The following is a 57,671-nucleotide window of genomic DNA, read 5'->3' on the forward strand; positions in this document are numbered from 1 at the left end:
GGGGTTTCCACCAGCACCAGCCGTGGCTGGGTGGCCAGGGCCTGCGCCAGCGTGCGCGGGTCGGTGAGGTCGGCGGTGACCAGTTCGAAATGCCCCTTCTTCGCCAGCGCGTTGAACAGGCGCCAGCTGCCGCCGTAGGCATCGTGCGGTACCACCAGCGTGTCGCCCGGCTGCAGCAGGGCATTCAGCACCAGGTTGATGGCGCCCATGCCGGTGGCGGTGACCACGCCACCGGCTCCGCCTTCCAGTTCGGCCAGTGCTTCGCCCAGCAGGTCGCGCGTCGGGTTGCCACTGCGCGTGTAGTCGTACTGGCGCTTGTTGCCGAAGCCTTCGAAGCTGAAGTTCGACGACAGCACGATCGGTGGAGTGACCGCGCCATGGGCGGTGTCACGATCGATGCCGGCGCGGACGGCGGCAGTGGTGCGACAACAGGACGGCTCGGCGGCGTGCAGGCTCATGCGGACTCTCCAGAAGTGCGGAAGGCGGTAGCGAGGATCGCGTCGATGCGATCGGTTTCTTTGAGGAAGGCGTCGTGGCCGTATGGGGAGCGCAGCACGCGCAGGCTGCCGCGCGGACCCAGCCCCTCGACCAGGCCGACCAGGTCGGCCAACGGCACCAGCCGATCGCCTTCCACGGCCACCACCACGGTTGGCGGCAGGATGGCGGTGGGATCCACGCGATGCAGATCGATCGATTCGGACAGGCGCAGGTAGGCGGTCACCGGGGTGCGCGCGACGTACTGCGCGCCCGCCGCGTCGAGGTAGTCCTCGGCGGCCACACGGACGCGGCCGTTGACCACCTCGGGCGGAGCGTCGAAGCGCTCGCCGAACTCTTCCGGCGTGCGGTAGCTGAGCATCGCGAACTGCCTGGCCAGTGCCAGGCCATGGTCTTCACCGCATTGCAGCTGTCCCAGGGCGACCGCCCGGCGCTGCAACGCACGCCACGCCGCGGCATAGGGGTGCGGACGGTGCGCACCACTGGCCAGCACCAGCTGGCGCACGCGGGCGCGATGGCGGACAGCGAACTGCTGCCCCACCAGGGCGCCATAGGAGTAGCCGACAAACGCCTTCAGTGTGCGGATGCCCAGGTGATCCAGCAGCAGGGCCAGTGCGTCGGCCTGGTCGGCCGTGTCGATCGGCACGTCCAGCGCGCCATCCGCACCGATGAAGTCGAACGCCAGAACGCGCAGCTGCTGCGGATCGAGCGTGCGGCCACTGCCGACCAGTTCCTCGGCCCAGCCCTTCTCGGCGAACTGCGCGTTGGACGCCACATGGCGATGGGCGGAGATGCCGCCAGCCAGTACCACCACCGGTGCATCGACCGGTCCCACCCATTCGTAGCGAACGCGTACCGGGCACGCGCCGGCGTGGCGCATCGACAGCACCGCGGCGAACTCGCCGCGCTCGGCGTGCACGCGGTCTTCGACCGGCACGCTGACGGGGACAAAGGGTTCGGGGCGAAGCGTGGTGCTGGGGGCGAAGCTCATGGCGGGATCCGTTAGGGGAATCGGCCATCGAGCCTTCGCGGGGCTCGCGTTCGAGATGCACCTGCGGTGCATGGTTCGAACCATCTTCCGGTGGACGCCACGGTCCCCGCAGGATTTGGCACCTACGCCGGCACTTGCGCGCCTGCGGGCTGCCCCGGCTTCAAAGGGCCTGTCCCTCTGCCGGTCTCGATGGTGGAGCCACGATGCCATCGCTTTCCGTCCATGTCAATCCCTTCATGCGGATAAAGCGATGAATGACCGGAGCGATCGCTGCGGCCCACCTTTCGCGGATCAGGTACAGTCGCGGCGGTGCCCCTGTCCGGAACGCCCGATGCCGCGCCTGCCCTTGTCCTGCCTGCTGCTGCCGCTGCTGGTCAGCACCACCGCCGGAGCTGCCGACTGGCGGCAGGGCTGGGGCCTGGTGCCCTCACCGGCCCCCGCCCCCGGCACGCAGGGCATTGGCCAGGCGGTCCCCATGGCGCAGCTGCGGCTGCAGCAGGTGGGCGACTACTGGCAGGCCCGGATCGACAACACCCTGGCCGGCCCATTACAGGTTGAACTGCGCGCTGGACCCGGGCGCCCCATCGAGGGCCTGCCGGTACGGTCGCTGGTGCAGGGCGACAGCAGCTTCGTGGTCGGTCACCTGCCCTCGCCCGTGGGCGGCAGCACGCTCGACGTACGTCTGCAGTCGGTACCGGGTCGTCCCGACGCCCGCGCCGAAGACGTGGCCTACCGCCTGCCGTTCGACGCCGCACGCCTGCGCGTGGACCAGGCGCCGCAGGGCCGGTTCAGCCACGATGACGAGGAGAACCGCGACGCCGTGGACTTCGCCCTGCCCGAGGCGACGCTGGTGCTGGCCGCGCGCGAGGGAACCGTGATGCAGATCCAGGACGGCTTCCGCGGCAACGGCCAGGACCGCGAGCGCGACGGCGGCAGGGCGAATTTCATCCGTGTCCTGCACAGCGACGGCAGCATGGCGCTGTACGGCCATCTGCAGGCAGGCGGCATGCGCGTGCGTCGTGGCCAGGCCGTGCAGGCCGGACAGCCGATCGGCCTGTCCGGCAACAGCGGCTACAGCAGCGCCCCGCACCTGCATTTCGTGGTGCAGGTCAACCGCGGCATGGCCCTGCGCTCGGTACCCGTGCGCATCTTCGCCTCCCAGGGACAGCTGCAGTTCGCCCGCCAGGGTGATGCCGAGGGCGCGGCCGGGCGCTGACCGGCCACGGCCGGTATAATCAGGCGCTTATCTCTTTGAAAAGCGCCCCGGGCGGGCGCCACTGCCATGTCCGAAGTCGCCACCGAAGCGTCGCGTCGCCGCACCTTCGCCATCATCTCCCATCCTGACGCCGGCAAGACCACGCTGACCGAAAAGCTGCTGCTGTTCGGAGGCGCGATCCAGATGGCCGGTTCGGTCAAGGGCCGCAAGGCGGCCCGCCATGCCACCTCCGACTGGATGGCACTGGAGAAGGAACGCGGCATCTCCGTCACCTCCTCGGTGATGCAGTTCCCGTACGAAGGCAAGATCGTCAACCTGCTCGACACCCCCGGCCACGCCGACTTCGGCGAGGACACCTACCGCGTGCTGACCGCGGTGGACTCGGCACTGATGGTGATCGACGTGGCCAAGGGCGTGGAAGAGCGCACCATCAAGCTGATGGAAGTGTGCCGCCTGCGCGACACCCCGATCATGACCTTCATCAACAAGCTGGACCGCGAGGGCAAGGATCCGATCGAGCTGCTGGATGAAGTGGAAACCGTGCTGGGCATCCAGTGCGCGCCCGTCACCTGGCCGATCGGCATGGGCCAGCGCCTCAAGGGTGTGGTCCACCTGTTGACCGGCGAGGTGCACCTGTACGAACCAGGTCGCAACTTCACCCGCCAGGATTCGACCATCTTCCCGTCGATCGACGCTCCCGGCCTGGCCGAGAAGATCGGCGCACAGATGCTGGCCGACCTGCGCGATGAACTGGAGCTGGTGCAGGGCGCCAGCCATCCGTTCGACCTGCAGGCCTATCGCGAGGGCAAGCAGACGCCGGTGTTCTTCGGTTCGGGCGTGAACAACTTCGGCGTGCAGCCCCTGCTGGACTTCTTCGTCGAGCACGCGCCGTCGCCGCAGGCACGCGCCACCACCGGCCGCGAGATCGCCCCGGAGGAGAGCAAGCTGACCGGCTTCGTGTTCAAGATCCAGGCCAACATGGACCCGCAGCACCGCGACCGCGTCGCCTTCATGCGGGTGTGCTCGGGCCGCTTCAGCGCGGGCATGAAGACCTTCCACGTGCGCACCGGCAAGGAGATGAAGCTGGCCAACGCCCTGACCTTCATGGCCAGCGACCGTGAAATCGCCGCCGAGGCCTGGCCGGGCGATGTGATCGGCATCCACAACCACGGCACCATTTCCATCGGCGATACCTTCACCGAAGGCGAGGCCGTCACCTTCACCGGCATCCCCAACTTCGCCCCGGAGCTGTTCCGCCGTGCGCGCCTGCGCGATCCGCTCAAGCTCAAGCAGCTGCAGAAGGGCCTGGCCCAGCTCTCCGAAGAGGGCGCGACCCAGTTCTTCCGGCCGCTGACCAGCAACGATCTGATCCTGGGTGCGGTGGGCGTGCTGCAGTTCGACGTGGCCGCTTACCGCCTGAAGGACGAGTACGGCGTGGAAGCCACCTTCGAGCCGGTCAGCGTCACCACGGCGCGCTGGATCCACTGCAGCAACGAGAAGAAGCTGGAAGAGTTCCGCGAGAAGAACGCACTGAACCTGGCGCTGGACGCCGCCGGCCATCTGGTCTATCTCGCGCCGACCCGGGTCAACCTGCAGCTGGCACAGGAGCGCGCGCCCGACGTGCGCTTTGCCGCCACCCGCGAGGCCGCGCACGCCGTGTCGGTGGCCTGAGCCTGGGGTCGGATCCCTTTCCGCAGGAAAGGGCTCTGACCCCAGCACCCAGGGATTCATCGACCATACGGTGACCGGCGTGCATGCGCCCGCCATCGCGGCGATGATAGGGGGGCGCGGGTCCCCCTCCCCGCGAATGATGCCTACGCCATGTCCTCGACTTCCGTTGCTTCGATCCGCGAAGAAATCGCCAGTGCGCTGACCCACGGTCTCGGCGCCGTACTGGCGCTCGGTGCGGGTGCCGTGCTGATCACCCTGGCCGCCATCTACGGCGATGGCTGGCAACTGGCAGGTGCGATCGTGTTCGGCGTCGCGCTGCTGCTGCTGTACACCGCCTCCACCCTCTACCACGCCATCCAGCATCCGGTTGCCAAGGGCAGGCTGAAGGTCTTCGACCACTGCGCGATCTATGTACTGATCGCCGGTACCTATACGCCGTTCACGCTGATCGGCCTGCGTGGCCCGTGGGGCTGGGGTCTGTTCGCCGCGATCTGGACGCTGGCCCTGGCCGGCGTGGTGTTCAAGCTGTTCTATACCGGCCGCTTCAAGCGCCTGTCCACCGCCATCTACGTGGCCATGGGCTGGCTGGTGATCGTCGCGGTCAAGCCCATGCTGGCCTCCATCGATGGCTGGACGCTGGGCTGGCTGCTGGCCGGAGGTATCTCCTACACGCTGGGGACCTACTTCTATCACCGCGAATCGATCCCCTATTCGCATGCGATCTGGCACCTGTTCGTGATCGGCGGCAGTGTCTGCCACTTCGTCGCGGTGACCATGCAGGTGCTGTAGATATCCGTGCCACACGCGTTCATGTGCACACCGCGCACATGAACGCTTCGCGCTGCGTCCACCCGCGCAGGGCAACCATGGCAGCGTGAATGCGACTGCCTCCCCTGCTCCGCCGCGTCCGTCGCGCTGGCGCTTCCGCCGCCCTGGCCCGCGAGGCCAGCGCTGGCTGGCGGTGCTGGTGTTCCTGCTGGCGGCCATCCTGGTATTGATCGCGCTCTGGGACTGGAACTGGTTCAAGGGGCCTGTCGAGCGAGCGGTACAGGCGCGGACCGGCCGCGTGCTGCAGATCGGCCACCTGGATGTCGACCTCGGCCGTACCAGCACGATCCGCGCCGACACCGTCACGTTCGCCAATGCGTCATGGGCGAAGCAGCCGAACATGGCCAGTGCCGACCGGGTCGAAATCGACCTGCGGGTGTGGCCCCTGCTGCGGGGCAGCGTGCAGCTCCCCGAGATCCGCCTGACCCGTCCCGACGTGCTGCTGGAAACCGCCCCACGCAAGGGCGAGCCGGGCAACTGGGATTTCCTGGGTGACAGCCGCGGCGGCGCCACGCCCCAGCTCAAGCGGCTGCGTATCGATGACGGCCGCCTGCAGTTCATCGACGCGGCGGGTCGCACCGACATCCATGTCAATGTGCGTAGTGGCCGGCCCAGGCAGGCGGATGCCGCGCCGCCCCTGCTGGTGCAGGGCAAGGGTCGTTGGCAGGGCAATCCTTTCACCCTTCGCGGCGGCACCGAATCTCCGCTGGAACTGACCGACAGCGATCATCCCTTCCGCATCCATCTTGATGGGCGTGCAGGTGCCACCCATGCCGTCGCCCGTGGCACCCTGACCAATCCCTTCCAGCTGCAGGTGCTCGACCTCGCTTTCGCACTCAGTGGCCAGGATCTGGCCGACCTGTATCCCCTGCTGGGCATCGCCATTCCGCCTTCGCCGCCCTATGCCCTGGAGGGGCGCCTGAAGCGCGACCATAACGTGTGGCGCTACGAGCAGTTCACCGGCAAGGTCGGCGACAGCGATCTCGGCGGCAATGTGAAGTTCGAAACAGGTGGTGCGCGCCCGCGCCTGACGGCCACGCTGGAGTCCCGCCGGCTGGACTTCGACGACCTGGCCGGCTTTGTCGGCGCCCCGCCCAGAACCGGTGGCGGCGAGACCGCCAACGCCGAGCAGAAGGCCGAGGCCGCACGCGTGGCGGCGCGTACCAGGGTGCTGCCGGACACGCCGTACAATCTCGGCAAGCTGCGCGCGATGGATGCCGATGTGCGCTGGAAGGCACATCGCATCAACGCACCATCGCTGCCGCTTGACGATATGGATGCGCATCTGCTGCTGGACGATGGCGTGCTGCGGCTGGACCCGCTGAACTTCGGTGTGGCCGGTGGTGACATCCGCAGCACGATCCGCATGGATGCGCGGCAGCCGCAGATCGCCACCGCGCTCAAGGCCAGCGTGCGCGGCGTGCAGCTGGGCCAACTGTTCCCGGATGCGAAGCTGGCCGAGCAGGCCAAGGGCGGCATCGGCGGCGAAATCGACCTCAGCGGCCGCGGCAATTCGATCGCCGCCATGCTGGGCAGCAGCAATGGCGATGTGGGCCTGGCAATGGGACGTGGCCACGTCGGCAATCTGGTGATGGAACTGGCCGGGCTGGACATCACCGAGGCAGTCAAGTTCCTGGTGACCGGCGACAAGCAGATTCCGCTGCGCTGCGCCTTCGCCGACTTCGGCGTACGTGAGGGGCTGATGACCAGCCGCACGTTCGCCGTCGATACCACCGACACGCTGATTCTTGGCGAAGGCACCGTCAGCCTGCGCGATGAGTCGCTGGACCTGCTGCTGAAGCCACGGCCGAAGGACCGCAGCATCCTCGTGCTGCGCTCGCCGCTGCACATCGCGGGAACGTTCAAGGATCCTTCGTTCCGCCCGGACTTCAAGGCGCTCGGCGTCCGCGGTGCGGTCGCCCTGGCACTGGGAAGCATCGCGCCACCGGCCGCGCTACTGGCCACGATCGAACTGGGCCCCGGCAAGGACGCCGACTGCGGCGGCCAGTACGCGAAGTAGGCACGTTTGTTCGCGGCGGCTGCATGGATCGCGAATTGAGGGGCACGCGCGGAACCACAAGGTGTTGCCAACCAAGGCTGGCCGCTACCCACCGCGTTCCCAGCAATGTATCCAGAAGCGGAGGGCATGGCCGTGCAGGACCGTTGGCGCCATGGATGGCGCCATCGAGCCCCCATGGAAGGGTTTACGGCGTGTCCTGCACGGCCATGCCCTCCGCCTTCCGGCGCATCAGCAAGGCACCGCTTTGGCTTTGGCTTCGGCTTCGGCTTCGGCTCCGAACAGCGGGCCGGCGGGCCGCAGGCCCGCCAGCGAAAACTCATCCCGCCACGATGTACTGCTGCAGCTGGTCCAGCTCGCGGCGCTGTGCATCGATCACCGACTTCACCAGATCGCCGATGGAGATCACGCCCAGCACCTGTCCCCCCTCCACCACCGGCAGATGGCGGATACGGTAATCGGTGACCAGCTGCAGGCAATGTTCGACCTGTTCGCCGGGCGCCACCGTCACCACCTTCGCAGTCATGATCTCGGCCACCGCCGTATCGCGTGAGGAACGATCGCGCAGCACGATCTTGCGGGCGTAATCACGTTCGGACAGGATGCCGACCAGTCGCGGCCCTTCCATCACCAGCACCGCACCGATGCCCTTTTCGGCCATCAGCCGGATCGCATCGATCACCGCCGCGCCGGGCGCGACCGCATGCACTTCAGGGGACTTGCCGTCCAACAGTTGCCGTACCGACGTCATCTGCCTGCCCTCCCAGGGTGGGTTGCACGACGGAGTCTGCCACGGACGATGCTAGCCAGGCGTCAACCAGGTACAGGGGACGCTGCTTGGACTCCTCATACAGGCGCCCCAGGTACTCGCCGATCAGGCCCAGCGCGATCAGCTGCACACCGCCCAGGAACAGGATCACCGCCATCATCGTCGGCCAGCCCGCCACGCGGTCGCCGTACATCGCGGCCTTCACGATCACCCAGACACCGAACACGAAGGCCACCGCCGCAGTGGCCAGGCCCAGATAGGTGGCCGCGCGCAGCGGCACGGTGGAGAAACCGGTGATGCCTTCCAGCGCGAAGTTCCACAGCCGCCACAGGCTGAACTTGCTGCTGCCGGCCACCCGCGGGTGGCGCTGGTACGGCACCGCCACCCGGCGGAAGCCAACCCAGCTGAAAAGCCCCTTCATGAAACGGTGACGCTCACGCATTTCACGCAACGCGCTCAGCGCGCGTGGCGACAGCAGGCGGAAGTCCCCGGTATCGGCGGGAATCGGCGTGCGCGACAGGCGGCCGATCACCCGGTAGAACATCGCCGCGGTCGCACGCTTGACCCAGCTCTCGCCCGCGCGCGCCCGGCGCGTGCCATAGACGTTGTCATAACCCTCGCGCCACCGCGCCACGAACTGCGGCAGCAGCTCCGGTGGATCCTGGCCGTCGGCATCGAGAATCATCGCCGCACCCTCGCGGACGAGATCCAGCCCGGCGGTCAGCGCGGCCTCCTTGCCGAAATTGCGCGACAGCTTCAGCGCCGACACGCGTGGCTCGGACTGCGCCAGCGCGGCGATCACCTCCCAGGTTCCGTCCTGGCTGCCGTCGTCAACGTAAAGGATGTGGCCATCGATGTCCGGCATCGCATCCAGTACCGCGCACAGGCGCGGGTGCAGTACCGGCAGCGCCAGAGCTTCGTTGCAGGCGGCAATGACGACGGTGAGGCGTTCACGGATCATGCCCGGATTGTACGTCGCCAGTGCGGAGCGGCGCAGACGCCCGCCTCAGTCCTCGGCCAGGTACGCAGCGCCACCCAGCTGCCGGGCCTGCCGCTGGATCCACGCGGCACGACGTTGTACATAGGGACCGGGCGAGGCCGCGCTGTAGCGCCGCGGCGCCGGCAACACGGCCGCCAACCGCGCGCTCTCGGCCGGGCTGAGGCGCGCGGCGTCCTTGCCCCAGAACGTCTTCGCCGCCGCCTGCGCACCGTACACGCCGTCACCGAACTCGGCGATGTTGGCGTACATCTCCAGGATCCGCTGCTTGGGCCACAGCGTTTCGATCAGCACCGTGTACCAGACCTCCAGGCCCTTGCGGATCCAGCTGCGGCCCTGCCAGAGGAACAGGTTCTTGGCCACCTGCTGGCTGATGGTGCTGGCCCCGCGCAGCCGACCGCCCCGCGCGTTGTGGTCACGCGCCTTCTCGATGGCCTGCAGATCGAACCCACTGTGTTCGGGGAAACGCTGGTCCTCGGCCGCCACCAGCGAAATCGGCAGGCTCGGCGCCATCTGGTCCAGATCCCGCCACTGGTAGTGCAGCCGGTAGGCCCAGTCGCCCGCCCCCAGCGCCTCCCCGTAGCGCCACAGCATCACGCTGGAAATGGGCGGATCCACGAAGCGCAGCACCAGCACCTGCAGGCAGCTGAAGGCCACGAACAGCACCGGCAGCCACAGCAGCCGCTTCCAGTGCCAACGCCGGCGGCGCGGAACGTCCCCGGCCACCTTCACCTTGTCCTGCTCTCCCCCTGCCCCCATTAGTGGTGCATCCTTCTTCTGCCTGGCTGTCGGCACATTATCCGGCAACCACCCCTGTTTCCGCGCGATGTGAGCCGATGACCGCCCAACCTGATTCCCTGATCCGCTTCCTGCTTCCCGACGCGGGTGTCCGCGGCGTACACGTGCGCCTGCAGGCCACCTGGCAGGAAATCCTGTCCCATGCCCATTACCCGGACGCCGCAGCCGAGCTGCTCGGCGAAGCCTGCGTGGCCTCGGCGCTGTTCACCGGCCACACCAAGGTCGACGGCCGCCTGTCCATCCAGCTGCGCAGCAGCACCACGCTGCGCACGCTGTTCGCCGAATGCACCGCCGCCGGCACCCTGCGCGGCATCGCCCAGCTCAGCGAGGGCGCCGACGCGCCGCGCGACCTGTCCAGCCTGGGCGATGACGCCCTCCTCGCCATCACCATCGAGAACCCCGGGCTGGACCCGCGCGAACCGCAGCGCTACCAGAGCCTGGTCGGGCTCAGCGCTGCGGAACTGGACGAGGCCTTCGAGGACTACTTCCGGCAGTCCGAGCAGCTGCCGACGCGACTGCTGCTGGCCGCCGACCGCACGGGGGCCAGCGGCCTTCTGCTGCAGAAACTACCCGGCGACGAGGGCGACGAAGATGGCTGGTCACGCGCCAGCGCCCTGTTCGAGACCCTGGGCAGGGCCGAACTGCTCGCTACTCCCGCCGAGCAGCTGCTGCACCGCCTGTTCCATGAGGAGAAGGCGGAGCTGATGGGCAGCAAGCCACTGTCCTTTGCCTGCTCCTGCTCGCGCGAGCGGGTCGCCTCGATGCTGCAGTCGCTGGGCGAGGAAGAGGCACGTGCGGCGGCCGAAGCCACCGGCCAGGTGGAAGTCCGTTGCGAATTCTGCGGACGGGAGTATCACTTCCCGTTGACGGAGTTCGGCATACTGTTCCACGGTGCCGAGGGGACTGTTCCGGCACCTGAACGCCTTCAGTAAGCGGCCGGTCTTGCACCTGGGGAGGATCAAGGCTTGTTAAGAAATCATAAACACCCTAGGATCGAGTCCCCGCCCCTGCGGGAACTTCCGTTGTCTGTCCCTGTCTGAACTGGTCCGATGCGTACCTATCTGCGTCTACCGCTGGCCCTGCTGATCGCCCTTGGCGCGGTCGCGGGCGCGCATGCGCAGAGCAAGGACACCCGCACGGTGCTGCCGGTGTGGAACAAGGGCAGCGGCAAGGTCGAAGCCCTGCTCTACCTTGAACCCACCGGTGAGCAGGCCGCCGGCGCCCGCTGGCATTTCGGCCGCAATTCGCTGGATGCGGCCTTTGGCCTGTCGTCGGGCGACTCGCTGGGCCTGCTCTGCAGCAACAGCAGCAGTACCAGCATCAGCGGTCTGGCCAGCCATTGCATGCTGGCCAGTCTGGGCGACGACGATGACCTCAGCAGCCGCCGCTTCACCGGCACGGCTGCCCTGAACCGGGGCAGCAGCCGCCTGGGCATCACCGCCGGTACCGGTCGCGAAACACTGCCGGCCTGGCTGGCCGGCCCGAACAAGACGCCGTCGCTGCGTGCCGAGCAGAACGACCTGACCGTGTTCGCGCAGAAGAACATCGGTCGCGAAGGATTCGTGTCCATTGCCGGCACCTACGCCAAGGCACGCCTGGTGCCGCTGGCCGATGCCTCGCCGGCCCTGGTCGATCGCTGGGACAGCAAGAGCCTCAGCCTCGGCGCCGGTTACGGCAACTTCACCGGCAGCATCATCGGTCGCGTGGTCGACGTACCCGGCCGTCCCGGCAAGTGGGAAGGTCTGGGCATCGGCCTGACCTGGCGGACGCCGTGGTCCGGCCAGCTCACCGTCGGCGCCGAGAACGTGATCAGCCGCGGCAAGAACCCCTTCTCGCCACGAAATGAGAGCAACGACGACGGCACCGTGCCGTATGTGCGTTACGAGCAGGATCTCTGACCGCTCACACCTCCCTTATGCAGTGACATCGCGGGCGCCGGAAGGCGCCCGTTGCGTTTGCGTGCACCGCATTCCCTTTGCGCCCCCGGCGCTGTCGCAATGTGTGCGTTTCTCGCCGCAGCGACATGTTTCGATACATATCAATGGAAACTTTTTTCATCATTTTTCTTTAACAAACGAGGCGCCATGCCACAAACCCTACTGCAAGCCATTGAAAAGTATTGACATTCCATCAATTTACACAAATCACAGCTTTGATTAACACAGCTTTAATTCTTGGCAGGCGCCCGCTACTATCGGCTCAGCCTCGCGATTTGGAAGCGCACTTTCGCTTCCCCGCCGGGCATAACCCCAGCCAAGATTTCTTGGAGAGAGAGAGCCAATGAAACTCAAGTCCAGCCAGCTGCGCGATGCAGTTGTGATCGCGCTTGTTGCCGGTGCCACCACGGCGACGGCACAGGCCCAGGATGCCACCAACCTCGATCGCATCGAGGTCACCGGTTCGCGCATCCGCCAGGTCGACACCGAAACCGCACAGCCGGTGATGACCATCAGCCGTGACCAGATCGAGAAGCAGGGCTTCAAGTCGGTCGCCGACATCCTGCAGAACATCCCGACCGCCGGTTCGCCCGCCATCAGCCGCACCTCGCCGCTGAGCTCGGGTGAAGCCGTCGGCGGCTACTACATCGACCTCCGCAACCTCGGTGCGAACCGCACCCTGATCCTGATCGATGGCCGACGCCTCGGCATCACCAACGATGGCCTGCAGGACGTGGCGTCGATCCCGTCGGCGATGGTCGAGCGCATCGAAGTCCTGAAGGACGGTGCTTCCACCATCTACGGTTCGGACGCGATCGCCGGCGTGGTGAACATCATCACCCGCAAGGATTTCGAAGGCGCGGAAGCCAACGTGTACATCGGCCAGTGGGACCAAGGCGATGGCAAGCGCGAGAACTACGACTTCATCATGGGCTTCCGTGGTGAGCGTGGTTCACTGACCGCCGGTGTTGAATACACCAATGAAGATCCGGTGTGGGCAAAGGACCGTTGGTTCTCGCGTGACCGCTTCCCGACCGGCGAGAAGAGCGCCCCGCGTCCGGGCGGCCTGTCCGGCACCTCGCAGTGGGGCCGCTTCGTCTACAACGGCCAGCTCTACACCCTGCGCCGTGATGTCCCGGGCCTGGATCCGTCCGACTTCGCAAGCTACCGCCTTGTCAACCCGTCCATCGACGTCTCCAATCCCGCGTTGGCCTCGACCGTGTACAGCGGCATCAAGCGCAAGTCGGCCTTCCTGAACGGCCGCTTCGACTTCACCGACAACGTGCGCTTCGACACCAGCGTCATGTACACCGACCGTGAGTCGTTCGCGCAGAACGCCGGCTATCCGTTCTTCAGCGAGGACTACCCGCTGGCCGGCCCGTTGTCGGCGGACAGCATCTACAACCCGGTAGGCGAAGACGTCGATTATGTCCGTCGCGGTTGGGAAGTACCCCGCGAAGTGCACAACAGCCTGACCACCACCCGCTTCACCGGCGTGTTCAGCGGTTCGTTCCAGACCGGCGAGCGCTACTGGGACTGGGAAGCCGGCTATCTGTACAACCAGAACAAGGGCACCCAGGTCAGCACCGGCAACCTGAACACCTACGCGGTTGGTCAGGCTACAGGTCCGTCCTTCATCAACGCCAACGGCCAGGCACAGTGCGGCACCCCGGATTCCCCGATCCCGCTGGGTAGCGGCCCCGGGGCCTGCACCCCGTGGAACCCGCTTATTCCGAACGGCTACAACTCGCCGAACAGCCTTGCCGATCCCGACGTGCAGGCCTATCTGTATCAGCCGGGCCAAGCGCTGTCGCGCACCACGACCAAGAACTACTTCGCCAATATCGCCGGCACCATCGCAACCCTGCCGGCGGGTGATCTGGGCGTGGCGATCGGCGTGGAGCGTCGTGAAGAAAGCGGTTCGTTCTCGCCGGACGCGCTGGCCCAGACCGGCATCTCGACCGATCTGGCCGCAGGCCCGACGCAGGGTGGTTACAACCTCAACGAAATCTACGCAGAACTGCAGATCCCGATCCTGGCCGACCTGCCGGGCGCGAAGGAACTGACCCTGACCGCCGCCACCCGTTACTCGGATTACGACACCTTCGGCGACACGCTGAACAGCAAGTTCGGCCTGAAGTGGAAGCCGGTGGACTCGATCCTGATCCGCGGCACTTGGTCGGAAGGCTTCCGCGCCCCGACCGTGGCCGACCTGTACGGCGGTATCTCGCAGACGTTCCCGAGCTACACGGATCCATGTGACACCAGCTTCGGCCCAGCCGCAGGCAACGCGCGCTGCCTGGCCGACGTGCCGGCCGGCTTCCGCCAGCCGAACACCTCCAGCAGTGGCCCGGCACAGGGTCCGGGTGAGGCCAGCGACACCCCGTTCATCACCGGTTCGACGCCGGGCCTGACGCCGGAAACCTCTACGTCCAAGACCATCGGCGTGGTGTGGAGCCCGGAATTCCTGAGCGGCTTCAACGCCTCGCTGGACTGGTGGAACATCCGCATCGAGAACACCATCGTTGCCGACACGCCGACCGACCTGCTGAACGACTGCTACCTGCGTGGCATCGAATCCCGCTGCACCGGCTTCACGCGTAACGCCAACGGCAACATCACCGATCTGGAGTTCGCACTGCGCAATGCCGGCTATGTCGAGACCGAAGGCTTCGACTTTGACGTGAACTACCGCTTCGAGACCGGTTTCGGCAACTTCACCACGTCGTGGCAGAACACCTACGTCACGAAGAACGAGATCAAGCAGGACAACACCGACAATCCGCCGACCCAGCAGAACGGCTTCGAAGGCAACTTCCGTATCCGTTCAAACCTGACCATCAACTGGCAGCTGGAGAACCTGTCGGTCTCCTGGACCGCGCGTTATTACTCGGGCACCAAGGAAGATTGCTACTTCGACGACCGCTGCACCCTGCCGGACTTCAGTGCACCGGATACGCAGGGCCAGATCACGCCGAAGAACGAGCTGGGCTCCAACACTTTCCACGACCTGCAGGTGTCCTACAATCTGCCGTGGAATGCGACCGTGGCCGTCGGTGCCAACAACGTGTTCGATCACTGGGCGGCTCCGGCCTACGCCCAGCCGAACTCGGGCTACTCGTACTACGGTGGTTACGACATCGGTCGCTTCGTATACATGAAGTACCAGCAGAAGTTCTGATCGGTTGATCGATCGATGACTGCAGCAACGGCCCCGCAAGGGGCCGTTGTTCTTTCTGCACTGCCGGCGCGTACCACCCTGCACCGGCAACAAAAAAGCCGCGATCAGGTCGCGGCTTTCTCGTGGGCAACGGAAACCGTCAGCCGTTCGGAATGAGCGTCTCGATCAGGTGTTCGACATAGGCCTCGAAATCCTCCCGCGCCTGCTTCGGCTGCTGCAGCTGCAGCGACAGCTGCAGGAAGCCCACATAGGCCGCATAGGCCAGGCGCGCACGATGGCGTGCGTCGGTGGAGCTCAGGCCTGCCTGACGGAACGAGGCGATCAGGTAATCGAGGCGACGCTGCGAAACGCGGTCGATGACCGGCCGCACCATCGGATGGTCCAGCGCCTTCAGCAGCTCGCTGTAGATGATGTGCGGCTGCACTTCGTGCGCCACCATCTGGAACAGCTGACGCAGGCGCGCGCGCGGATCCGGCACGTCTTCCAGGCTGCCGAACACCTGCTCCTGCTCGAACAGCTCCCACCGCTCCAACGCCGCCTGCAGCAGGGCGTCGCGCGAGGGGAAATGCCAGTAGAAGCTGCCCTTGGTGACGCCGAGGCGCCGCGCCAGCGGTTCCACCGCGACGGCACCCACGCCTTGTTCAGCAATCAGATCGAGGGCCGCCTGGGCCCAGTCTTCGGCGCTCAGGCGGCTGTTGCGGCCGGCGCGCGGTTCGCCGGCAGAAGCGTCAGGTTGATTCATGGAGTGATTTAACCATACGGCGGGGTTCGTTGCAGTACGCGGATGCAGCCCAAGGGCTCCGCTGTGCCGACCGGCCACCTGACGCGCCGCACCATACCATGCAGTATTGACATCCCCCACAACCGATCCATACTAGCAAGTATGGTTACTTCCCCCACTCCCGTTGCGTTCCACGACCTGCGTCTGGAAGCCGCGCACGGCACACGGCTGGCCGCCACGGCCAGCGATCACGGCCGCCGCGGCCGGGTGCTGTTCGCCCACGGTTTCGGGCAGACCCGGCATGCCTGGAACGCCACGGCCCGCGCGCTGTCTGCTGCCGGCCTGCAGACGCTGGCCTACGACGCCCGCGGTCACGGCGATTCGGACTGGAATGCCGCCGACCTGCCCTATCACGGCGAGCAGTTTGCTGACGATCTGATCGTGCTGGCCGGTGAACAGCCGCGCCCGCCCGTGCTGGTCGCGGCCTCGATGGGCGGCCTGTTCGGCCTGCTGGCCGAATCGCGCTGGCCGGGCCTGTTCTCGGCGATGGTGCTGGTGGACATCACCCCGCGCTGGGATACCGCGGGCGTAGAGCGCATCCTCGCCTTCATGACCGCCCATCCCGATGGCTTCGCCTCGCTGGCGCAGGCCGCCGACGTGATTTCCGCCTACATGCCGCACCGGCCTCGCAAATCCGAGCAGTCGCTGCGCGCGCTGCTGCGCGAGGATGGTCACGGCCGCTGGCGCTGGCACTGGGATCCGCGCCTGGTCGCCGAGCTGGCCCGCGACAGCGAGCAGCACCAGGATGCGCTGGCCGATGCCGCGCGCCAGGTGAAGTGCCCGATGCTGCTGGTCAGTGGGGGTCGCAGCGACCTGGTCACGCCGCAGACCGTGGCCGAGTTCCTGGCGCTGGCCCCGCACGCGCGCCACGTGCAGTTGCCGCAGGCCACGCACATGGTCGCCGGCGACGACAACGACGCCTTTACCGCTACTGTGTTGGACTATCTGGACGTGTTGCCTGCGGTGGACGCCGCAGCTTCGTCCGTCACAAACGAGCACGTCACCGGAGCACGCTCATGAGCATCGTTCTTCCCTTCCTTGCCCTGCTGCTGGCAGGTGCATTCGCCGCCTACCACCGCATGCGGCTGGTCACCTGGACGCTGATCAGCGCCGCGCTGCTGGTCGCCTGCTGGTTCATCCCCTACGTCAACCAGACCTCCACGATCGTCGCCGCCGCCGTGCTGGCCTTGATCGCTGTACCGCTGCTGCTGCCGTTCATCCGCAAGCCGCTGCTGACCGGTCCGATGATGAAGGTGTTCCGCAAGGTGCTGCCGCCGCTGTCGCAGACCGAGCGCATCGCACTGGAAACCGGCTCGGTCGGTTTCGAGGGCGAGCTGTTCACCGGCGATCCGGACTGGAACATCCTGCTCAACTATCCCAAGCCGCAGTTGACCGCCGAGGAGCAGGCCTTCCTCGACGGCCCGGTGGAAGAGCTGTGCCGGATGGTCAACGACTGGGAGATCACCCACGTCCACGCCGACCTGCCGCCGGAGCTGTGGGCCTTCATCAAGAAGAACAAGTTCTTCGGCATGATCATCCCGAAGGAATACGGCGGCCTGGGCTTCTCTGCGCTGGCCCACCACAAGGTGATCCAGAAGCTGGCCTCGGTATCCTCGGTGGTCAGCTCGACCGTCGGCGTGCCGAACTCGCTGGGTCCGGGCGAACTGCTGGTGCATTACGGCACCCAGGAGCAGAAGGACCAGTACCTGCCGCGTCTGGCCGACGGTCGTGAAGTGCCCTGCTTCGGCCTGACCGGCCCGTTTGCCGGCTCCGATGCCACCTCGATTCCCGACTACGGCATCGTCTGCCGGGGCGAATGGAATGGCGAGCAGGTGCTGGGCGTCAGGCTGACGTTCGACAAGCGTTACATCACCCTGGCTCCGGTCGCATCGCTGATCGGTCTGGCCTTCCGCATGTACGACCCGGATGGCCTGATCGGCGAGACCCGCGACATCGGCATCACTCTGGGCCTGCTGCCGCGCGATACCGCCGGCGTCGAGATCGGCCGCCGCCACTTCCCGCTGAACTCGACCTTCCAGAACGGCCCGATCCGCGGCAAGGACGTGTTCATCCCGCTGACCCAGCTCATCGGCGGCGCTGCCATGGCCGGCAAGGGCTGGAACATGCTCAACGAATGCCTGGCCGTGGGCCGTTCGATCACGCTGCCGTCCACCGCCAGCGGTGGCGCCAAGGCCGGCGCTGCGGTGACCGGCGCCTACGCGCGCATCCGCAAGCAGTTCGGCCTGTCGGTCGGCCGCTTTGAAGGCGTGGAGGAAGCACTGGCCCGCATCGGCGGCAAGGCCTACAAGATCAGCGCGCTGTCGCAGGCCACGGCTGCCGCCGTCGACCGCGGCGACGTGCCATCGGTACCGTCGGCGATCGCCAAGTACCACTGCACCAGCATGAGCCGCGAGGTGATCTCGGACGTGATGGATGTCATCGGCGGCAAGGGCATCATCCTCGGCCCGCGCAACTTCGCCGGCCGCAGCTGGCAGGCTGCGCCGATCGCGATCACCGTGGAAGGCGCCAACATCATGACCCGCAGCCTGCTGATCTTCGGCCAGGGTGCGATTCTCTGCCACCCGTGGGTGCTGAAGGAGATGAAGGCTGCACAGGATCCGGATACCCGTGCCGGCCTGCAGGAATTCGACCGCAGCCTGTTCGGCCACATCCGCTACGGCATTTCCAACGCCGTGCGCTCGTTCTGGTTCGGCCTGACCGGCGCCCGCTTCGGTGCCGCCCCGGGCGATGCCTACACCCGCCGTTACTTCCGCAAGCTGGACCGCTATTCGGCCAATCTGGCGCTGATGGCCGACATCTCGATGATGACGCTCGGCGGCAAGCTGAAGTTCAAGGAATCGCTGTCCGGCCGCCTGGGCGATGTGCTGAGCCACATCTACATGACCAGCGCCATGCTCAAGCGCTACCACGATGAAGGCGCACCGCAGGCCGACCAGCCGCTGCTGGCGTGGGCCTTCCATGACAGCGTGCACAAGATCGAAGAATCGCTGTCGGCCGCCCTGCGCAACTTCCCGATCCGTCCGATCGGCTGGCTGATGTGGGCACTGATCTTCCCGCTGGGTCGCCGCGCCGAAGCACCGGGTGATCGCCTGAGCCGTCGCGTCGCCGCTCTGCTGATGGCGCCGAACGAAGCGCGCGACCGCCTGGCACAGGGTGTGTTCCTGACCCCGTGCGAGAACAACCCCGGCGGCCGCATCAACAGCTATCTGGCCAAGGCCATCATGGCCGAGCCGGTGGAGCGCAAGTTCCTGAAGGCGCTGAAGAGCAAGGGCATCGAGGCGCTGGACTTCCAGAGCCAGCTGGACGAAGCCGTGGCCGAAGGTGTGATCACCCAGGACGAGCGCACGCTGCTGGAAGAGCTGCGCACGCTGACCCTGGACACCATCACCGTGGACGACTTCGACACCCACGAACTGCGTGCGGCCAGCTACTACGACCGCCAGCACAAGGACCCGCACTCGCAGGCTGCCTGATCGCCCGCGACGCGCGTTGCCTCGACGGCGGGCCTCGGCCCGCCGTCGCTTTATCCGCCCAACGGAATCCCACCATGTCCACGCCCCTGCTCTCGCTCTACAACCGCCTGCAGCGCTGGCCTGCCGGCACCTGGCTGTTCTCGCGCGCGGTGTGCTTCAAGGCGCCCTACTTCGCCAGCATCGCGCCGCGCATCACCCGCCTGGAAAATGGCCGCTGCGAAGGTACGCTGGCGGACCGGCGCAGGGTGCGCAACCACATCGGCACGGTGCACGCGATCGCGATGTGCAATCTGGCCGAACTGACGGCCGGGCTGATGGTCGATGCATCACTGCCGAAGGGCATGCGCTGGATCCCCAAGGGCATGCAGGTGCAGTACCTGGCCAAGGCACGCGGCACGCTGCAGGCGGTGGCACTGCCGGCGCAGCCGATCGTGGTCGCGGCCCAGGGCTATGCGCTGCCGGTGACGGTGAGCGTGCGCGACCGTGCAGGGACCGAAGTGTTCAGCGCGGTCATCGACATGTGGATGTCGCCGGCCAAGTGAGGTTCCGGCCAACGGCGCAGCCCCTCGTGGGTTGGTCGCGGCATGCGGTTATCGGTTGGGCCGGATGGGTCGAGCCAGGCGGGGACGCCGTGAACCCATCCCTGGGGGCTTAGCCGCGCCATCCATGGCGCGGATACCCCGCCCGGCCCGACCCATCCGGCCTCTGACAGATTTGTGCGGCGTCCAACCCACGCAGAAGAAAAAAGAAGAGCAGAAGCAAAAGCAGCCCATCGGCCGCTTTTGCTGTTGCTGTTGCTGTTTGCTCTTTTTTTTCTTCTCCGTGGGCTGGACGCCCGCGGAAACTGTCAGGGGCCGGGCGGGTTGGGTTCGCGGGGGTGTCCGCGGCATGGATGCCGCGGCCAAGCCTACAGGGACGTACTTGCGGCGTCCCCCGCAAACCCAACCCGCCCGGCCAAACCCATGACACGCTCTACGCGGCCAACCCACGAGGGGCTGCGCCGTTGGCCGGAACTCTCACACCAGCGCGCGCAGCACCAGCGCCAGGATCGCCGGCAGCGCCTGGATCATGAAGATCCGGCGGCTCACGCTGTACGCGCCATAGCACCCCGCCACGACCACGCAGACCAGCGAGAACGTCACCAGCACCGGCTGTGCCATCACCAGCCCCGCCACGATGCCGGCCGCCAGGAAGCCGTTGTACAGCCCCTGGTTGGCCGCCAGCACCTGTGTGGTCTGCGCCTTCTCCGGCGTGTTGCGGAACGTTTTCAGCCCCAGTGGCCGCGTCCACAGGAACATCTCCAGCACCAGGAAGTAGACGTGCAGCAGGGCGACCAGCAGAGTCAGGGCGAGTGCGATCCAGTACATGGGCGGTTCCTTGAACAGGGATGGAGAATGGGGTCAGATCCCTTTCCTGCCGGAAAAGGATCTGACCCCGGAAAATCAACGGTCGCGGGGCAGCTTCTTCTCTTCGCGCAGCACGCCGAACGCGGCCAGCGTCATGAACGCGGCCACCGCAACGCCTCCGATGAACACCACGTGCGAACCGAACAATGCCAGTCCCTTGTGCACCCAGGTGAAGCTCAGGTCGGCACCACGATAGACCACCGTGTCGATGGCCGCACCGGCCTTGTAGCGCCATTGCCGGTCGACACGGGTATAGATCGTCTCGCGTGCCGGCTTGGCCAGGGCGAACTCGCTGGCCCGGGTCATCACCTGCACCACCGCCACCATCAGCGGCATCGGCGACGCCGCCAGCACCGAGAAGCCGATCAGGATCGCGAAGCCGGGAATCAACAGCGCCGGAGCGATGCCGTGGCGCGACAGCAGCCAGCGGGTCAGGCCCAGCTGCATCAGCAGGGCCAGCGCGTTCACCGCCAGATCGATGCGCGAGAAAAATGCGGTGCTCGCCGCAGGGTCGGTGAACGACGCGCGCACGATGCTGGCCTGCTGGTTGTACAGCAGCGTTCCCACGCCGACGCCGAACACCACCATGATGGCCAGCCAGCGCAGCAGGGGCTCGCGCGCGATCAGCTTCAGGCCATCAAGCACGCTGCCGCCCATCGGCTGCTCGCCGGAGACCAGTTGCTGCTCGCGTTCACGCAGCACCGCCCAGTGCCGCAAGCGCCAGATGCACAGCAGGCACACGATCAGGAAGCCGGCCGAGACCAGCATCAGGTTGGCGATACCCACCCGCTGCACCAGCGCACTGGTGATGATCGGGCCGAGGAACGCGCCGAGCGTGCCGGCCGCGCCGATGTAGCCGTAGTACGCACGGGCCTGCACGTTGGAGAACACATCCGCCATGAAGCTCCAGAACACGGCGACGGCGAACAGGTTGAACACCATGACCCAGAAGAAGAAGGCCATGCCCCGCCCCGGCACGCCACTGTCGAACAGTGCGTAGAAGCCCAGCAGGGTCGCGATGAAGAAGCCATACACGGCCGGCAGGAATACCCGCCGCGGAAAGCGGCTGACCAGCCAGCCATAGACCGGCTGCAGCACCAGCATGATCACGAACACGCAGGAAAACAGGAACTGCAGGACGAAATCCTTCAGTGCGATGCCGTGGCTGGCGAACCAGGCGATCAGCACCGGCGGGAACACCGTCTCCAGGTCGGCCGAAGCCGCCATCGCCTCGCGTACCGGTCGCAGCACGTAGTAGCCGCTCAGCAGGCAGAAGAAGTAGAGGAACGACCACCACAGTGCCGGGGACTCGCGCAGCGCTGCCAGCAGCCCGCGCAACGGCCTCCCGTCCTGCACCGAACTCATGCGGCGCCCCACGCCAGCAGGCAGCGGTTGGACAGCGGCATGGCAGGCTCCGGGGGGCGGCAAAGCGCGTACGTTAGCCAATGCACTGCAACATCGCCAGCGCGGCACGCAGGTGGCACCGCAGGGGACTCGCACGGGCGACCGCCGACACGTTCGGATACACAATCCGGCAGCGTCAAAATTCCAACTTTTTCAACGAGATGCGCATTCATCTTCGCTTTGTTTGTGCACAGGCGAAAAGCGGCGCTAGAATCGCCATCAGCAGTCGCGCACGGGTCCAACCGATGAAAAAGAACAGCCTGCGTCGTCCGATCCGTTCGGCGGCCACCGGTTTGCTGGGCATGCTGATGCCCGTTGCCTTGTCCACCACCGCGCAGACCCCGCCGGCCTTGCCGCCGATGCCGGCCAACATCGAGACCGCGGCCGCGCCGGCCGTCGCTCATACCCAGCCGGCCGCTTACCGTACCGGCCTGATGCCGCAGGTGCAGGCACCCGCCCCCGGCTTCAACGTTGCCAACATCGAATCGATGGCGCAGCAGCTCACCTATGGCGAGCGCGTGCCGGGCATGGCGGTGGCGATCGTGCAGGGCGGACGCGTGCTGAGTGCGCGCGGTTACGGCGTCACCGACGTCAACAATCCGCTGCCGGTCGATGCCCATACCGTGTTCCGGCTGGCCTCGCTGTCCAAGGCCTTCGCGGGCACCATGGCCGGCCTGCTGGTCAATGACGGCACGCTGCGCTGGGACAGCAAGGTCACCGACTATGTGCCCGGCTTCCGCCTCAACTCGCCGGAAGCCACCGAGCGTCTGACCGTCGCCGACGTGCTCAGCCACCGCGTCGGCCTGCCCTACAACGCCTACGACCGTGACATCGAAGGCAACGCCGAGTACTACGCACTGACCCAGAAGCTGGCCAACACCAGCCTCAAGTGCCTGCCAGGCGACTGCTACGCCTACCAGAACGTGGCCTTCAGCCTGATCGGCGACGTCGTCTACGCCGCCTCCGGCAGCTTCTACGAGCAGGCGGTCGAGCGCCGCATCTTCAAGCCGCTGGGCATGAACGATGCCAGCCTCGGCCTGGCCGGCATCCAGGCCAGTTCGCGGTGGGCACGTCCGCATGTGCGCAGCCGTAATGGCTGGGTGTCGCTGACGCCGAAACCGACCTACTACCGGGTCGCGCCGGCGGCCGGCGTCAACGCCAGTGCCAGCGACATGGCACAGTGGCTGCTGGCCCACACCGGTCATCGCCCCGACGTGCTGCCGGCACCGCTGCTGGCCACCCTGCATTCGAGCCTGATCAACACGCCGGGCGAAATGCGGTCGGGCTGGCGCCGCGAGCGTCTGCATTCGGCCGGCTACGCGCTCGGCTGGCGCACCTTCGATTACGCCGGTCATGACGTGGTGTTCCACGCCGGCGCCGTGCAGGGCTACCGTGGCCTTGTCGCTCTGGTCCCGGAGCGTGATCTCGGCATCGCGATCATGTGGAACGGCGAAAGCGGCCTGCCCAGCGGCCTGCTGCCGACCGTGCTCGACTCCGCGCTTGGCCTTCCCTCGCAACGTTGGCTGGACGTGGATACCGACTTCGGCAGCGACAACCTGATGGCCGAGGGCGCAAGCCCGGCGCAGCAGGACAAGCGCAAGGGCAAGGGTGCATCCAGCAACCGCGCGGTCGCCTCGCCGCGCTGAACCGGCACTCCCTGGCATCACCGGAAGGGCGGCCCATCGGTCGCCCTTTTTTCTTGCGGGCTGCAGGCAGGGGATAAAAAAACCCCCTCCTCGCTGGGCAGCCGAGGAAGGGGTTTCAGGGTACGGCTATCGGGAAGTACTTAGATCAGCGGCGCCGGGGTTGCCGGCAGAGCGACCGGAGCGGCCTTCTTCTTGCGGGCGGCCGGCTTGCGCTTGGCGACCTTCTTCGCTGCCTTCTTCGGGGCAGCCTTCTTGGTCGCCTTCTTGGCCGCCTTCTTCGCAACCTTCTTTACGGCCTTCTTGGTCGCCTTCTTGGCGACCTTCTTGGCCGGCTTGCGGGCAGTGGTCTTCTTGGCGGCCTTCTTTGCAGTCTTCTTCGCTGCCTTCTTGGCGACCTTCTTCACTGCCTTCTTCGCGGTCTTCTTCGCCGGCTTCTTGGCTACCTTCTTTGCCGCCTTCTTCACTGCCTTCTTCGCAGTGGTCTTCTTGGCGACCTTCTTCGCAGCCTTCTTCACCGCCTTCTTGGCGGTCGCCTTCTTTGCGACCTTCTTCACTGCCTTCTTGGCAGCGGCCTTCTTAGCGACCTTCTTCACCGCCTTCTTGGCGGCGGGCTTTTTCTTCGCAGCTTTCTTGGTTGCCATGGGATGGCTCCTCGTCAGTGATAGGGAGTTGAAACGCCCAGGTGGATCAAACCCGCGGATGCTGCGTGCGGGGACCGCCGGCGCGTCAGGCGCGCCGTTACGGATGCGGCAATGCCTGCCTCGATCGGCGGAGCAGGCATCGGAACGGGAGTTGCCTTGCATTTCTCCGGGGGAAGCGGGGCCATGTCCACCGTCTTGGGGATCGCGGTGGCTTTCGAGGGGCTGCTTCGCATCGGACGATTGATTCTGCGCACTCGGTTGGGCAGGCAAGGTCTGCTGAGGCGAAACCTAATCACGCTTTTTTTTACTGTCAACAACCCCCGCGAAAAATTTTCACATTGGCGCCGTCCCGGACACCGCCTCCAGCGTCCTCGTTTCGCTTCCGCAGACACCGCTGGCGTGCACAACACGACCGCCACGCGCACCACTGCGTGCGCGCGCGCTCAAGAAAAAACACTTGAAATAAGCACTCTGCGTAGATGCGTGCCATTCCTGCGCCACCTCGCGCGCGCACCCGGGCTACGTATCGCAGCGGCCTGCCGCGCCACCACAACGGGGCCGCAACGAGGCAGAAAAAGTTTTCACATTCGAACGCGCCGGCGCGGGGTGGAAACGCGGATTTGCGCAAAACTGCGCGCGTCCGAAGACACCCTTCCGAAGCGCCTGATGCCGCGTCGTGGGTGTGCAGCGAACCGGGCGTCATGAGTCCGGCGCGGTCGCCGGAACGAAAACGGCCACCCGAAGGTGGCCGTTTTCAAACCAGGAAACAACGACTCAGTGGTCGTCGTTCTCAAGGACTTCGGCGTAAGCGTCCGGGTCCAGCAGCTCGTTGATCTCTTCGGCGTTGGACAGCTCGACCACGAACATCCAGCCTTCGCCGTAGGCATCTTCGTTGATGGTTTCCGGCTTGTCGGACAGCGCCGAGTTGACCTCGACGACCTTGCCGCTGATCGGGCTGTAGACGTCCGAGGCCGCCTTCACCGACTCGACGACAGCGATCTGCTCGCCGGCCTTGGCGTCGGCGCCGACCTCCGGCAGTTCGACGTAGACCAGGTCACCCAGCAGGCCCTGGGCGTGGTCGGAAATACCGACGGTAACGCGGCCATTGCCTTCGACACGGGCCCACTCGTGGGACTTGAGGAACTTGAGGTCGCCGGGGATCTCGCTCATGGGACTGCTCCAGGATTTGCAGGGGGTGGAAAAAACGGGGCTAGTGTAACCAACCGGCCGCCACTGCTGTCAGTGACGTCCGGCACGTTCGGATCAGGCGTCGGCGAGCACGCCGGGCTGGGCCTGGCCTTCGCGCACGAAGGGGAACTTGACCACGCGCACCGGCACCTGCCGGCCACGGATATCGACCGTGACCTGGCCGAGGTCACCTGCCGGCACGCGGGCAAAGGCGATGCCCTTGGCCAGCGTCGGCGAGAAGGTGCCGGACAGGATTTCGCCCTGGCCGCCGGCCGTGGTGACCACCTGGCCGTGGCGCAGGACACCCTTCTCGTCCATCACCAGGCCGATCATCTGCCGCGCATTGCCGGCGGCCTTCTGCGCTTCCAGCACGTCGCGACCGATGAAGTCACGGCCTTCGTCCAGCGACACCGTCCAGGCCAGTGCGGCTTCGTACGGGCTGATGGCTTCGTCCATGTCCTGGCCGTACAGATTCATGCCGGCCTCCAGGCGCAGGGTGTCGCGGGCACCGAGGCCAGCCGGCTTCACGCCTGCAGACAGCAGGCGGTTCCAGAACCCGACCACGGCCTCCTGCGGCAGCAGGATCTCGAAACCGTCCTCACCGGTGTAACCGGTACGGGCAACGAACAGTTCGACGCCCTCATCGGACCGCACCTGCAGCGCGGCGAAGCGGCCGAGTTTGCCCAGCGCCTCGCGGTCGGCGGCGCCGACCAGACCAATGACGAGCTCGCGCGCCTGCGGCCCCTGTACGGCGAGGATGGCCAGGTCAGGACGCTGTTCAACGGACACGTTGAACGGAGCGGCCTGCGTACGCAGCCAGGCCAGATCCTTCTCGCGGGTGGAGGCGTTGACCACCATGCGGAAGAAGTCCTCGCCCAGGTAATAGACGATGAGGTCATCGATGACGCCGCCTTCGGCATTGAGCATGCACGAGTACAGCGCCTTGCCCGGCACCTTCAGCTTGTCGATGGAATTGGCCAGCAGGCGGCGCAGGAACGGCTTGACCTGCTCGCCGCGCAGGTCCACCACGGTCATGTGGCTGACGTCGAACACGCCGGCCTCGCGACGCACCAGGTGGTGCTCGTCCAGCTGCGAGCCGTAGTGGATGGGCATGTCCCAACCCCCGAAATCGACCATCTTGGCGCCGAGGGCGCGGTGGGTATCGTTGAGCAGCGTCTTCTGGGTCATGACCGTTCCGGCAGCAGAGGAAACAAGAACCCCCATTATCCCAGATCGATCGCCCCCGGGCGTGCCGCACCGCAGCGGTTCGCGCACGCACCGCCTGTCGGCCGGCTCAGCTGGCCGCTTCAACCACCAGCGTGCTGCCCTGCACCGCGACCACCCGCACCCGTGCCCCGGCCGGCAGTTCCGGACCGCTGACCTGCCAGTACGCATCGTCGATGCTGACCCGACCCTGCCCGTCCGTGATGCCCTGCTGCAATGGCACCACCCGACCGATCAGCTGCTCGGCGCGGCGGTTCAGCAACGGCTTGTCGCTGGCGCGTGCCCGCGATCTGCCCCAGCGCCGGTAGCACTGGATCGAAAGCACGCTCAGCACGACGAAGGCGACCACCTGCCACAGCAGCGGGATGCCGGCAAAGATCGCCACCAGCACGAACACCGCTGCAGCGCCGATGCCGATCCACAGCATGAACGCGCCGGGCAGCAGAGCCTCCGCAGCGAACAGGAGCAGGGCCAGCGCCCCCCAGGCGACGACGTCCCAGCGCATGTCAGCCTCCGATCGGCGGCGGTCGCTTGCCGCCCGCCTTGTTGTCCTGGCTCGCCAGCGCCTGCTTGGCCAGCTCGGCCACGCCGGCGATGGAGCCGATCACCCCACTGGCCTCCATCGGCATCAGGACCAGCTTCTGGTTCGGCGAGCTGGCCAGTTCCTTGAACGCTTCCACGTACTTCTGGGCGACGAAGTAGTTGATCGCCTGCACGTCGCCCTCGGCGATCGCCGCCGACACCACCTTGGTCGCCATCGCTTCGGCTTCCGCCAGGCGCTCGCGTGCCTCCGCATCGCGGAACGCTGCCTCGCGCCGCCCTTCCGCCTCCAGCACGGTAGCCTGCTTCTCGCCATCGGCGCGCAGGATCTCCGACTGCCGCGACCCTTCCGCCTCCAGGATCTGCGCACGCTTCTCGCGCTCGGCCTTCATCTGCCGCGCCATCGCGTCGAGCAGATCGCGGGGCGGCTGGATGTCGCGGATCTCGATGCGGTTCACCTTCACGCCCCACGGGTTGGTGGCATGGTCGACCACGCTGAGCAGCTGGGCGTTGATCACTTCGCGCTGGCTCAGCGATTCGTCCAGGTCCATCGAGCCGATCACGGTACGGATGTTGGTCTGGACCAGAGCGATCATGGCCACTTCCAGGTTGGCCACCTCATAGGCGGCCTTGGCGGCGTCCAGTACCTGGAAGAACACCACCCCGTCGACGCGCACGGCGGCGTTGTCCTTGGTGATCACTTCCTGGCTGGGTACATCCAGCACCTGCTCCATCATGTTCACCTTGCGCCCCACGCCGTACACGATGGGGATCAGGAAATGCAGGCCGGGGGTCATGGTGTGGGTGTAGCGGCCGAACCGCTCGACAGTCCATTCATACCCCTGCGGCACCATGCGCACGGCCTTGAACAGGATGACCACGGCCACGAAGGCCAGTACCACGGTAAAGAACATGGTCGGGAACATCAGGCTTTCCTTATCGGTAGACGTCCAACCCCGAGCATAGCGTGTGAATGCGGCGTGCACACGTTCTCACCACCGCACCCGCCCGCGCAGGATGTCGATGAACATCACCCAGTCCCCCAGGAACGAGTACAGCGGATGGCGGAACGTGGCCGGGCGGTTCTTCTCGAAGAAGAAGTGCCCCACCCACGCGAACCCGTACCCACAGACCAATGCCGTCAACAGCAGCAGCGGCTGGCCGCGCAGGATCGCCGCAGCGACCAGCAGCAGTACGCCGCAGCTGCCGATGAAGTGCAGGCGCCGCGACACCGGATGGCGGTGCTCGCTGAGATAGAACGGATAGAAGTCACGGAAGCTGGAGAAACGGGACATGTGCGCACTCCCAATGCCACGATCGGCCCCATCATGCCCCTTTCCGGCGGGCCTCGCACTGCCGGCGGTCAGCCCGGCTGGCGCGGCCCGAACATGATCACCGCCATGCCCGCCAGGCACAGTGCAGCACCCAGCAGATCCCAGCGGCTGGGCCGGATGCCATCGACCAGCCACAGCCAGAACAGCGCGGTGCCGATGTACACGCCACCGTAAGCGGCATAGACGCGGCCACTGGCGGTCGGATGCAGGGTCAGCAGCCAGGCGAACAGGGCCAGACTGGCCGCCGCCGGCAGCAGCAGCCAGACGTTGCCTCCTTTGCGCAGCCACAGCCACGGCAGGTAGCAGCCGACGATCTCGGCCAGCGCGGTCAGCAGGAACAGGCCGAGTGTCTTCATTCCTTCTCGGCGGCCTTGGCGTGCTGCCAGAGCGCTTCCTGCGCGTCCAGGTCCAGCGAGGCGAGGGATGTGCCCTGTGCCTCGGCCTGTGCCTCCATGGCCCGGAAGCGACGCTCGAACTTGTGGTTCGCACCGCGCAGCGCGGCGCCCAGGTCGATGTCGGCGTGGCGGGCCAGGTTGGCGCAGACGAACAGCAGGTCGCCCAGTTCCTCCTGCAGCCGCGCCTTGTTGCCGGCGATGTCGCCGCGCTCGAACTCCTCGCGCAGTTCCTGCAGTTCCTCGGCTGCCTTGTCCAGGACCGGCAGCGGACCCGGCCAGTCGAAGCCCACCTTGGCCGCGCGCGACTGCAGCTTCACCGCGCGTTGCCACTCCGGCAGGCCCCGCGAGATTCCAGCCAGGGCGGAATGGTCCTGTTCGCCCTTGGCTGCCCGCTCCGCGCGCTTGATCGCATCCCAGTTGCGCATGACCCCGTCGGCATCATCGACGCTGACATCGGCGAAGACATGCGGATGGCGGCGCTGCATCTTGTCGCTGATCGCGCGGGCAACCTCTGCGAAAGCGAACGCCCCCTGCTCTTCGGCCATGCGAGCATGGAATACCACCTGCAGCAGCAGGTCGCCGAGCTCGTCGCAGAGATCATCGAGGTCGCCGCGATCGATCGCATCGGCGACTTCGTAGGCTTCCTCGATGGTGTACGGGGCAATGGTCGCAAAGTCCTGCTCCAGGTCCCATGGGCAGCCGCCCTGCGGATCACGCAGGCGGGCCATGATCGCAAGCAGGCGTTCCAGTTCGGTGCTGGCGGCACTGCCGGCGGTGGGGGTGTCGTGCGCGCTCATGCGGCCTCCAGGTCAGTCGGACAACCAGTCGCGCCACGGCAGGCTGGTATCGCCAAGGGCGATGAAATCGCCGTTCAACAGCGTCTCGCGGCGGTTGTAGCGGAAGGGCTTGCCGGTCGCCGCCGAGAGGACCGCGCCACCCGCCGCGTGCAGCACGCACTGGCCGGCGGCAGTATCCCATTCGGAGGTCGGGCCGAGCCGCGGGTACACATCCAGGCCCGCCTCGGCAATGCGACAGAACTTCAGCGACGAGCCCTGGGCGATGGTCTCGATGCGGCCCATGCGCGCCAGCAGCGCTTCGGTTTCCGGCGAGCGGTGGGAGCGGCTTGCCGCCACCCGCAGCGGAGCGGTCGCCGGGCTGCGCGTGCGCAGCACGGTGTCGTGCAGTCCCTGCCGGCGGTACGCCAGTTCGCCGCGCATGGCGTGCCACACAATGCCGGTGACCGGCGCCAGCACGACGCCAAACGCCGGGGCACCCTGGTAGATCAGGGCGATGTTGACGCTGAATTCGCCGTTGCGCTTGACGAACTCGCGGGTACCGTCAAGCGGATCGACCAGCCAGTAGGCGCCCCAATGGCGGCGCATTTCCCAGGGCACCTGGGCCGACTCTTCGGACAGGATAGGCAGGTCCGGGGTCAGTTGCCGCAGACCCTGCTCGATGACCTGGTTGGCAGCCAGGTCAGCGGCGGTCACCGGACTGTTGTCGTCCTTGATCCGCACGTCGAATCCGTCGGCGTAGACCTGCATGATGGCCTGGCCGGCTTCCTGCGCGATGGCGATCGCGGTCTCGCGCAGATCCGTGGTCAGCTTGATCATCGGGCTCCCTGCAGCCACTGGCGGGCGATGAACAACGCCGCCAGTGAGCGGCCCTCGGAAAAGTCCTCGCGCAGCATCAACCGGTCCAGCTCGGACAGCTTCCAGGGCACCACCTCCAGCTCCTCGGGCTCGTCCCCGATCAGCTTTTCCGGATACAGGTCGCGCGCCACCACCAGCCACGACTGGTGGCTCATGTACGTCGGCGCCAGCGTCATGGCGCGCAGCACATCGACCCGATGCGCGCCATAGCCGGCCTCTTCCTTCAGCTCGCGATCGGCGGCCTGCTCGGGGGTCTCGCCGGCATCGATCCGGCCCTTGACCAGGCCAAGCTCGTAGCGATGTACCCCGGCGGCGTATTCACGCACCAGCAGCACCGTCTCGTCGTCGAGCATGGGCACCACCACCACCGCACCGTGGCCACGACTGACCAGACGCTCGAAGCGGCGGCGTTCACCATTGGAGAATTCCAGATCCAGATGCTGGCGCTGGAAGGGACCGTTCTCTTCATCGGTGATCCGATGGATGATCGGCAGGCGACGGCTGGCACGGTCATCGTTCATGCGGAATCTCCGCGGCGGCCGACGCGGGCGCCGGGGCCGATAGAATGTGCAGGCAGCAACATGTTCATGAGCCCGAAATGCTAGCAGACCCAACCCCCTCCCCGCTGGCCCTGCACTGGCGGCAACGCGACCTGCAGGTGCTGTGGCATCCGTGCACACAGATGCGCGAGCATCCCGACACCCTGCCGCTGGTGCCGATCGCGCGCGGCGAGGGTGCGTGGCTGATCGACCATGACGGCAACCGCTATCTGGATGCCGTCAGCAGCTGGTGGACGAATCTGTTCGGCCACGCCGAGCCCCGCATCGGCGGCGCCATCGCGGCCCAGGCCGGCCAGCTGGAACAGGTGATGCTGGCCGGCTTCAGCCATGAGCCGGCGATCACCCTGGCCGAACGCCTGCTGGCACTGGCCCCGCGGCAGGCCGGGCGCGATCCGCTGACCAAGGTGTTCTACGCCGACAACGGCTCGGCCGGGGTGGAAGTGGCACTGAAAATGGCCTTCCATTACTTCCATAACCGCGGCGAGACCCGGCGTACGCGTTTCATCGCGCTGGAAAACGGCTACCACGGTGAAACGCTCGGTGCGCTGGCGCTGGGCGACATCCCACTGTACCGGCGGGTGTACGCGCCGTTGCTGGCCGAAGGGCTGTTCGCACCCTCGCCCGACGCCTACCTGGCCGAGCCAGGGCAGAGCGCCGCCGAGCGTGCGCGCCAGGCCGCCGATGGCCTGGCGACGCTGTTCGACCAGCACCCCGGTGAAGTATGCGCGGTGATCCTGGAACCCCGCCTGCAGTGCGCCGGTGGCATGCGCATGCATGATCCGGTGTACCTGCAGCGCGTGCGTGAGCTGTGCGACGCGCACGGTGCGTTCATGATCGCCGACGAGATCGCCACCGGCTTCGGTCGCACCGGTACGATGTTCGCCTGCGAACAGGCCGGGGTGATGCCGGACCTGATGTGCCTGTCCAAGGGCCTGACCGGCGGGTTCCTGCCGCTGGCCGCGGTCCTGGCCACGCAGGCCCTGTACGACGCCTTTCTCGACGACTCCCGCGAGCGTGCGTTCCTGCACTCGCACAGCTATACCGGCAATCCGCTGGCGTGCGCTGCGGCGCTGGCGACGCTGGACATCTTCGGCAGCGACGATGTGATCGCGCGCAACCGCGGCACCGCATCGGTGATGGGCACCCTCGCGGCACCGTTTGCCGACCACCCGCATGTGGCCGATGTGCGCCAGGCCGGCATGGTGGTGGCATTCGAACTGTCGCGCGGCGGCGACAGGCGCACGCCCTTCGACCCCGGACTGCGGCTCGGCCTGCACGCGTACAAGGCAGCACTGAAGCGCGGCGTGGTCCTTCGCCCGCTGGGCGATGTGCTGTACTGGATGCCACCATACTGCGTGGACGACGAACAACTGGATCTGCTGGCGCGTACCACGCTGGCCGCCATCGACGAGGCGATTGCATGCGCGTGACCCGCTGTCCCATCGACCTGCCGCTGCACAGCGGCCAGACCGTGACCCTGCCCGAGGAGACCGCCAACCACCTGGTGCGGGTGATGCGCCTGCGCGAAGGCGATGGCTGCGTCCTGTTCAACGGCGATGGCCATGACTACGCTGCGACGCTGACCGTGGTCGGCAAGCGCGAAGTGCAGGCACGCATCGACAGCGTGCAGGCCATCGACATCGAATCGCCGCTGGCCATCACCCTGATGCAGGGCATCGCGCGCGGCGAAAAGATGGACCTGATCCTGCAGAAGGCCACCGAACTCGGCGTCAGCAGCATCCTGCCGGTGAACGCGGAACGCACCGAGGTGAAGCTGGACGCGGCCCGCGCCGAAAAGCGCGTCGCGCACTGGAACAACGTCGTGCAGTCGGCCTGTGGCCAGTCCGGGCGCGCGCGCATTCCACGGGTGGGTGCGCCGCTGTCGCTGGCGCAGGCAACCGCTGCGCTGCCCGCCGATACGCTGCGGTTGACCCTGGACCCGATGGGTTCGCACCGGCTGTCGACATTGGCAGCGGCGCCCGCGGGCGGCATCGTGATCGCGATTGGTCCGGAGGGCGGCTGGTCGCCACGCGACCGCGAGCAGCTGGCCGCCGCCGGCTTCCAGGGCCTGCAGCTGGGCCCGCGCATCCTGCGCACGGAAACCGCCGGGCTGGCCGCGATCGCCGCGTTGCAGGCGCGGCTGGGTGATCTCGGTTAGGTCCACCGACAACCTGCACGCCAACGGCAGCGCCGGGCCATGCCCGGCGGCCTGTGTCCGGGGGGCGGCCTCAGGCCGCCAGTGAAGCCAGCGCGCTTTCCAGTGCGTCCAGATTCGGCAGCAGCGCGCTCTGCTCACCCAGCAGTACGCGCATGTGCACGATCTGCGGCAGGGTCTCCTCCGACGCATCGGCCAGCAGGCCATCGCGCGGCACCGAGATCAACTGCGGGAAGTTCTGGGTCAGCAACGCGTAATACGGCCGCTGCTGATCGCCGCTGAGCGCCTTCAGTACCACCACCTTGTTGTGGACACCGGCTGCCTCGTCCCCCAGCCCCGAAAGCCGTGCGAATGACACCAGCGGCACCTGCCAGCCATGCCAGGCGATCTCGCCGACCAGCCAGCGGGGGGCGTCGGCCACCGACTGCACCGGCACCCGCGACATCATTTCAGCCACCGTGGCATTGGGCAGCAGCACGCGTTCGTTGCCGGCCTGGATCAGGACACCACGGATTTCATCGTTGCTGGCGTAACTCATGGAGCCTCTCCGTTGTGGTCACCCTCGCCCCAGCGCGCGGCGATGATCTGCGCCAGTTCCTGCGGTTCGCCAGCGGCCATGCCGGCGGCCACCACGGCGGTGGCGGCGGCCGGGTCGTAGCATCCCTCCCCCACCTGTCCGGCCACCCACGCGCCGGCGGCAGCCAGGTCCAGCGCCGGCCCGACATGGCCCAGATCGGCACCGCTGAGCAGTACCAGTGCGGTGTACTGGGCCGGCAACGCGGCAATCGAGATGCCCTGCGCGTCGGTCAGGAAATGCAGGCCGTCGCTGGCCGCGCGGACGCCGATGTCATCGGCCAGTACATGCACCTGCCCGGGCGTGGCGCGCTGGCCGGCTTCGGCCAGCTGCACCGGCAGCGGCGAGACACGCGCCATCTGCTTGACGAGATTGCCGTAGCGGCCCCCATCCAGGCGCATGTGCACCAGCACCGGCACCGCCAATGCCGAAGGCAGCGCGCCCAGCAGGCGACGCAACGCATCAGGGCCACCGATCCCGGCCAGCACCAGCAGCGCGCCCGCGCGTGCGCCGGGCGGGGCGGCCGCATCCAGGTCGACCAGGCTCAGGTGGTCGGTATCGAACGACGATGAGCGCGCCTCGACCTCCGCTGCGGCGTACGCCGGGGTGGCGGCATCGGCGGACTCGTCCACCAGCGACCACGCGGTGTGATCGAACGCCACCGACGGTGCCGCGGGGGGTTCTGTCCGTGCGACCGGCGCTTCCGGCGGTTCGGGCACGATCGGCTGCAGCGCGGCCAGAGCGTGTTCGAACGCGACCGGTTCATGCAGCTGCGCCGGCGGTGCGTACAGGCCATCGGCTGGCACGTCGTCGGCCCAGCGGTGTGCCTGTTGCAGGTGCGTCTGCAGCGCTGCCTCCTGCGGCGCAGGTGGCGGCGCAGGACGACCGGGCTCCAGCTGCAGGGCCGGTTCGTCCTCGGCGCCCGGCGGCAGCACCTGCTGGTGTCCATGCAGCTTGGCGGCCAGGTGACGCCCCCAGCGCTGCGCCTCCCAGCCGTTCCGGCGCGCGGCCAGCTCGGCTTCGTCGAACACCAGGGTCAGGCCGGGGGCCGACAGCACGGGCTCCAGGCGTTCCAGTGCGTCCTCGATCGCCGCTTCCAGTGCGATCACCACGAACTGCGGCCGCGCGTCATGCAGCGCCTGCGGTTCAAGGCCATTCGGGTCGTCTTCCAGCACGATCTGCACGTCGGCGTGCGCCAGTGCTTCACGCAGGCGCTCACGCGCCGCGCCAGGCCGGGCCAGCAGGGCGACGGCCGGGTTGGCTTCACTCTCGGACACGGGCGATCCCCAGCAGGTCGTACACGTTACGCATCAGGTCCAGCTCCTGATAAGGCTTGCCCAGGTAGCGCTGGACGCCGATTTCGAAAGCGCGCTGCCGGTGCTTGTCGCCGCTGCGCGAGGTGATCATCACGATCGGAACGTCCCTGTAACGCGGGTCGGCGCGCATCGCGGTGGCCAGCTCGTAGCCGTCCATGCGCGGCATCTCGATATCCAGCAGCATCAGGTCGGGAACACGCTCCTCCAGCCGCTCCAGCGCTTCCACGCCATCGCGGGCGACGCTGACCTCGAAGTTGTGGCGCTCCAGGATGCGGCCGGTGACCTTGCGCATGGTCAGCGAGTCGTCGACCACCATCACCAGCGGCACCTGCCGTTCCTGACGCGGCGCGTTGACCAGCACCGGCGGCGTCGGGTTGGCCAGGTAACGACGCACCAGCGGCGCCACGTCCAGGATCACCACCACACGGCCATCGCCGGTGATGGTGGCACCGTAGATGCCCGGTACCGATGCGATCTGCAGGCCGACCGGCTTGACCACGATTTCGCGGTTGCCCAGCACCTGGTCGATCGCCACGGCAGCTCGCAGGTCGCCGGCGCGGACCAGCAGCAGCGGCACCTGCGCCTGGCCCTCGGCACGTGCCGGTGCCTGGCCGACCAGGCTGCCCAGGTCGTACAGCGGATAGTCTTCGCCGCTGTAGCGATAGCTGCTGTCGGCGGCCTCGAAGCGCTCGCGCGAGAGGCGGCCGATACCGCTGACCGAAGCCACCGGTACGGCAAAGGTGGTTTCGCCGATCTGCACGAACACGGCCTGGGTAACGGCCAGCGTCTGCGGCAGACGCAGGGTGAAACGCACGCCCTGGCCACGCACCGACTGGATATCGACCGAACCACCCAGCTGGCGCACTTCATTGCGCACCACGTCCATGCCCACGCCGCGGCCTGCCAGCTGGCTGACCTGGTCGGCGGTGGAGAAGCCCGATGCGAAGATCAGGTTGTCCAGTTCGTGATCGGCAGGCTGCGCGTCGGCGGCCAGCAGGCCACGGTCGATCGCGCGGCGACGGATCGCTTCCCGATCCAGGCCGGCGCCGTCATCGGCCACGTCCAGCACGATTTCCGAGCCTTCGCGATGCAGGCGGATGGCAATCTCGCCCTCTTCCGGCTTGCCGGCGGCACGGCGCTGCTCCGGCGCCTCCAGGCCATGGGCCACCGAGTTGCGCAGCATGTGCTCCAGCGGCGCGACCATGCGGTCGAGGACGTTGCGGTCCAGTTCGCCATGGGTGCCTTCCAGGGTCAGGTGGACCTGCTTGCCGGTGTCGATGCCGGCCTGGCGCACCACGCGGCGCAGACGCGGCACCAGGCCGTCGAACGGCACCATCCGCGCACGCATCAGGCCATCCTGCAGTTCCGAACTGACGCGCGACTGCTGCTGCAGCAAGGCATCGTACTGCCGCGAGAGATCGTCCAGCACGCCCTGCAGGCCGCCCAGGTCGGCGGCGGACTCGTTCAGCGCACGGCTGAGCTGCTGCAGGGTGGAGAAGCGGTCCAGTTCCAGCGGATCGAACTTCTGGTCGGCTTGGTCCTGCTCACGCTGGTAGCGGGCAACGATCTGCGCTTCGGTCTCCAGGTCGAGGCGACGCAGCTGGTCGCGCAGACGCGCGTTGGTGCGTTCAAGCTCGCCCATCGCGCCGCGGAAGGCGCCGAGCTGCTGCTCCAGGCGCGACCGGTAGATCGCCACCTCACCTGCGTGATTGACCAGGCGGTCGAGCAGATCCGCGCGCACGCGCACCTGCTCCTGCTGGGGACGTGCCAGCGGATCGTCCTCGATCGTGCTTTCGACCGGCAACGGCGCGGACAGCGGCGCATCGACCAGGGCAACGGTCGCCGGTGCGACGGTGGCCTCAGTCTCCACCGGGCCAGCCGTGCCGACGGTGGCAGCCGCTGCCGGATCGGTAGCGGTACGTGCCTCGAAAGCATCGACCAGGTCCTGCGCCGGTTCCACCACACGATGCTCGCCGGTACGGGTCAGCAGCTGGTGCAGGCGATCGAAACCGCGCTCGAGCAGCTGCACGTCGCGGCGCTCGATCTCGGTGCGCCCCGCCGCGACCACCTCCAGCAGCGATTCGATGCTGTGGCCGAGGTCGCCGATGGCGTTGATGCCGGCCATGCGTGCGCCGCCCTTCAGCGTATGCAGGTCACGCTGCAGGCCGGCAAGCACTTCGCGGTCCTGCGGCGCATCGCGCAGCTCGCTGATCAGGCCATCGCAGTGATCAAGCAGGTCCTTGCCTTCTTCGACGAAGATGTCGACCAGCTCGCGGTCATACACGGTGAAGTCGAGCAGATCGGCAGGCTCCTCGCCCGCCGTGCCTTCCGGTTCCGGTTCCGGCATCGGCTCGATCGGCTGGTGCGCCGGCACGTCATCTTCGGCAACCGGACCATCGACCGGCGTGGAACCGTCCGGTCCGGCAGCGCCGCTGCCCTGGCCCGGCGCGTCTTCCATCTCGAAGAACGGTGACGGCGGTGCGGCGGCCGGCTGCGGATCGACCGCAGGCTCTGCAAGGGACTCCCCGGCATTCACCGTCGCCGGGGACGGCGGGTCGGCGCTCTCTCCTTCACCGACCGCCGTCTCCCCGCCGACGTCCGCATCCTCGGCAAAGGCATCCGCCTCGCCCGGCGCGAGTTCGCTGGCCTGCAGGCCGAGCACGGACCACTGCCCGTCGTCGGCCGGCGTCTGCTCTTCGTCGATCACATGCAGGCCGGCCTCGAGCGCAGCTTCCAATGTGACCGGTTCCGCAAAACCCGGCGCAGCCATGTCATCCTGCAGGCTCGACAGCGTGCTGTCGAGTGGCAGTGCAGCAGCGTCATCACTCGCATCGAACCCTTCCACGTCATCCCACGACGTATTCAGGTCGATCGTTTCGGTGAACGCAGCGGCGTCCGCCGCCTCATCCGCATCACGGTCGTCGACCGGCAGCGCGCTGGCGTCCAGGTACGGCGACAGGTCGTCCGCGCCTGTCAGCGCGGCGTCTTCGGCCAGCGCGGGGGGCGCATCGGCGACCACCGACGACATCTCCGCTGCGGATTCATCGGCAGCGACCGCGACCGGCGGCAGCGTGGCTGCGGCCTCCTGTCCGGTACCGCCCAGCGACGGCCAGCCGGCGTCGAAGTAGCGCGAAAGGTCATCACTGGCCGTGAGCTCGGCCACGTCCAGTCCGTCCTTCGCCGGATCGGCTGCGGGCACGTCATGGGTGTCAGCAGGTGCACTGTCGATCCCGGCGTTGATTTCGGCGTCGATGTCGCTCTGCGCCTCGGCAGGAACCGGCGCGTCCACCTCGTGCGCAGGCTCTCCATCGGTCGCGAGCGCCTCTTCGTCATCCAGCCCCACCAGCGGCCAGCGCGCTTCCGGCAGCTCGCCGGCCAGGGTCTGCAGGCGCTGCACCAGCGCAGGCTGAGGTGCAATGCGCGGCTGCTCCGCCTGCAGTGCTTCCATGGTCGCGGTAATGGCCTGCGCGGTCGCGTCGAGCGCAGCAACGCCCTCGTCGCCCGGCACCACATCGGCAGCCAGGGCCCGCTTGATATAGGATTCGGCGCCGCCCGTGACCGCCGTGATCTCCGGCACCTCGGTCATCGCGAAGGCGCCGTTCATGGTGTGCACGGCGCGCAGCAGCGCATCGCTCACCGGCTGTGGTGCCTGCTGCGCCGAACGCAGCCACGCCTGCAGGGTTGCCTGGTGGACCTCCACCTCGGCTTCGAGGATCTCGCGCAGCACGCTGTCGATATTGGCTGGAGTGCCCTCGACCTCGGTCGCGTTCCCGGCGTCGGCTGTCATCACCGCTTCCGCTTCGAGAATGCGGCTGATCTCGTCCTCGCCCTCTTCCGCCGCCGGCGCCACCGGTGCGGGCGCCGCAGCCGGCAGCGGCACGTAGAATGTCTCTTCGCCGGCACCTACGCGATCGGCAATGGCCTGCATCGCCTGCAGATCGACACTGATGCGCTGGCCATGACGCAGTGCGTCGCTCAGCTGCGGCAAGGCGGCATGCGCGTGATCAACCATCGCCAGCACGGCCGGCGTGGCCGGACGGCTGCCGTCAAGCACACGGTTGAGCATGCCTTCGATCTTCCACGCGAACTCGCCCAGCGTCCGCGCACCGACCAGGCGGCCGCTGCCCTTGAGGGTGTGGAAGATGCGGCGGATCGGCCGCAGCCGGTCCAGATTGTCCGGCTGCGCGTGCCATGCCGGCAGCAGCGTACCGAGGTTGGCACGCTCGTCGTCGAACTCTTCCAGGAACACCTCGCGGATGTCCTCGTCGATGTTCTCCGCATCATCGTCGAAGCCAGCATCGAAGCCCGCTTCGGACGCGGGCGTGATCGCGACCGGCGCGTCGGCGGCCGATGGCATCGCCCGCGGGTTGAAGTCCTCCGCGGCGGCGCTCAGTTCAGCGAAGAACCGGGCATCGGCTTCGCTGAAATCGATCGGTGCGATGGTGTCGATCTCGATCAGGGCCACCGCCGGTGCTGCATCTGCGGCAGGCGATGCGTCCGCGGCGAGGGTGATCGGATCCGTTGGCTCCGCATCAACGCTGTCCAGCACCGGATGCAGGTCTGCGTCGTCTTCCAGCACCAGCGTTTCCATCGCATGCAAGGACAGCACGTCGTCGGCGTTGTCCAGTGCATCGGCGTCGAAACGGAATACGACTTCATCAGCCGCCACATCCGCGGCGCCATGCTCGGCGGCCACCGGATCGAATACCGGCGCCGACGTGATGTCCGGTGTACCGGCGGACGCGAACGCCACCGTGTCGTCGCCGGAGACCGACGGTGCATCCGCCATGTCGTCCACCTGGGACAGCGTCCACTGCGGCACCTCGGCCGGTACCGGATCGATCGTTTCGTCGCTGGCCAAGGCCGGCGCATGTGCATCGTCCGCGTGCCCGGCACCGACCTCCACAGCGGCCAGGTCCCATTGCGGCACGGCCGGGGCCGGTGCGCTGGACGCGGCGAACACCAGCGAGCTACCGGCATCGGGCGTCGTCCCGGGTACCGCGACCGGTACCGACAACCCACCGAACATCAGCCCGTTGTCGGTCACTGGCGGTGCGGGCGGCGGATCGAAGACGAAGTCCGGCAGGGCGGCAGCCACACTGCCGGCGGCGGGCGCGGCCGTGCTCACATCGATGTCGACGTGGCCGGGCTGCAATGGCATCACCTGCAGGTCAACCGCCTCGCGCTCGACCGCCTGCACGCCCTGCGGCACCTCGTCGATCGCGGCGCGCTCCGGCAGCGGCCAGTAGCGCAGCGCTTCCAGGCTGCTGCGGGTGATCTCCAGAATGTCCTCACGGCCCGGACGACGATCACGCAGGGCTTCGAGGTAGTACTCCAGGCTGGCCATGGCGTCGGCGAGCGTATCCAGCTGGCGCCCGCTGGGCACACGCTGGCGACCGATCAGCTCGGCGTCGATGTACTGCTGGACGCCGCGCAGGTAGTCGGCGGCGGTCCCCAGGTCGAGCATCCGCAATGCACCGGCAACGTCGCCGAGCAGGCGCGGCACGTCCTGCAGTTCCGCGTGGTTCCAGCTGGTTTCGATGAATGCGACAAAGTGCTCGCGGGCTGCAGCGAAATTGGCGATGGCCTCGTGTGCCAGCACCTCGACGGTACGGCGGTTTTCCACGGCGGCAGGGTCATCCTCGCCACTGCCATCCGCACCCAGATGGGCAACCTGGTCATCCAGCGACGCATCGACGTAGAGCAGCGCGCCGGCGATGTCCAGCAACAGGTTCTCGTCGATCTGCTGGCGGCCCTCGACCACGCCGCGCAGCGCGTCGCGCTGCTGCACGACCACGCCGCGGGCCACGCCCAGGCCCATCATGCCCAGCGTATCGGCCACGGCGCCCAGTTCGTCGGCCTGCGTCTGCAGCTGTTCTGCTGCACCGCCGGTGCGCAGATGCAGGTCCAGCGCATCCTTGATGCGCAGCAGCTCTTCCTTCACCGCGCTGCCGACCGTATCGAGCAGTTCGCGGTTGCGCCCGCTCAGGCTGCCGCGCGCATGGTCGAGCTCGGCTTCGGTGGCGGTGACGCTGTCGGGAGCGAACGCGAACAGGACACTCTCGTTGATGCCGGCCGCACCGCGCGCGGCGCGGATGTCATTGAGCAGCGGCAGCAGCACGATCGGAATGTCGCGGTGGCCGTTCTGCAGGCGCTCCAGATAGTCGGGCAGCAGCACGCTGCCGCGCATCAGCGTGGCGCAGGCCTCGTCGCGATCAGACGCCTGGCCGCTGCCGATCGCATGGGCGAGCTGCTCCAGCTCCTCGGCCACCATTGCCGGGGCGTACAGTTCGACCATGCGCAGGGTGCCCTGCACCTGGTGCAGGTGGCCGGCGCAGATACGCATGCGGCTGGCATCGGACGGATCCTCGGCGTAGTACTCGACCTCGTTGCGCACCTGGCGCAGGGTCTCGTCCAGCTCGGGCTTGACCCAACCCAGCGCTGCGTGGCTCATCGCATCGCGCAGAGTGCTCATTGACAGGCTCCGGTCGCCGCCGCGCGAAGGCCGCGCTGGATCTGGCGTGGGGAATGGAAATGCTTCATCGACGGGTTCCTTGCTCTTCGCCCTGCCCGCGTCACGCCGGCAGCTTGAAGTCGGCGACCGAACGACGCAGGTCGGCAGCCAGCTGCGCGAGGTGGCCGATCGACTCCGCGGTCTGTCCGGCACCCTGTGAGGTCTGGCCGGTGATCTGGCGGATCACGCCCATCGTGCGGGTGATGTCCGACGCGGCTGCGGACTGCTGCTGGGCCGCGATGGAGATGTTCTTGATGAGGGTGTTCAGTGCATTGGACACGCGCTCGATCTCGGTCAGTGCCGTACCGGCGTCTTCGGCCAGACGTGCACCGGACACCACTTCGGCGGTGGTCTGTTCCATCGAGGTGACGGCCTCGTTGGTGTCGGCCTGGATGGCCTGCACCAGGTTCTCGATACGGCGCGTGGCGCCCGATGTGCGCTCTGCCAGGCGCTGCACTTCGTCGGCCACGACCGCGAAGCCGCGGCCCGCTTCGCCCGCCGACGCGGCCTGCACCGCTGCATTCAATGCCAGGATGTTGGTCTGTTCGGAAATGTCGTTGATCAGTTCCACGATCGAGCCGATCTCCTGCGACGACTCACCCAGGCGCTTGATGCGCTTGGAAGTTTCCTGGATCTGGTCGCGGATCTGGTCCATGCCCTGGATGGTCTCGCGGACCACGCCGGCACCCTCGGCGGCAATCACCACCGAGCGCTGTGCCACGTCGGCCGATTCGGCCGAGTTGCGCGAAACCTGCTCGATGCTCGCTGCGATTTCGCCGATGCGGTCCGAGGCCGAGGTGATCTGGTTGGCCTGGTGGCCGGCTGCTTCTGCCAGCTGCATGGCCGTCGCCTGGGTTTCCTGGGTGGACAGCGCGACCTTGGCCGAGGTGTCGTTGATGGTCGTCACCAGGTGGCGCAGCTCGTCGACGGCGTAGTTGATCGCGTCGGCGATGGCGCCGGTCATGTCCTCGGTCACCGACGCCTTGACGGTCAGGTCGCCCTCGCCCAGCGAGGAGATTTCGTCCAGCAGGCGCATGATCGCCTGCTGGTTGCGGCTGTTGAACTCCACCTGGGTCTGGTAGCGCAGCTCCTGCTCACGCGAGCGGCTGCGCACGTTGGTGGAGACGAAACCGATGATCGCGATCAGCGACAGCGCACCGGACGCTACACCGATCCAGAAGTTCGGGAACAGGCGGGTATCGGACACCGAGCCGAACGAAGAGAAGGCTTCGAACAGCTTGCGGCTGTCATCCAGCATGTGCGCCGAGCCCTGGCCCAGCGCGGTGGCCGCCGACTGCGCGGCGAACAGCTGGCGCGAGCTGGCCAGGATCGCATCGGCATCGGCCTTCATCGCCTGCCACTGGGTGTGCGACTGCTCCAGCGCGGCCACGGCGGCCGGGCCACGCACTGCGGTGATGCCCAGTTCCTCGTTGCCGTTGCGCAGGCCGTCGAGCACCTGCGAGAACACGGTGATGTCACGCGCCAGTGCGTCGCCCGCGGCGGCCGCCGAAGAGCCGCCCGCACGCATTTCGGTGACCCGTCGGGCCATCGAGCCGGCCACCACGACCTGCTGCAGCGCGCTGTATACCTGCGCGGCCGGTGCACCCGAAGCCGACATCGCGCGCACCACCTCGTTCAGCTGCGCCTGCAGCCCCGGCACCGCGCCAGTGAAGTTGTTGGCATTGCCGGCCAGGGCCAGCACCGCCGGCTCGCTGGCGACCAGCTGCCCGGCCTGCTTGCCCAGCGGCGCCCAGGTTTCACCCAGCGTCGAGATCGCCCGCGACACGCCCGGTTCCTTGCCGTAGCGCCCCTGCAGCGTCGAGACATTCTGTTCGATCGCGTTGCGGGTGGCCTTGAAGGCAGTGAACGCCTGGGCATTGCCGCCCACCGCGTCACGCCCCTGGTTGGCCAGCTGCTGCGACAGCACCTGCAGGTCCGCGGCCTTGGAACCGGCATCGGCCAGGCGGCTGCCCTGCCAGGTCGCCACGCCGGTATTGACGCCGAACAGGATCATCGATGCCAGCAGCAGGGCCAGCCAGAGGTTGCTGCCGCCCAGCCGAAGCTTGCCGGTCTTGGTGGCGTCCGAAGCAGTACTCATCGTTCAACCTCGATCTTCAGTGCAGGGGGCGATGCCCGGCCTCAGGCCGCGGCTTGCCGGAATTCAGGAGTGCGCGACAGCAGCGAGAGCGAGAACACGCCCCAGTCCTGGCCGTCAGCATGGAAACCGCGCTCGACGAAGTGCCCGTAACGACCCTCGGCCAGGCTGCCGGCCTCGATCTGCTGGTCGGCTTCGAAGCTGCGCTGGCCGAACAGTTCGTCGATGGTCAGTGCGACGTCACCGCCGGCCTGGCGCATGATCAGCACGCGCTGCCCTTCCTGCTGCACGGTGCGTGTGCCTTCCAGGAAGTACTTCAGGTCGACCACCGGGAACAGGTTGCCGCGCAGGTTGCCCACGCCCAGCAGCCAGGGCTGCGCGCAGGGCACGGGCGTGACCGGCGGCATCGGCACGATCTCCACCACTTCGCGGAAATCGGACACCAGCCGGCGCTGGCCGACGCGGTAGCCGACGCCTCGCCACAGGTCCTGGACGAATTGCCGGCCCGGCAGCTGCACCGCATGGGCCAGGCTGCGCCGTTCGTAGGCTTCGAGAATGTCGAAAGGCGAGCGCATCAGGCCACCAGTTCGTTGATCCGCGCGATCAGTTCATCCTCGCGCGGCGGCTTGACGATGTAGTCGGCCGCACCCTGGCGCAGCCCCCACGCCTTGTCGGTCTCCATCGCCTTGGTACTGACGATGATGACCGGGATGTGCCGGGTCGCGGCGTCGCGGGCCATCGCCCGGGTGGCCTGGAAACCGCTCATGCCCGGCAGGACCACGTCCATCAGCACCAGCTGCGGCACCTGGTCGCGGACAAGCTGCAGGCCATCCTCGGCGTTGTCCGCTTCCAGCACCTCGTGGCCGGCACGGCGCAGCCACTGGGTGAACACCGCGCGGTCGGTCGGTGAATCCTCGATCAGGACGATACGAGCCATTGTGCCTTTCCCCCCTGGTCAGGCGTTGACGTATGTGCGGATGGCACCCAGCAGTTCTTCGCGCGTAAAAGGCTTGGTCAGGTACTGCTCCGACCCGACGATGCGCCCCCGCGCCTTGTCGAACAGGCCATCCTTGGACGACAGCATGATCACCGGGGTCGCCTTGAACAGCTGGTTTCCCTTGATCAGCGCGCAGGTCTGATAGCCATCCAGACGCGGCATCATGATGTCGACGAAGATGATCTGCGGTTGCTGGTCGGCAATCTTCGCCAGCGCTTCAAAGCCGTCGGTGGCGGTGACCACCTCGCAGCCTTCGCGCTTGAGCAGCGTTTCCGCAGTCCTGCGGATGGTCTTCGAATCATCGATGACCATCACCCGGAGTCCTGCGAGTTCCCCGCCCGCAGTCGTGTTTTCAGTCATTGCCTATCCCCAAGCGCACGGCCCGGTCTCAGGCGGGGGCCGCTACGAAAGCGTATCTATATCGCACTTTCCGCGCCCGCTTCAAGGCCGGCCCATCACGCGGGCCGTGCTACCGGGCTGAACGTGACGGGGTTCGCATACGGTGCGCGGCCCGGCGGACGGACGCAGCGTTGCATTGCGGCAGGGAGGCGCACGGCGGGCGTTGCCGCTACCATCAACGCCTTGCCTGACAGGTGCGCCCATGCCGTTGAACGTCATCGTGGTGATGGACCCCATCGCCCACATCAAGATCGCCAAGGACACCACCTTCGCCATGCTGCTGGAAGCCCAGCGCCGCGGCCATGCCCTGCACTACGTGCGGCCGGGCGGACTGGCCCTGGAAGGTGGCGTGGCGGTGGCCCAGACCGCCCCGCTGCGGGTCCGCGACGACCCCGCCGGCTGGTACGAGCTGGGCGGGTTCAGCCGGACCGAGTTCGGTCCCGGCCAGATCGTGCTGATGCGCAAGGATCCGCCGGTCGATGCCGAATACGTCTACGACACCCAGGTGCTGGACGTGGCCGCTGCGGCCGGCGCCTGCGTGGTCAACAATCCGCAGGGCCTGCGCGACTACAACGAGAAACTGGCCGCGCTGCTGTTCCCGCAGTGCTGTCCGCCGACCCTGGTCAGCCGCGACGCCAAGGCCTTGAAGGCCTTCGCACTGGAACATGGGCAGGCCGTGCTGAAGCCCCTGGATGGCATGGGAGGGCGCTCGATCTTCCGCAGCGGCCAGGGCGACCCGAACCTGAACGTGATTCTGGAAACGTTGACCGATGGCGGACGCAGGCTGGCGCTGGCACAGAAGTTCATCCCGGACATCAGTGCTGGCGACAAGCGCATCCTGCTGATTGACGGCGAGCCGGTCGACTACTGCCTGGCGCGCATTCCGCAGGGCGACGAGTTCCGCGGCAACCTGGCCGCTGGCGGGCGCGGCGAAGGCCGTCCGCTGAGCGAGCGCGACCGCTGGATCGCCGCGCAGGTGGGACCGGAAATGAAGCGCCGCGGCATGCGCTTCGTTGGCCTGGATGTGATCGGCGACTACCTGACCGAAGTCAACGTCACCAGCCCCACCTGCGTGCGCGAACTGGACGCGCAGTACGGCCTGAACATCGCCGGCACGCTGTTCGACGCGCTCGAGGCCGGCCTGCGCTGATGCCCGCCGCACCCGCCGTCCTGCCACCGCCGCCGCGCGAAGCGCAGCGGCTGGGTGCCACCCTCACCCTGTCGGTGCTGGTCCACGTCCTGCTGATCCTGGGGGTGGGTTTCGCCGTGAAGGGCGAGGCCCCACTGGTGCCCACGCTGGAAGTGATCTTCAGCCAGACCCGCACCGCGCTGACGCCGAAGCAGGCGGACTTCCTGGCCGCCGCCAGCCAGGAAGGCGGCGGTGACCACGACCGCGCGCAGCGTCCGCGCGACAACCAGGCCGGGATCGTGCCGCAGGCCCAGGCCGGGGTCAGCCCGGTGCCACAGCAGCAGCAATCCGCAGCGCCCGTGCCACCGCCGCAGGCCCGGGTGGTCAGCAGCCGCAATGGCCAGGACACGGTGGCACGTGCGCAGGCCCAGCCAACGCCACTGGAACCGGTGCCGGACGCACCGATGACCGCACGCGAGCAGCGCGATGCGGAGATGGCGCGGCTGGCGGCCGAGGTCCACCTGCGCTCGGCGCAGTACGCCAAGCGACCGAACCGCAAATTCGTCTCGGCCAGCACGCGCGAGTATGCCTATGCCAATTACCTGCGCGCCTGGGTCGACCGCGCCGAGCAGGTGGGCAACCTGAACTATCCGGACGAGGCACGGCAACGCCGTCTCGGCGGCCAGGTGGTCATCAGCGTTGGCGTGCGTCGCGATGGCAGTGTGGAAAGCAGCCGCATCCTGCGTTCAAGCGGAACACCGCTGCTGGATGAGGCCGCGCTGCGGGTGGTGACGCTGGCACAGCCGTTCCCGCCGCTGCCGCGTACCGAGGACGGAATCGACATCCTGCAGGTCACCCGCACGTGGGTGTTCCTGCCCGGCGGCGAACTGCGCGACGACCGGTAGGGGGTGTTGCCCGGGCCTGCGGCCCGGGACCCGCTGAAGGCAACGGCAACGGCAACGTCAACAGCAAAAGCGGCGGTCAGTGTAGTGACGCCTGGCGGGGCGGTGCCGGGCGGTGGGGACGCCGCAGGTACGTCTGTGCAGGCTCAGCCGTTGGCCTTCGCCTTGGCCTCGCGCGCGGCCTGCTGCTCGACCAGGGTCAAGGCCACGTTGTCGCGCAGGTAGGCCGGTTCCACCCTCTCCGGCGCGATGCCCTCGCCACGTGCCAAGGCCAGCACCGCCAACGCCAGCACGTCCGATGCCCGCGGCAGCGCCGCGGCGTCGAACCCCCGCAGGCCCGCCCCCAGCTGCGTGACCAGCGCGCCCTCGGCCGCACCGAATCCCGTGCCGACACCGAACACCGACAGATCGTCCGGCAACGCTACTGCGGCCGGTGCGCACACCCGCTCTGCATCGCACGGCATCGGCAGGCCGTCCACGCGCTCGAAACGCGCGACGTAGAGTTCGCCCATCCGTGCATCGATCGCCGACAGGATCTGCCTTTCTTCTGCCGGCGCACGCAGCGCCAGCACCTGCAGGGTCGATACCGGCAGCAGCGGACGGTCCAACGCCAGTGCGATGCCCTGGGCAAGGGCGATCGCCAGGCGCACCCCGGTGAAGGCACCCGGACCACGACTGAGTGCGATGCCATCGAGCTGGCGGCGGCTGATACCGGCCTCGGCCAGCAGCGCGTCGGCCCACGGCAGGCTCAGCTCGGCATGCCGACGCGGGGCGATCTCGAAGCGTTCCAGGACCTGCCCGTCTACGTGCAGGGCAACGGAACAGGCTTCGGTGGCGGTTTCAAAGGCGAGCAGTTTCATCGGGTCGGATCAGAACAGGGGGAACGTGCCACCCGGGGCGGGGTACGTGGCCGCCACAGGGGCGTCCGGCGCTCCAGCATCGGTCGCGGGGTGCCATTGTGGCGCAAAGAAGGACTGCACATCGGCCAGACTGCGGGTCCGGCGGAAAGGTGGCAGCGAATCGAGGAAGATCCGGCCATAGCCACGGTTGAGCAGCCGCGGGTCGCACAGCACCAGCACGCCGCGATCGCTCTCACTGCGGATCAGCCGGCCGACGCCCTGCTTCAGCGCGATCACGGCCTGCGGCAGCTGCTCGTCGCGGAATGGATTGCCCCCCTGGCTGCGGATCGCCTCCAGCCGCGCCTCGTAGACCGGATCGTCCGGCGCGGCAAAGGGCAGCTTGTCGATCACCACGACGCTCAATGCTTCGCCGACCACGTCCACCCCTTCGCGGAAACTGGCCGAGCCCAGCAGCACGCCGTTGCCGGAATCGCGGAACTGCTGCAGCAAGGTGGCGCGTGGCGCCTCGCCCTGCACGAACAGCGGCCACGGCCCATCGCGCAGCGCCTCAGCCGCTTCGCGCAGGGCCCGGTGCGAGGCGAACAGCAGGAATGCACGGCCCTGCGAGGCCTGCAGCACCGGCCGCAGGACCTGGATGAGCGAGGTGCCGAACCCCCGCGCGGCAGGATCGGGCAGGCCTTCGGGCAGGTAGCACAGTGCCTGCTCGGGCCAGTTGAATGGACTGGACTGGACCAGTGTCTGCGGATCATCCAGGCCGAGCCGGCGGGCGATGTGATCGAAGCCACCACCGACGGTCAGCGTCGCCGACGTGAAAATCCATGCGGCACGACTGCGCTCGCGATGCTCACGCAGCGGACCGGACACATCCATCGGCGTGCGCTGGCAGCGGAATCCGCGCGGGGTAAGCTCGTACCAGAGCACATCGGCGCTCGCCGCCTGCGCAGGGTCGGCATCGAAATCAAGCGCCGGTTCGTCATCGCCCAGCCAGCGCCCCAGACGCGATACCGCCTCGCGCGCACGTGCGTGGCAGGCATCGAGGCCTGCGGCGGCTTCGCGCAGCGGCTGCAGCGCCTGCTCCAGATTCACCAGACCGGTCATCACCGCATCAAAGCCATCGCGCACCTGCGGCATCGCCAGTGCGCGCCACTGCGTGCCACGGGATGGCAGGCCATCCATTGCCGAGCGCAGCGCACGCAGTGCCTCCTGCAGATGATCGACCGGCGCCTGCAGCGCTGACTGTGCGCCACCGACACCGCGCGCCTCGGCCAGACAGTCCCGGCCCAGCTCCTGCCAGGGTCGCATGCCGAAGCCCTCACCGAAGAACTGCGCTGCCAGTTCAGGCAACTGGTGCGCCTCATCGATGACGAAGGCCTGTGCGCCCGGCAGCAGCTCTCCGAAGCCCTCCTGCTTCAGCGCAAGATCGGCCAGCAGAAGATGATGGTTGACCACCACCACGTCCGCAGCCTGAGCGCGTTGCCGCGCGCGCACCACGAAGCAGTCATCCCAGAACGGACACTCGGTGCCCAGGCAGTTGTCGACGGTGGAGGTAACCATCGGCAGCAAGGGTGAGTCATCGGCCAGGCCTTCCAGTTCCGCGATGTCGCCATGTTCGGAACGACCGGACCAGGCCAGGATGCGCTGGAACTGCGCCGCCTGCTCCGGGCTGGAGAAGCGTGGCTCGCCACGCGCCTGCTGCAGGCGGTAACGGCACAGGTAATTGCTACGCCCCTTCAGCAGCGCGCTGCGCAGGCCGACCCCCAGTGCCTGGCGCACGCGTGGCAGGTCGCGATGGTAGAGCTGGTCCTGCAGTGCACGGGTACCGGTGGAAATGATCGTACGCAGGCCGGACAGCAGCACCGGCACCAGGTAGGCGAAGGTCTTGCCGGTGCCGGTGCCGGCCTCGGCCAGCAGCAGGTCGCGCTGCTGCAGCGCATCGGCGATGGCCTCGGTCAGGCGCAGCTGTGCCGGACGCGGGACGAAGGCATCCAGGTGCGAGGCAAGCGCGCCGCCTGCGCTGAGTGCTTCGCGGCTGGCGTGGACAAGGTCGGACATCAGACGGAAAGGATACCGGGCCGGGCGCTGCCCGGCACCCGTTTGTAGCGTCGAGCTTGCTCGACTGAACTGGAAGGGGTCAGAGCCGTTTCCTTTCGGAAAACGGCTCTGACCCCATCGCGAGCGCGCGACCGGCTTCTGATCTTTCTGTTCTCGCCTGCGGCCCGCGCGGCGTGTGACGCGCCCGATGGAGGGAATACCTCAGTACCGCTTGATCCCCGGTACCGTGCACCCTTCCAGCTGTGCATGCGCCGACACCGCGTTCTCCTTCTCCCCGCGCGCCAGCCGTGACTGCTCGATCGTCGCCCAGTGGCGCCGGCACAGCGGCCCGGTCTTCGACCCCAGATCGATGGCCTTGCGCGCGAACGTCTCCGCCTCCGACCACTTGCCCTGCAGCAGGGCGATTTCGGCCCGCTCCTGCAGCACTGCGGGGTCTGCGGCGACGATCTGCAGCGCCTGGTCCAGGCTGGCGGCGGCGGCCGGCAGATCGTTGGCCTGGCGCTGCGTCAGCGCGGTCTGGCGCAGATCCTCAACCTGTGGATCGCGCAGCGGCTGCACCGACAGTTCCTTGTCATCCGGTCCCGCCGCCGCTTCGACCGCAGCCAGGCGCTGCACCGGCGTGGTGGTAGCGGCGACCGGCCTGACCACCGGCGGCGCGCTGCTGACACAGGCGGCCAGCACCACAGTGAGGCCGGCCAGGGTGAGCGGATGCAGGAAAGTTCGAAGCGTCATCGGATTCATCGACTCGGAGGAGGAGTGGTCGCCGCCGGCGCGGCTGCGGGTTCTTCCGCCGGTTCCGGCTTGCGATCCAGGCCGAACCAGCTGCGCCAGCCACCGCCTTCGCTGCCGGCGCCGTCCTGGGCTTCGGGCGAAACCGCCGGCGCGCAGGGCGCATATGCCGGCGCATAGCCGACCACGAACGGGAAGCGCCGCGCGCCCGGACAGCCCTCATCGGTACTGTTGGTGCCGCTGGCGGCGATCGGCTGCCAGTCCAGCCCCTTGTTGCTGACCCGCAGCGGCGCGCTCGGCAGGCGCTGGAAGATGCCCGACCACACGCGCATCGCACCGGTGGCGCCATACAGCCCGGCCTGCTCGTTCTGGTCGTTGCCCATCCAGATCACCGCCAGGTGGTCGCCGGTGTAGCCGGCATACCAGCTGTCGCGGCCATCATTGGTGGTACCGGTCTTGCCGGCCGGCTGCAGGCGGCCCAGGCCGTCTGCGTTGAGGCGCTGCGCGGTGCCGCTGGCAACCACCTGCTGCAGGCCGATGCTGATCAGGTTGGCCGCGATCGAATCGCCTTCCTGTGCCGGCGCAGGCGACTTGTCATAGCGCTTGAGCAGCTTGCCCTGCGGATCAAGCACGCCACGCACCGCGTGCAACGGCTGGATCTCGCCGCCCGAGGCCAGGAACTGGTACAGCTGCGCCATCGCATACGGGCTCTGGTCGGTCGAGCCGAGAATCACGGCCGGATTCGGTTCGGCCTTGATGCCGGCCAGCACGTGGATCAGCTGGGTCACACGCTCTGGACCGACCTGCATGCCGACCCGCACCGTGGCCTGGTTGTAGGAATTGGCCAGCGCATCGATCAGCCGCACGGTGCCATGGCTGCGGTTGTCCGCATTGCCCGGGCTCCAGTTGCGGCCACGGCTCAACTGGACGGTCACCGGCGAATCGTCAACCCAGCTCGCCAGCGAGTAGCGGTCTGGCTGGGCCAGCGCCAGCAGGTACACGAACGGCTTGAGCAGCGAGCCGACCGGTCGCTGCGCCTCGATGGCGCGGTTGAAGCCGACCTCGGAGACCTCGCGGCTGCCGATCACTGCCAGCACGTCGCCGTTATGCACATCGGTCAGCACCATGCCGGCCTGCAGCTCGGGACGGCGCTTGCTCTCCAGCGACTTGATGGTACGGGTCACAGCGCCTTCGGCGTAGGCCTGCGCGGACGGCGACATGCCGGTCATGACGCTCAGGCCCGCGCCCTGCAGTGCGGACTCGGGATAATCGTGGCCGAGCTGGCGACGGACCAGATCGACATAGGCCGGGAAGCGGTTGGCGGCGACCAGGCCCGGTGTCTTCGGCACCCCCAGCGGAGCCTTCAGCGCCCGCTGGTATTCGGCATCGTCGATCAGCGCCGCTTCGCGCAGCTTGCCCAGCACGAAGTTGCGACGATCCAGCGCGCGTTCCGGGTTGCGTCGCGGGTCGTAGTAGGACGGGCCCTTGACCAGGCCGATCAACAGCGCGATGTGCTCGGTTTCCAGCGACGACAGGTCGCGGCCGAACCAGAATTCGGCGCCGGAGGACATGCCATGGATCGCCTGGCTGCCGCGCTGGCCCAGGTACACCTGGTTCAGATACGCCTCGAAAATGGTGCGCTTGTCGTAACGCGCTTCCATGATCAACGCATACAGCACTTCATTGAACTTGCGGGTGAGGGTCTGCTCCTTGCCGATGCCGAGCAGGCCGCTGCGGGCCAGCTGCTGGGTCAGCGTGGACGCACCCTGCCGGCTCTGCCCGCCGGAACGGACGGTCACCCAGACCGCACGGGCGATGCCCGACAGGTCGATGCCGTGATGGCGGTTGAAGTCCTTGTCCTCCACCGCCTGCAGGCCGGTCACCAGCAGGTCCGGCGCCTCGTCCATGCGGATCAGGCGACGCTCTTCCTGCTTCTGGCCGTACAGCGTGGCGATGCGTGCCGGATCCAGGCGGGCGGCCTTGAGCGCCTTGCGGCTGTCGGCATCGCGCAGCGACGCGACGGTGCCGCCAGCGAGCGACAGCTCGACGCGACGCGCGGCCACCCGGCCATCGACGTCGGCGTAGCCACGGCTGGCAATGACGAAGCGGCCCCCCTTCACGGCGTAGGTAGCCGGCTCCCTGCCTTCGCCGTCATCGCGGTAGGCGGACGCGGCCAGTTCGGTCTTCAGGGTCGCCGCATCCATCGCCTTGCCGGGCGTCAGCACCAGCGGGCGGGCGTAGACACGGGTCGGGATCTGCCAGCGCAGCTCTCCGAAACGCTGGGTCACCTGCTGGTTGAGGTACAGCGTGTACGGGATCAGGAAACCCAGTCCCAGTGCGACCGCTGCCATGCTCCAGGTGATCAGCCTGCGTCGCCAGGGCGAGCTGCCGCCCTCCTGGTCGTCGTCGTCGAAATCGTCGTGGTCGTCGGAATCGTAGCGTCGGGGCACGGGAAAAGCATGGCAGGGGCGTCAGCGGAGTCTACCCCAGCCCTTTCCCCAAGACAGGTTCGATCGGTCGTCCGTTCAGCGATGGCCCGGCGGCAGCGGACCGGCCCGGCCGCGGATGCCGTCCCACAGCCCCTTCAACATGAACCGCAACCGAATCCAGCGCGGCGCCAGGAACAGCCCGTTGCCCACCAGCTTCAGCAGCAGGCGTGGCACGTCCTGCGCGATCCAGACCCGCGGCGTATAGGCGCGCCCGTAGAGCAGCACGCGGTTGCGCATGATGAAATACAGGCGGAACGGCTTGTGCACGATCACGCCGTCCGGCTTCGCCCGCGACGGCAGCAGTTCCTCGCCGATGCTGTGGCTCATCTGCGCATCGCAGATTCCGTACAGCGCGTGGCCACTGCGTTTGGCGCGGAAGCACCAGTCCATGTCCAGGTTGTCGATGAACAGGCTTTCGTCCATCGCACCGATGTCACGCAGCGCCGACATCGGCACCAGCGATCCGGACGTGATGAGGAAGTCGCAGGAGATGCGCTGGCCCGGGCCGCCACGCAGCTTGTGGTTGAAGGGGAAGCCGAAGCGGACGAACGGGGCCAGCATGCCGCTACGTGCGTCGCGGAACTGCGGCCCCACCGCGGCGATCCGCTCATTGCCTGCCAGCTCGACCAGCGCGGTGCCCAGCACGTCGACCATGCCTGGCTCCAGCACGCTGTCCTGGTCCATCAGCAGCACGTAGTCGAACCCCAACGACTGCGCCTGCTCGTACGACCGGTTCAGCGCACTGCCGAGCCCGACGTTGTGCGGCGAAGCCAGCAGGCTGATGCCGGGCGCCGCGCCCAGCAGCGCTTGCACATCCACGCCACGGCTGCCGTTGTCGAACACCACCAGATGCCCGACCTGCTGCAGCACGCTGTCGACCACCCGCCGCAGCAGCTCCGGATCGGGGCCATAGGTGACGATCACGGCGCAGACGCGGTGCGCGTCGAAGGCAGCACGGGCTGCCGGCATCTGCGAAGTCATTGGATTCCCTGCACGAGGTCGCTGGCTGCCGAACGCAGTCCATTGGAAAAACGATGATAGCGGCCACTGCCCAGCTCACGGGCGATGTGCAGCATGCGGGACGGCAGCCGGGCTGGCGCGCAGGCCCGCGCCTCGGCATGGCGCAGACGCTGGTCCAGTGTCGCCAACTGTGCAGCATCCAGTGCCGGCCGGCCCAGCCGCGCCTGCTCCTGCAACGAGCGCAGGCGGGCCAACGCCGCCGCGAGGTAGGTGCGGCGCGCGGAACCACTGCCCACGGCCCGCTCCAGCAGCCCGCGCTGGCGCGCGCCCACCTGGTTGTCGCCATGCTGCCGGTAGTCGGTGGTGATCGCTTCGATGCAGTCCAGTCCACCGCTTGCCGCCGCCACCAGCGCCAGCCATTCGTCGTGGATCCAGCCCTTGGCCACCGGCAGCGCCTGCGTGATCAGGCCACGCCGCAGCGCGGTCACGGCGCCGGTCACCAGATTGCGGCCCATCAGCAGCTCGAAGCCTTCACCTCGGTGTTCCCGGTCCAGGTCGCGGCGGCTGATCGACAGCGCCTGGAACAGGGTCGCCGGCAGCGGCCGGCCCTGCGCATCGACCAGCCGTGCATCGCTGTGCAGCAGTTGTACCGTGGGCCGCGCGGCGAACGCCTGCAGGAAGGTGGCGACCTTGTCCGCATGCCACACATCGTCCTGGTCGCACAGGAAGACGATGTCGCCGCTGCAGGCCGACAACGCGGTTTCGAAATTGCGCACGTAACCGACGTTCTGCTCCTGCTGCCGCAGCACCACCTCGATGCCGGCCGCACGCAGCGCTTCAGCCTCGTGCAGGAGCACGGCCCACGTACCATCGGCAGAAGCATCGTCGACCACCACCACCTGTGTCGGCAGTACGCTCTGCGCGGCGATGCTGCGCAGTTGGGCGGCGACATGGCGCTCACCCTGCCAGGTACACAAGGCAACGGAGACGGTGGGTGCGACGCTGGACATGTTCTGGGGAGCGGCCGGAGCGGCTGGACTATACCCGACTGGCACCACCGGCACGAATGGTCGTCGCATCAGCGCGGCTGCGGCTCGCCACCTGCGCGCCGCAGCCGCTCCTCGAATGGCGGCAGTTCGGCCAGATCCGGTTGCAGCTGCCGCGCCTGCTCGGCGGCGTGCGCGGCAAATGCCAGATCGCCACTGCCCAGCCGTTCGCTGCCGATCGCCAGCCAGCGCTGGGCCAGGCGCAGCCGTGCGGTCGGCAACCCGGCGTCGGTCGGCGCCAGCGTCTGCCACGCCTGCAGACAGGCGCCGGCGGCCTGCACCCGGTTCTGGCGCAGGTTGTCGTCGAAGCACTGGCGGCTGGCCGGCAGCAGCCGCGCGGCAGCCGCTTTCACGCGGGTGTCGCGTGGGGCCAGCGACTGCGCTTCGCGCAGCGCATCGAAGGCACTGTGCCCGGGGGGGCTGATCCATTGCCCTGCACGCTCGGCGCGTTCGATCCGCCGCAGGTGATCACGCAGCTGTCGCTCACGCTGGCTGTTGCTGATCGACGGCTGCTGCAGGGCCTGCTGCGCCTGCCGTGCACGCTGCAGGCGCTGCTCGAGCTGCTGCCTGGCCGCTGCCGAGGCACCCAGCGACGCTGCCAATGCGGCATCGCGCTGTGCCGCCTCGAACTGGAAGTCATCGGCCCGCTTCTGGCTGCGTGCGAGGACCGCCTGCAGTGTCTGCTCCCGGCCGCGCTGGGCACTGGGATCGTCGGCCGCCACCGCCAGGACCGCCTGGAAGCCCGCCGCCGCCGCTTCCAGCTGCTGTCGTTTCAACGCACGCTGCGCCCGCCGCAATCGCTGATCCATCGCCTGCGCCAATGCTTCCTGGCTGGCCGGCAGGTCGGCGTGCCCGGCATCGAACTGACGTGCCCGCTGCACCACCGCGGCCGCGTCGGCCAGATCACCTCGCGCGGCCAGGGCACGCGCCTGCTGCAGCAGGTCACTCAGTGCATCCTCGCGACCTTCCAGCGCCGATAGGTTGTCCGGCTGCAGGGCCAGAATGCGCTGGAACATCGGCAGGGCGCTGCTGTCGCCGTCATCCAGGCGCCCGGCGGCGAGTGCGTTGCGCGCCTGCGCAAGCATCGCGCCAATCCCTGCCCCGGCCGTGCGACGTGCCCGCAGCTGGCGCGCCAGCGCATCGGTCTGGCTCTGCGGCACCTGCAGCTCGCGTGCCAGCGCCAAGGCCTGCGCACTGGCGTCCAGATCCCCGGCCTGCAGCCGGTCCTGCGCCTGCTGCAACGCAGCGGCACCGGTCCGTGCCAGGCCCTCGCGCGCCTGCGGGCGATCGCCGTCGAGCGCAAGCGCGGCCTGGTAGCGCTCGCGCGCACCACTGCCATCGGTGGCGGTCAGCCGTCCCGCCGCCAGCGCACGATCACCTTCGGCCAGCAGCTGTTCGATCTGCGGTTCGTCCCAGAACCAGTCCGCCAGCGGCTTGCGCAGCAGCACCAGCAGCACGAACACCGCCATCGCCGCCACCAGCGCCCAGCGCCAGACCCGGCGCGCATGCCGCGCCTGCAGCCACCACCAACGGCCTTCACGGCGGACGCGGTCCAGCGCAGGATGTTCGGCGCCGTTAGGGCGATGCGGAGGCTCGCGTTCCATGCGTGCAGGGTAGCCGGGGTGGCGTGAAGCTCAGCCGAGGCGACGTGCCTCGCTGACACCGGGCAAGGCATCGAGCTTGCCCAGCAGCGTCGACAGCTGTCCGTAATCGCTCACCTTCAGCCGCAGGCGCAGGTGGGCGCGGCCGCTGTTGCGCACGTTGTCGCTGTGGATGTCGAGCACGTAGGCGTCTTCCTGGGCGATTAGGTTGGTGATGTCCTTCAGCAGCCAGCGGCGATCGACCGCATCGACCACCACGTCCACTTCGTAACCGCCGCCCGCCTGCCCCCATTCCACCGGCAGGATGCGTTGCGGGCTGGCCGCGGCAAGGCGGGCCAGCGCTGCACAGTCTGCGCGATGCACCGTGACACCCCGGCTACGGGTCAGGTAGCCGACGATGGGTTCGCCCGCCACCGGCTGACAGCAGCGTGCCAGCTGCACCAGCAGGTTGCCCACGCCCTGTACGGTGAACTTGGACTTGCCCAGGTTCTCGCGCCGTGCGGTCGGGCGTGGCAGGGTCGGCGGCGGCGCTGGCTGGCCGGCCGCACGTTCGGCCTCCAGCAGCGCGCGGCTGATCTGGTTGGGGCCGGTATCGCCCAGCGCCACCTGGATGTACAGGTCGTCGACGCTGTCGGCATGGAACTTCTTCGCCGCGGCCGCCAGATCCGAATGCTGCAGCCCGAGCCGC

Annotated in this window: 48 protein-coding genes and 1 riboswitch (2 of these 49 running past the window's edge); of the genes, 15 read left to right on the plus strand and 33 right to left on the minus strand. The window is 67.6% G+C overall.

Annotation, left to right across the window (positions count from 1 at the left end; genetic code table 11):
* On the minus strand, nt 1-458 hold the 5' end (the start) of the coding sequence (locus ACZLIF_RS15715; protein ID WP_053519885.1) for an O-succinylhomoserine (thiol)-lyase. The gene continues 778 nt to the left of window position 1, outside the view; only the first 458 of its 1,236 coding nucleotides appear in the window; the start codon lies at nt 456-458; its stop codon lies off the left edge, out of view.
* Entirely contained in the window at nt 455-1,486 is a 1,032-nt protein-coding gene (gene metX, locus ACZLIF_RS15720; RefSeq protein ID WP_053519886.1) for a homoserine O-succinyltransferase MetX, read from the minus strand. Before metX ends, ACZLIF_RS15715 begins: the two co-directional genes overlap by 4 nt.
* Before the next feature lie 77 nt (nt 1,487-1,563).
* Nucleotides 1,564-1,682, minus strand: a riboswitch (SAM riboswitch).
* 135 nt (nt 1,683-1,817) lie between these two features.
* Between metX and ACZLIF_RS15725 the strand changes: the two genes are divergently transcribed.
* From ACZLIF_RS15725 to ACZLIF_RS15740, 4 genes are all read left to right on the plus strand, one after another.
* The gene (locus ACZLIF_RS15725) at nt 1,818-2,702 is read left to right on the plus strand and encodes a M23 family metallopeptidase (protein WP_128990779.1); all 885 of its coding nucleotides are present in this window, start codon (nt 1,818-1,820) and stop codon (nt 2,700-2,702) included.
* Between the two features lie 66 nt (nt 2,703-2,768).
* Entirely contained in the window at nt 2,769-4,373 is a 1,605-nt protein-coding gene (locus tag ACZLIF_RS15730) for a peptide chain release factor 3 (RefSeq protein WP_128990777.1), read from the plus strand.
* A 150-nt stretch (nt 4,374-4,523) separates the two neighbouring features.
* Nucleotides 4,524-5,162 carry a PAQR family membrane homeostasis protein TrhA gene (trhA, locus tag ACZLIF_RS15735; protein WP_128990775.1) on the plus strand — a complete coding sequence of 213 codons (639 nt, stop codon included), beginning with the start codon at nt 4,524-4,526 and terminating at the stop codon, nt 5,160-5,162.
* An 85-nt stretch (nt 5,163-5,247) separates the two neighbouring features.
* Entirely contained in the window at nt 5,248-7,221 is a 1,974-nt protein-coding gene (locus tag ACZLIF_RS15740) for an AsmA family protein (RefSeq protein WP_128990773.1), read from the plus strand.
* A 316-nt stretch (nt 7,222-7,537) separates the two neighbouring features.
* Here the strand turns inward: ACZLIF_RS15740 and ACZLIF_RS15745 are convergent, their stop codons facing one another.
* From ACZLIF_RS15745 to mtgA, 3 genes are read right to left on the minus strand one after another with little or no spacing between them, the layout of a single operon-like run.
* Entirely contained in the window at nt 7,538-7,969 is a 432-nt protein-coding gene (locus ACZLIF_RS15745) for a CBS domain-containing protein (protein ID WP_053520201.1), read from the minus strand.
* The gene (locus ACZLIF_RS15750) at nt 7,929-8,948 is read right to left on the minus strand and encodes a glycosyltransferase family 2 protein (protein ID WP_065174800.1); all 1,020 of its coding nucleotides are present in this window, start codon (nt 8,946-8,948) and stop codon (nt 7,929-7,931) included. Before ACZLIF_RS15750 ends, ACZLIF_RS15745 begins: the two co-directional genes overlap by 41 nt.
* 45 nt (nt 8,949-8,993) lie before the next feature.
* Nucleotides 8,994-9,743: a monofunctional biosynthetic peptidoglycan transglycosylase gene (gene mtgA / locus ACZLIF_RS15755; RefSeq protein WP_053520199.1), complete on the minus strand. Its 750-nt coding sequence runs from the start codon at nt 9,741-9,743 to the stop codon at nt 8,994-8,996.
* Between the two features lie 77 nt (nt 9,744-9,820).
* On the opposite strand from mtgA, the gene hslO reads away from it, so the two are divergent.
* From hslO to ACZLIF_RS15770, 3 genes are all read left to right on the plus strand, one after another.
* Entirely contained in the window at nt 9,821-10,714 is an 894-nt protein-coding gene (hslO, locus tag ACZLIF_RS15760) for an Hsp33 family molecular chaperone HslO (RefSeq protein ID WP_065182620.1), read from the plus strand.
* Between the two features lie 117 nt (nt 10,715-10,831).
* Nucleotides 10,832-11,680: an XOO1806 family protein gene (locus ACZLIF_RS15765; RefSeq protein ID WP_128990771.1), complete on the plus strand. Its 849-nt coding sequence runs from the start codon at nt 10,832-10,834 to the stop codon at nt 11,678-11,680.
* Nucleotides 11,681-12,062: 382 nt separating this feature from the next.
* Nucleotides 12,063-14,900: a TonB-dependent receptor gene (locus tag ACZLIF_RS15770; protein ID WP_128990769.1), complete on the plus strand. Its 2,838-nt coding sequence runs from the start codon at nt 12,063-12,065 to the stop codon at nt 14,898-14,900.
* 139 nt (nt 14,901-15,039) lie between these two features.
* Here ACZLIF_RS15770 and ACZLIF_RS15775 read toward each other — a convergent pair whose 3' ends face one another.
* Entirely contained in the window at nt 15,040-15,642 is a 603-nt protein-coding gene (locus tag ACZLIF_RS15775) for a TetR/AcrR family transcriptional regulator (protein ID WP_053520195.1), read from the minus strand.
* A 141-nt stretch (nt 15,643-15,783) separates the two neighbouring features.
* Here ACZLIF_RS15775 and ACZLIF_RS15780 point away from each other — a divergent pair, with 141 nt between their 5' ends.
* The 3 genes from ACZLIF_RS15780 (at nt 15,784) to ACZLIF_RS15790 (ending at nt 19,717) form a co-directional block, all read left to right on the plus strand.
* A complete protein-coding gene (locus ACZLIF_RS15780) occupies nt 15,784-16,701 on the plus strand; it encodes an alpha/beta fold hydrolase (RefSeq protein WP_065174796.1) in 918 nt (305 codons plus the stop codon).
* Nucleotides 16,698-19,175, plus strand: a complete 2,478-nt coding sequence (locus ACZLIF_RS15785; protein WP_128990767.1) for an acyl-CoA dehydrogenase — start codon at nt 16,698-16,700, stop codon at nt 19,173-19,175. The genes ACZLIF_RS15780 and ACZLIF_RS15785 overlap by 4 nt, the downstream gene beginning before the upstream one ends.
* 74 nt (nt 19,176-19,249) lie before the next feature.
* Nucleotides 19,250-19,717, plus strand: a complete 468-nt coding sequence (locus tag ACZLIF_RS15790; RefSeq protein WP_065182618.1) for a hotdog fold domain-containing protein — start codon at nt 19,250-19,252, stop codon at nt 19,715-19,717.
* Nucleotides 19,718-20,191: 474 nt separating this feature from the next.
* Here ACZLIF_RS15790 and ACZLIF_RS15795 read toward each other — a convergent pair whose 3' ends face one another.
* Nucleotides 20,192-20,542, minus strand: a complete 351-nt coding sequence (locus ACZLIF_RS15795; protein WP_128989749.1) for a DUF1304 domain-containing protein — start codon at nt 20,540-20,542, stop codon at nt 20,192-20,194.
* A 75-nt stretch (nt 20,543-20,617) separates the two neighbouring features.
* On the minus strand, nt 20,618-21,946 hold the full coding sequence (locus tag ACZLIF_RS15800) for an NTP/NDP exchange transporter (protein ID WP_053520263.1): 1,329 nt from the start codon (nt 21,944-21,946) through the stop codon (nt 20,618-20,620).
* Nucleotides 21,947-22,230: 284 nt separating this feature from the next.
* Between ACZLIF_RS15800 and ACZLIF_RS15805 the strand changes: the two genes are divergently transcribed.
* Nucleotides 22,231-23,631: a serine hydrolase domain-containing protein gene (locus tag ACZLIF_RS15805; protein WP_053520262.1), complete on the plus strand. Its 1,401-nt coding sequence runs from the start codon at nt 22,231-22,233 to the stop codon at nt 23,629-23,631.
* 140 nt (nt 23,632-23,771) lie between these two features.
* Here ACZLIF_RS15805 and ACZLIF_RS15810 read toward each other — a convergent pair whose 3' ends face one another.
* The 10 genes from ACZLIF_RS15810 to nudE form a co-directional block, all read right to left on the minus strand.
* Nucleotides 23,772-24,272: a histone gene (locus tag ACZLIF_RS15810; RefSeq protein WP_065174792.1), complete on the minus strand. Its 501-nt coding sequence runs from the start codon at nt 24,270-24,272 to the stop codon at nt 23,772-23,774.
* A 774-nt stretch (nt 24,273-25,046) separates the two neighbouring features.
* Nucleotides 25,047-25,442 carry a glycine cleavage system protein GcvH gene (gcvH, locus tag ACZLIF_RS15815; protein WP_053520260.1) on the minus strand — a complete coding sequence of 132 codons (396 nt, stop codon included), beginning with the start codon at nt 25,440-25,442 and terminating at the stop codon, nt 25,047-25,049.
* Between the two features lie 93 nt (nt 25,443-25,535).
* Nucleotides 25,536-26,648: a glycine cleavage system aminomethyltransferase GcvT gene (gene gcvT / locus ACZLIF_RS15820; protein ID WP_053520259.1), complete on the minus strand. Its 1,113-nt coding sequence runs from the start codon at nt 26,646-26,648 to the stop codon at nt 25,536-25,538.
* A 106-nt stretch (nt 26,649-26,754) separates the two neighbouring features.
* Nucleotides 26,755-27,189: an NfeD family protein gene (locus tag ACZLIF_RS15825; RefSeq protein ID WP_053520258.1), complete on the minus strand. Its 435-nt coding sequence runs from the start codon at nt 27,187-27,189 to the stop codon at nt 26,755-26,757.
* 1 nt (nt 27,190) lies between these two features.
* Nucleotides 27,191-28,150: an SPFH domain-containing protein gene (locus ACZLIF_RS15830; protein WP_128989747.1), complete on the minus strand. Its 960-nt coding sequence runs from the start codon at nt 28,148-28,150 to the stop codon at nt 27,191-27,193.
* 66 nt (nt 28,151-28,216) lie between these two features.
* Complete coding sequence (locus ACZLIF_RS15835; protein ID WP_053520256.1) at nt 28,217-28,519, minus strand: Mpo1-like protein; 303 nt, start codon at nt 28,517-28,519, stop codon at nt 28,217-28,219.
* A 68-nt stretch (nt 28,520-28,587) separates the two neighbouring features.
* Entirely contained in the window at nt 28,588-28,914 is a 327-nt protein-coding gene (locus ACZLIF_RS15840) for a YnfA family protein (protein WP_128989745.1), read from the minus strand.
* The gene (mazG, locus tag ACZLIF_RS15845; RefSeq protein WP_053520254.1) at nt 28,911-29,750 is read right to left on the minus strand and encodes a nucleoside triphosphate pyrophosphohydrolase; all 840 of its coding nucleotides are present in this window, start codon (nt 29,748-29,750) and stop codon (nt 28,911-28,913) included. Before mazG ends, ACZLIF_RS15840 begins: the two co-directional genes overlap by 4 nt.
* A 12-nt stretch (nt 29,751-29,762) precedes the next feature.
* Complete coding sequence (cysQ, locus tag ACZLIF_RS15850; RefSeq protein WP_128989743.1) at nt 29,763-30,566, minus strand: 3'(2'),5'-bisphosphate nucleotidase CysQ; 804 nt, start codon at nt 30,564-30,566, stop codon at nt 29,763-29,765.
* Nucleotides 30,563-31,126: an ADP compounds hydrolase NudE gene (gene nudE / locus ACZLIF_RS15855; protein WP_053520252.1), complete on the minus strand. Its 564-nt coding sequence runs from the start codon at nt 31,124-31,126 to the stop codon at nt 30,563-30,565. The genes cysQ and nudE overlap by 4 nt, the downstream gene beginning before the upstream one ends.
* A gap of 77 nt (nt 31,127-31,203) precedes the next feature.
* On the opposite strand from nudE, the gene bioA reads away from it, so the two are divergent.
* The gene (gene bioA / locus ACZLIF_RS15860; protein WP_241685988.1) at nt 31,204-32,595 is read left to right on the plus strand and encodes an adenosylmethionine--8-amino-7-oxononanoate transaminase; all 1,392 of its coding nucleotides are present in this window, start codon (nt 31,204-31,206) and stop codon (nt 32,593-32,595) included.
* Complete coding sequence (locus ACZLIF_RS15865; protein ID WP_111186719.1) at nt 32,586-33,323, plus strand: 16S rRNA (uracil(1498)-N(3))-methyltransferase; 738 nt, start codon at nt 32,586-32,588, stop codon at nt 33,321-33,323. Before bioA ends, ACZLIF_RS15865 begins: the two co-directional genes overlap by 10 nt.
* A gap of 70 nt (nt 33,324-33,393) precedes the next feature.
* Here ACZLIF_RS15865 and ACZLIF_RS15870 read toward each other — a convergent pair whose 3' ends face one another.
* The 7 genes from ACZLIF_RS15870 to pilG form a co-directional block, all read right to left on the minus strand.
* Nucleotides 33,394-33,858 carry a chemotaxis protein CheW gene (locus tag ACZLIF_RS15870; RefSeq protein ID WP_065182613.1) on the minus strand — a complete coding sequence of 155 codons (465 nt, stop codon included), beginning with the start codon at nt 33,856-33,858 and terminating at the stop codon, nt 33,394-33,396.
* Nucleotides 33,855-35,171, minus strand: a complete 1,317-nt coding sequence (locus tag ACZLIF_RS15875; protein ID WP_128989739.1) for a chemotaxis protein CheB — start codon at nt 35,169-35,171, stop codon at nt 33,855-33,857. Before ACZLIF_RS15875 ends, ACZLIF_RS15870 begins: the two co-directional genes overlap by 4 nt.
* Nucleotides 35,158-41,685 carry an Hpt domain-containing protein gene (locus ACZLIF_RS15880; RefSeq protein ID WP_128989737.1) on the minus strand — a complete coding sequence of 2,176 codons (6,528 nt, stop codon included), beginning with the start codon at nt 41,683-41,685 and terminating at the stop codon, nt 35,158-35,160. Before ACZLIF_RS15880 ends, ACZLIF_RS15875 begins: the two co-directional genes overlap by 14 nt.
* A 100-nt stretch (nt 41,686-41,785) precedes the next feature.
* On the minus strand, nt 41,786-43,822 hold the full coding sequence (locus ACZLIF_RS15885) for a methyl-accepting chemotaxis protein (RefSeq protein WP_053518921.1): 2,037 nt from the start codon (nt 43,820-43,822) through the stop codon (nt 41,786-41,788).
* 41 nt (nt 43,823-43,863) lie between these two features.
* Nucleotides 43,864-44,394 carry a chemotaxis protein CheW gene (locus tag ACZLIF_RS15890; RefSeq protein ID WP_053518924.1) on the minus strand — a complete coding sequence of 177 codons (531 nt, stop codon included), beginning with the start codon at nt 44,392-44,394 and terminating at the stop codon, nt 43,864-43,866.
* Entirely contained in the window at nt 44,394-44,756 is a 363-nt protein-coding gene (locus ACZLIF_RS15895; RefSeq protein ID WP_053518925.1) for a response regulator, read from the minus strand. Before ACZLIF_RS15895 ends, ACZLIF_RS15890 begins: the two co-directional genes overlap by 1 nt.
* Nucleotides 44,757-44,774: 18 nt before the next feature.
* Nucleotides 44,775-45,176, minus strand: coding sequence for a twitching motility response regulator PilG (gene pilG / locus ACZLIF_RS15900; protein ID WP_005418455.1), 402 nt, complete (start codon nt 45,174-45,176; stop codon nt 44,775-44,777).
* Nucleotides 45,177-45,417: 241 nt separating this feature from the next.
* On the opposite strand from pilG, the gene gshB reads away from it, so the two are divergent.
* Both gshB and ACZLIF_RS15910 read left to right on the plus strand, forming a co-directional pair.
* Nucleotides 45,418-46,365, plus strand: coding sequence for a glutathione synthase (gene gshB, locus ACZLIF_RS15905; RefSeq protein WP_053518927.1), 948 nt, complete (start codon nt 45,418-45,420; stop codon nt 46,363-46,365).
* Nucleotides 46,365-47,249, plus strand: a complete 885-nt coding sequence (locus ACZLIF_RS15910; protein WP_053518928.1) for an energy transducer TonB — start codon at nt 46,365-46,367, stop codon at nt 47,247-47,249. Before gshB ends, ACZLIF_RS15910 begins: the two co-directional genes overlap by 1 nt.
* A 143-nt stretch (nt 47,250-47,392) precedes the next feature.
* Here the strand turns inward: ACZLIF_RS15910 and tsaB are convergent, their stop codons facing one another.
* From tsaB to ACZLIF_RS15950, 8 genes are all read right to left on the minus strand, one after another.
* Nucleotides 47,393-48,106 (minus strand): tRNA (adenosine(37)-N6)-threonylcarbamoyltransferase complex dimerization subunit type 1 TsaB, encoded by a 714-nt coding sequence (gene tsaB, locus ACZLIF_RS15915; protein ID WP_128989735.1) that lies wholly within the window; start codon nt 48,104-48,106, stop codon nt 47,393-47,395.
* A 9-nt stretch (nt 48,107-48,115) separates the two neighbouring features.
* Nucleotides 48,116-50,158, minus strand: coding sequence for a DNA repair helicase YoaA (locus ACZLIF_RS15920; protein WP_128989733.1), 2,043 nt, complete (start codon nt 50,156-50,158; stop codon nt 48,116-48,118).
* Nucleotides 50,159-50,359: 201 nt separating this feature from the next.
* Nucleotides 50,360-50,899: a hypothetical protein gene (locus tag ACZLIF_RS15925; protein WP_128989731.1), complete on the minus strand. Its 540-nt coding sequence runs from the start codon at nt 50,897-50,899 to the stop codon at nt 50,360-50,362.
* Nucleotides 50,896-53,337 carry a penicillin-binding protein 1B gene (mrcB, locus tag ACZLIF_RS15930; RefSeq protein ID WP_065174782.1) on the minus strand — a complete coding sequence of 814 codons (2,442 nt, stop codon included), beginning with the start codon at nt 53,335-53,337 and terminating at the stop codon, nt 50,896-50,898. The genes ACZLIF_RS15925 and mrcB overlap by 4 nt, the downstream gene beginning before the upstream one ends.
* 75 nt (nt 53,338-53,412) lie before the next feature.
* A complete protein-coding gene (locus ACZLIF_RS15935; protein ID WP_074899585.1) occupies nt 53,413-54,357 on the minus strand; it encodes a glycosyltransferase family 2 protein in 945 nt (314 codons plus the stop codon).
* Nucleotides 54,354-55,346, minus strand: coding sequence for a glycosyltransferase family 2 protein (locus ACZLIF_RS15940; RefSeq protein WP_128989729.1), 993 nt, complete (start codon nt 55,344-55,346; stop codon nt 54,354-54,356). The genes ACZLIF_RS15935 and ACZLIF_RS15940 overlap by 4 nt, the downstream gene beginning before the upstream one ends.
* Nucleotides 55,347-55,414: 68 nt before the next feature.
* Entirely contained in the window at nt 55,415-56,986 is a 1,572-nt protein-coding gene (locus ACZLIF_RS15945; protein WP_128989727.1) for a hypothetical protein, read from the minus strand.
* 30 nt (nt 56,987-57,016) lie between these two features.
* Nucleotides 57,017-57,671, minus strand: partial view of a bifunctional (p)ppGpp synthetase/guanosine-3',5'-bis(diphosphate) 3'-pyrophosphohydrolase gene (locus ACZLIF_RS15950; protein ID WP_164972393.1) — the end only. The gene runs 1,502 nt beyond the window's last position; only the last 655 of its 2,157 coding nucleotides appear in the window; its start codon lies beyond the right edge, outside the window — the gene reads right to left on this strand; its stop codon occupies nt 57,017-57,019.

The organism is Stenotrophomonas sp. 2201_Sma, assembly GCF_056486685.1.

Coding starts and splice junctions, on each gene's coding strand:
- metX (WP_053519886.1), bottom strand. CDS start 1,486: ATGAGCTTCGCCCCCAGCACCACGCTTCGCCCCGAACCCTTTGTCCCC.
- ACZLIF_RS15725 (WP_128990779.1), top strand. CDS start 1,818: ATGCCGCGCCTGCCCTTGTCCTGCCTGCTGCTGCCGCTGCTGGTCAGC.
- ACZLIF_RS15730 (WP_128990777.1), top strand. CDS start 2,769: ATGTCCGAAGTCGCCACCGAAGCGTCGCGTCGCCGCACCTTCGCCATC.
- trhA (WP_128990775.1), top strand. CDS start 4,524: ATGTCCTCGACTTCCGTTGCTTCGATCCGCGAAGAAATCGCCAGTGCG.
- ACZLIF_RS15745 (WP_053520201.1), bottom strand. CDS start 7,969: ATGACGTCGGTACGGCAACTGTTGGACGGCAAGTCCCCTGAAGTGCAT.
- ACZLIF_RS15750 (WP_065174800.1), bottom strand. CDS start 8,948: ATGATCCGTGAACGCCTCACCGTCGTCATTGCCGCCTGCAACGAAGCT.
- mtgA (WP_053520199.1), bottom strand. CDS start 9,743: ATGGGGGCAGGGGGAGAGCAGGACAAGGTGAAGGTGGCCGGGGACGTT.
- hslO (WP_065182620.1), top strand. CDS start 9,821: ATGACCGCCCAACCTGATTCCCTGATCCGCTTCCTGCTTCCCGACGCG.
- ACZLIF_RS15765 (WP_128990771.1), top strand. CDS start 10,832: ATGCGTACCTATCTGCGTCTACCGCTGGCCCTGCTGATCGCCCTTGGC.
- ACZLIF_RS15770 (WP_128990769.1), top strand. CDS start 12,063: ATGAAACTCAAGTCCAGCCAGCTGCGCGATGCAGTTGTGATCGCGCTT.
- ACZLIF_RS15775 (WP_053520195.1), bottom strand. CDS start 15,642: ATGAATCAACCTGACGCTTCTGCCGGCGAACCGCGCGCCGGCCGCAAC.
- ACZLIF_RS15780 (WP_065174796.1), top strand. CDS start 15,784: ATGGTTACTTCCCCCACTCCCGTTGCGTTCCACGACCTGCGTCTGGAA.
- ACZLIF_RS15785 (WP_128990767.1), top strand. CDS start 16,698: ATGAGCATCGTTCTTCCCTTCCTTGCCCTGCTGCTGGCAGGTGCATTC.
- ACZLIF_RS15790 (WP_065182618.1), top strand. CDS start 19,250: ATGTCCACGCCCCTGCTCTCGCTCTACAACCGCCTGCAGCGCTGGCCT.
- ACZLIF_RS15795 (WP_128989749.1), bottom strand. CDS start 20,542: ATGTACTGGATCGCACTCGCCCTGACTCTGCTGGTCGCCCTGCTGCAC.
- ACZLIF_RS15800 (WP_053520263.1), bottom strand. CDS start 21,946: ATGAGTTCGGTGCAGGACGGGAGGCCGTTGCGCGGGCTGCTGGCAGCG.
- ACZLIF_RS15805 (WP_053520262.1), top strand. CDS start 22,231: ATGAAAAAGAACAGCCTGCGTCGTCCGATCCGTTCGGCGGCCACCGGT.
- ACZLIF_RS15810 (WP_065174792.1), bottom strand. CDS start 24,272: ATGGCAACCAAGAAAGCTGCGAAGAAAAAGCCCGCCGCCAAGAAGGCG.
- gcvH (WP_053520260.1), bottom strand. CDS start 25,442: ATGAGCGAGATCCCCGGCGACCTCAAGTTCCTCAAGTCCCACGAGTGG.
- gcvT (WP_053520259.1), bottom strand. CDS start 26,648: ATGACCCAGAAGACGCTGCTCAACGATACCCACCGCGCCCTCGGCGCC.
- ACZLIF_RS15825 (WP_053520258.1), bottom strand. CDS start 27,189: ATGCGCTGGGACGTCGTCGCCTGGGGGGCGCTGGCCCTGCTCCTGTTC.
- ACZLIF_RS15830 (WP_128989747.1), bottom strand. CDS start 28,150: ATGTTCCCGACCATGTTCTTTACCGTGGTACTGGCCTTCGTGGCCGTG.
- ACZLIF_RS15835 (WP_053520256.1), bottom strand. CDS start 28,519: ATGTCCCGTTTCTCCAGCTTCCGTGACTTCTATCCGTTCTATCTCAGC.
- ACZLIF_RS15840 (WP_128989745.1), bottom strand. CDS start 28,914: ATGAAGACACTCGGCCTGTTCCTGCTGACCGCGCTGGCCGAGATCGTC.
- mazG (WP_053520254.1), bottom strand. CDS start 29,750: ATGAGCGCGCACGACACCCCCACCGCCGGCAGTGCCGCCAGCACCGAA.
- cysQ (WP_128989743.1), bottom strand. CDS start 30,566: ATGATCAAGCTGACCACGGATCTGCGCGAGACCGCGATCGCCATCGCG.
- nudE (WP_053520252.1), bottom strand. CDS start 31,126: ATGAACGATGACCGTGCCAGCCGTCGCCTGCCGATCATCCATCGGATC.
- bioA (WP_241685988.1), top strand. CDS start 31,204: ATGCTAGCAGACCCAACCCCCTCCCCGCTGGCCCTGCACTGGCGGCAA.
- ACZLIF_RS15865 (WP_111186719.1), top strand. CDS start 32,586: ATGCGCGTGACCCGCTGTCCCATCGACCTGCCGCTGCACAGCGGCCAG.
- ACZLIF_RS15870 (WP_065182613.1), bottom strand. CDS start 33,858: ATGAGTTACGCCAGCAACGATGAAATCCGTGGTGTCCTGATCCAGGCC.
- ACZLIF_RS15880 (WP_128989737.1), bottom strand. CDS start 41,685: ATGAGCACTCTGCGCGATGCGATGAGCCACGCAGCGCTGGGTTGGGTC.
- ACZLIF_RS15885 (WP_053518921.1), bottom strand. CDS start 43,822: ATGAGTACTGCTTCGGACGCCACCAAGACCGGCAAGCTTCGGCTGGGC.
- ACZLIF_RS15890 (WP_053518924.1), bottom strand. CDS start 44,394: ATGCGCTCGCCTTTCGACATTCTCGAAGCCTACGAACGGCGCAGCCTG.
- ACZLIF_RS15895 (WP_053518925.1), bottom strand. CDS start 44,756: ATGGCTCGTATCGTCCTGATCGAGGATTCACCGACCGACCGCGCGGTG.
- pilG (WP_005418455.1), bottom strand. CDS start 45,176: ATGACTGAAAACACGACTGCGGGCGGGGAACTCGCAGGACTCCGGGTG.
- gshB (WP_053518927.1), top strand. CDS start 45,418: ATGCCGTTGAACGTCATCGTGGTGATGGACCCCATCGCCCACATCAAG.
- ACZLIF_RS15910 (WP_053518928.1), top strand. CDS start 46,365: ATGCCCGCCGCACCCGCCGTCCTGCCACCGCCGCCGCGCGAAGCGCAG.
- tsaB (WP_128989735.1), bottom strand. CDS start 48,106: ATGAAACTGCTCGCCTTTGAAACCGCCACCGAAGCCTGTTCCGTTGCC.
- ACZLIF_RS15920 (WP_128989733.1), bottom strand. CDS start 50,158: ATGTCCGACCTTGTCCACGCCAGCCGCGAAGCACTCAGCGCAGGCGGC.
- ACZLIF_RS15925 (WP_128989731.1), bottom strand. CDS start 50,899: ATGAATCCGATGACGCTTCGAACTTTCCTGCATCCGCTCACCCTGGCC.
- ACZLIF_RS15935 (WP_074899585.1), bottom strand. CDS start 54,357: ATGACTTCGCAGATGCCGGCAGCCCGTGCTGCCTTCGACGCGCACCGC.
- ACZLIF_RS15940 (WP_128989729.1), bottom strand. CDS start 55,346: ATGTCCAGCGTCGCACCCACCGTCTCCGTTGCCTTGTGTACCTGGCAG.
- ACZLIF_RS15945 (WP_128989727.1), bottom strand. CDS start 56,986: ATGGAACGCGAGCCTCCGCATCGCCCTAACGGCGCCGAACATCCTGCG.